At 63.5% G+C, this 55,181-nt stretch carries 57 protein-coding genes and 1 pseudogene (1 of these 58 running past the window's edge); 25 read left to right on the top strand and 33 right to left on the bottom strand.

Going from position 1 to position 55,181, the window contains the following annotated elements:
- Positions 1 to 16 precede the first annotated feature (16 nt).
- From NKH59_RS00905 to NKH59_RS00865, 9 genes are all read left to right on the top strand, one after another.
- Entirely contained in the window at positions 17 to 1,069 is a 1,053-nt protein-coding gene (locus NKH59_RS00905) for a Gfo/Idh/MocA family protein (protein WP_353020569.1), read from the top strand.
- A 52-nt stretch (positions 1,070 to 1,121) separates the two neighbouring features.
- A complete protein-coding gene (locus NKH59_RS00900) occupies positions 1,122 to 1,526 on the top strand; it encodes a GFA family protein (protein WP_352773542.1) in 405 nt (134 codons plus the stop codon).
- 170 nt (positions 1,527 to 1,696) lie between these two features.
- Positions 1,697 to 3,370, top strand: coding sequence for a LuxR C-terminal-related transcriptional regulator (locus NKH59_RS00895; RefSeq protein WP_353020566.1), 1,674 nt, complete (start codon positions 1,697 to 1,699; stop codon positions 3,368 to 3,370).
- Positions 3,371 to 3,578: 208 nt separating this feature from the next.
- Positions 3,579 to 4,259 carry a hypothetical protein gene (locus NKH59_RS00890; protein WP_352501301.1) on the top strand — a complete coding sequence of 227 codons (681 nt, stop codon included), beginning with the start codon at positions 3,579 to 3,581 and terminating at the stop codon, positions 4,257 to 4,259.
- Between the two features lie 225 nt (positions 4,260 to 4,484).
- Complete coding sequence (locus NKH59_RS00885; protein ID WP_352501300.1) at positions 4,485 to 4,655, top strand: hypothetical protein; 171 nt, start codon at positions 4,485 to 4,487, stop codon at positions 4,653 to 4,655.
- A 327-nt stretch (positions 4,656 to 4,982) separates the two neighbouring features.
- A complete protein-coding gene (locus NKH59_RS00880) occupies positions 4,983 to 5,510 on the top strand; it encodes a c-type cytochrome (protein WP_502893757.1) in 528 nt (175 codons plus the stop codon).
- Between the two features lie 230 nt (positions 5,511 to 5,740).
- Complete coding sequence (locus NKH59_RS00875; RefSeq protein ID WP_352541235.1) at positions 5,741 to 5,950, top strand: LuxR C-terminal-related transcriptional regulator; 210 nt, start codon at positions 5,741 to 5,743, stop codon at positions 5,948 to 5,950.
- A 108-nt stretch (positions 5,951 to 6,058) separates the two neighbouring features.
- Positions 6,059 to 6,721 (top strand): hypothetical protein, encoded by a 663-nt coding sequence (locus NKH59_RS00870; RefSeq protein ID WP_353020563.1) that lies wholly within the window; start codon positions 6,059 to 6,061, stop codon positions 6,719 to 6,721.
- 39 nt (positions 6,722 to 6,760) lie between these two features.
- On the top strand, positions 6,761 to 7,213 hold the full coding sequence (locus NKH59_RS00865; protein WP_353020560.1) for a nuclear transport factor 2 family protein: 453 nt from the start codon (positions 6,761 to 6,763) through the stop codon (positions 7,211 to 7,213).
- 482 nt (positions 7,214 to 7,695) lie between these two features.
- On the opposite strand, the gene NKH59_RS00860 is transcribed toward NKH59_RS00865, so the two are convergent.
- The 11 genes and pseudogenes from NKH59_RS00860 to NKH59_RS00810 form a co-directional block, all read right to left on the bottom strand.
- Positions 7,696 to 7,788, bottom strand: coding sequence for a LysR family transcriptional regulator (locus NKH59_RS00860; protein WP_352473773.1), 93 nt, complete (start codon positions 7,786 to 7,788; stop codon positions 7,696 to 7,698).
- A gap of 409 nt (positions 7,789 to 8,197) precedes the next feature.
- Entirely contained in the window at positions 8,198 to 8,941 is a 744-nt protein-coding gene (locus NKH59_RS00855) for an amino acid ABC transporter ATP-binding protein (RefSeq protein ID WP_352473770.1), read from the bottom strand.
- A 25-nt stretch (positions 8,942 to 8,966) separates the two neighbouring features.
- Positions 8,967 to 9,641 (bottom strand): amino acid ABC transporter permease, encoded by a 675-nt coding sequence (locus NKH59_RS00850; RefSeq protein WP_352920321.1) that lies wholly within the window; start codon positions 9,639 to 9,641, stop codon positions 8,967 to 8,969.
- Entirely contained in the window at positions 9,638 to 10,309 is a 672-nt protein-coding gene (locus NKH59_RS00845) for an amino acid ABC transporter permease (protein WP_352451492.1), read from the bottom strand. Before NKH59_RS00845 ends, NKH59_RS00850 begins: the two co-directional genes overlap by 4 nt.
- Positions 10,310 to 10,470: 161 nt before the next feature.
- Positions 10,471 to 11,259: an ABC transporter substrate-binding protein gene (locus NKH59_RS00840; protein ID WP_352541231.1), complete on the bottom strand. Its 789-nt coding sequence runs from the start codon at positions 11,257 to 11,259 to the stop codon at positions 10,471 to 10,473.
- 110 nt (positions 11,260 to 11,369) lie between these two features.
- Positions 11,370 to 12,533: a saccharopine dehydrogenase family protein gene (locus tag NKH59_RS00835; protein ID WP_353020557.1), complete on the bottom strand. Its 1,164-nt coding sequence runs from the start codon at positions 12,531 to 12,533 to the stop codon at positions 11,370 to 11,372.
- Positions 12,530 to 13,033 (bottom strand): Lrp/AsnC family transcriptional regulator, encoded by a 504-nt coding sequence (locus NKH59_RS00830; protein WP_023677254.1) that lies wholly within the window; start codon positions 13,031 to 13,033, stop codon positions 12,530 to 12,532. Before NKH59_RS00830 ends, NKH59_RS00835 begins: the two co-directional genes overlap by 4 nt.
- Positions 13,034 to 13,350: 317 nt before the next feature.
- Positions 13,351 to 13,704, bottom strand: a complete 354-nt coding sequence (locus tag NKH59_RS00825) for a hypothetical protein (RefSeq protein WP_353020710.1) — start codon at positions 13,702 to 13,704, stop codon at positions 13,351 to 13,353.
- A 118-nt stretch (positions 13,705 to 13,822) separates the two neighbouring features.
- Positions 13,823 to 14,305, bottom strand: a pseudogene (locus tag NKH59_RS00820) (acyltransferase family protein); the annotation flags it as partial.
- A gap of 293 nt (positions 14,306 to 14,598) precedes the next feature.
- Positions 14,599 to 15,324, bottom strand: coding sequence for a 3-keto-5-aminohexanoate cleavage protein (locus NKH59_RS00815; protein WP_352774359.1), 726 nt, complete (start codon positions 15,322 to 15,324; stop codon positions 14,599 to 14,601).
- A 177-nt stretch (positions 15,325 to 15,501) separates the two neighbouring features.
- Positions 15,502 to 17,211, bottom strand: a complete 1,710-nt coding sequence (locus NKH59_RS00810; protein WP_353020554.1) for a tetratricopeptide repeat protein — start codon at positions 17,209 to 17,211, stop codon at positions 15,502 to 15,504.
- Positions 17,212 to 17,422: 211 nt separating this feature from the next.
- Here NKH59_RS00810 and NKH59_RS00805 point away from each other — a divergent pair, with 211 nt between their 5' ends.
- Positions 17,423 to 18,166, top strand: coding sequence for a 2OG-Fe(II) oxygenase (locus NKH59_RS00805; RefSeq protein WP_352774355.1), 744 nt, complete (start codon positions 17,423 to 17,425; stop codon positions 18,164 to 18,166).
- A 30-nt stretch (positions 18,167 to 18,196) separates the two neighbouring features.
- Here NKH59_RS00805 and NKH59_RS00800 read toward each other — a convergent pair whose 3' ends face one another.
- Positions 18,197 to 19,552: a sigma-54-dependent transcriptional regulator gene (locus tag NKH59_RS00800; RefSeq protein WP_353020551.1), complete on the bottom strand. Its 1,356-nt coding sequence runs from the start codon at positions 19,550 to 19,552 to the stop codon at positions 18,197 to 18,199.
- A 6-nt stretch (positions 19,553 to 19,558) separates the two neighbouring features.
- Positions 19,559 to 21,418: a sensor histidine kinase gene (locus tag NKH59_RS00795; RefSeq protein ID WP_353020548.1), complete on the bottom strand. Its 1,860-nt coding sequence runs from the start codon at positions 21,416 to 21,418 to the stop codon at positions 19,559 to 19,561.
- Between the two features lie 238 nt (positions 21,419 to 21,656).
- Between NKH59_RS00795 and NKH59_RS00790 the strand changes: the two genes are divergently transcribed.
- The 3 genes from NKH59_RS00790 to NKH59_RS00780 all read left to right on the top strand — a co-directional run bounded on the left by NKH59_RS00790 (position 21,657) and on the right by NKH59_RS00780 (position 24,952).
- Positions 21,657 to 22,988 (top strand): dicarboxylate/amino acid:cation symporter, encoded by a 1,332-nt coding sequence (locus tag NKH59_RS00790; protein ID WP_352685245.1) that lies wholly within the window; start codon positions 21,657 to 21,659, stop codon positions 22,986 to 22,988.
- Positions 22,989 to 23,460: 472 nt separating this feature from the next.
- Positions 23,461 to 24,528: a glycosyltransferase family 2 protein gene (locus NKH59_RS00785; RefSeq protein ID WP_353020546.1), complete on the top strand. Its 1,068-nt coding sequence runs from the start codon at positions 23,461 to 23,463 to the stop codon at positions 24,526 to 24,528.
- Positions 24,529 to 24,643: 115 nt separating this feature from the next.
- A complete protein-coding gene (locus tag NKH59_RS00780; protein ID WP_353020543.1) occupies positions 24,644 to 24,952 on the top strand; it encodes a HigA family addiction module antitoxin in 309 nt (102 codons plus the stop codon).
- 43 nt (positions 24,953 to 24,995) lie between these two features.
- Here the strand turns inward: NKH59_RS00780 and NKH59_RS00775 are convergent, their stop codons facing one another.
- The 6 genes from NKH59_RS00775 to NKH59_RS00750 all read right to left on the bottom strand — a co-directional run bounded on the left by NKH59_RS00775 (position 24,996) and on the right by NKH59_RS00750 (position 30,324).
- Positions 24,996 to 25,283 carry a DUF982 domain-containing protein gene (locus tag NKH59_RS00775; RefSeq protein ID WP_352685247.1) on the bottom strand — a complete coding sequence of 96 codons (288 nt, stop codon included), beginning with the start codon at positions 25,281 to 25,283 and terminating at the stop codon, positions 24,996 to 24,998.
- Positions 25,284 to 25,372: 89 nt separating this feature from the next.
- Complete coding sequence (locus tag NKH59_RS00770; protein WP_352920295.1) at positions 25,373 to 26,179, bottom strand: ABC transporter permease; 807 nt, start codon at positions 26,177 to 26,179, stop codon at positions 25,373 to 25,375.
- A gap of 4 nt (positions 26,180 to 26,183) precedes the next feature.
- Positions 26,184 to 27,017 (bottom strand): ABC transporter permease, encoded by an 834-nt coding sequence (locus NKH59_RS00765; protein WP_353020541.1) that lies wholly within the window; start codon positions 27,015 to 27,017, stop codon positions 26,184 to 26,186.
- 17 nt (positions 27,018 to 27,034) lie between these two features.
- Positions 27,035 to 28,150, bottom strand: a complete 1,116-nt coding sequence (locus NKH59_RS00760) for an ABC transporter substrate-binding protein (protein ID WP_023677269.1) — start codon at positions 28,148 to 28,150, stop codon at positions 27,035 to 27,037.
- A 67-nt stretch (positions 28,151 to 28,217) separates the two neighbouring features.
- Positions 28,218 to 29,312, bottom strand: a complete 1,095-nt coding sequence (locus tag NKH59_RS00755; protein WP_353020538.1) for an ABC transporter ATP-binding protein — start codon at positions 29,310 to 29,312, stop codon at positions 28,218 to 28,220.
- Positions 29,313 to 29,436: 124 nt separating this feature from the next.
- Positions 29,437 to 30,324: a LysR substrate-binding domain-containing protein gene (locus tag NKH59_RS00750; protein ID WP_023677271.1), complete on the bottom strand. Its 888-nt coding sequence runs from the start codon at positions 30,322 to 30,324 to the stop codon at positions 29,437 to 29,439.
- 75 nt (positions 30,325 to 30,399) lie between these two features.
- On the opposite strand from NKH59_RS00750, the gene NKH59_RS00745 reads away from it, so the two are divergent.
- Together NKH59_RS00745 and NKH59_RS00740 are read left to right on the top strand one after the other, a co-directional pair.
- Positions 30,400 to 31,992 carry a zinc-binding metallopeptidase family protein gene (locus NKH59_RS00745; protein ID WP_352925877.1) on the top strand — a complete coding sequence of 531 codons (1,593 nt, stop codon included), beginning with the start codon at positions 30,400 to 30,402 and terminating at the stop codon, positions 31,990 to 31,992.
- A 33-nt stretch (positions 31,993 to 32,025) separates the two neighbouring features.
- Positions 32,026 to 32,958 carry a dimethylarginine dimethylaminohydrolase family protein gene (locus NKH59_RS00740; protein ID WP_352925774.1) on the top strand — a complete coding sequence of 311 codons (933 nt, stop codon included), beginning with the start codon at positions 32,026 to 32,028 and terminating at the stop codon, positions 32,956 to 32,958.
- Positions 32,959 to 33,037: 79 nt separating this feature from the next.
- On the opposite strand, the gene NKH59_RS00735 is transcribed toward NKH59_RS00740, so the two are convergent.
- Positions 33,038 to 34,045 carry an ornithine cyclodeaminase family protein gene (locus tag NKH59_RS00735; protein ID WP_353020535.1) on the bottom strand — a complete coding sequence of 336 codons (1,008 nt, stop codon included), beginning with the start codon at positions 34,043 to 34,045 and terminating at the stop codon, positions 33,038 to 33,040.
- 155 nt (positions 34,046 to 34,200) lie between these two features.
- Here NKH59_RS00735 and NKH59_RS00730 point away from each other — a divergent pair, with 155 nt between their 5' ends.
- The gene (locus NKH59_RS00730; protein ID WP_352925778.1) at positions 34,201 to 34,662 is read left to right on the top strand and encodes an Lrp/AsnC family transcriptional regulator; all 462 of its coding nucleotides are present in this window, start codon (positions 34,201 to 34,203) and stop codon (positions 34,660 to 34,662) included.
- A 69-nt stretch (positions 34,663 to 34,731) separates the two neighbouring features.
- Here the strand turns inward: NKH59_RS00730 and NKH59_RS00725 are convergent, their stop codons facing one another.
- Both NKH59_RS00725 and NKH59_RS00720 read right to left on the bottom strand, forming a co-directional pair.
- Positions 34,732 to 35,115, bottom strand: coding sequence for a YybH family protein (locus NKH59_RS00725; protein ID WP_023677276.1), 384 nt, complete (start codon positions 35,113 to 35,115; stop codon positions 34,732 to 34,734).
- Positions 35,116 to 35,267: 152 nt separating this feature from the next.
- Complete coding sequence (locus tag NKH59_RS00720) at positions 35,268 to 36,017, bottom strand: SDR family NAD(P)-dependent oxidoreductase (RefSeq protein WP_353020532.1); 750 nt, start codon at positions 36,015 to 36,017, stop codon at positions 35,268 to 35,270.
- Positions 36,018 to 36,114: 97 nt separating this feature from the next.
- Between NKH59_RS00720 and NKH59_RS00715 the strand changes: the two genes are divergently transcribed.
- Positions 36,115 to 37,008, top strand: coding sequence for a LysR family transcriptional regulator (locus NKH59_RS00715; protein WP_353020529.1), 894 nt, complete (start codon positions 36,115 to 36,117; stop codon positions 37,006 to 37,008).
- Between the two features lie 89 nt (positions 37,009 to 37,097).
- Here the strand turns inward: NKH59_RS00715 and NKH59_RS00710 are convergent, their stop codons facing one another.
- Entirely contained in the window at positions 37,098 to 37,526 is a 429-nt protein-coding gene (locus NKH59_RS00710) for a VOC family protein (protein WP_353020526.1), read from the bottom strand.
- Positions 37,527 to 37,742: 216 nt separating this feature from the next.
- Between NKH59_RS00710 and NKH59_RS00705 the strand changes: the two genes are divergently transcribed.
- On the top strand, positions 37,743 to 38,945 hold the full coding sequence (locus tag NKH59_RS00705; RefSeq protein WP_352451471.1) for an MFS transporter: 1,203 nt from the start codon (positions 37,743 to 37,745) through the stop codon (positions 38,943 to 38,945).
- Positions 38,946 to 39,037: 92 nt separating this feature from the next.
- On the opposite strand, the gene NKH59_RS00700 is transcribed toward NKH59_RS00705, so the two are convergent.
- On the bottom strand, positions 39,038 to 39,940 hold the full coding sequence (locus tag NKH59_RS00700; protein WP_352925784.1) for a sigma-70 family RNA polymerase sigma factor: 903 nt from the start codon (positions 39,938 to 39,940) through the stop codon (positions 39,038 to 39,040).
- A 204-nt stretch (positions 39,941 to 40,144) separates the two neighbouring features.
- Between NKH59_RS00700 and NKH59_RS00695 the strand changes: the two genes are divergently transcribed.
- The 7 genes from NKH59_RS00695 (at position 40,145) to NKH59_RS00665 (ending at position 49,237) form a co-directional block, all read left to right on the top strand.
- Entirely contained in the window at positions 40,145 to 41,551 is a 1,407-nt protein-coding gene (locus NKH59_RS00695; protein ID WP_353020523.1) for an MFS transporter, read from the top strand.
- Positions 41,552 to 41,983: 432 nt separating this feature from the next.
- Positions 41,984 to 43,180: an acyltransferase family protein gene (locus NKH59_RS00690; RefSeq protein WP_352837862.1), complete on the top strand. Its 1,197-nt coding sequence runs from the start codon at positions 41,984 to 41,986 to the stop codon at positions 43,178 to 43,180.
- Positions 43,181 to 43,182: 2 nt separating this feature from the next.
- The gene (locus NKH59_RS00685; RefSeq protein WP_353020521.1) at positions 43,183 to 44,289 is read left to right on the top strand and encodes a glycosyltransferase family 2 protein; all 1,107 of its coding nucleotides are present in this window, start codon (positions 43,183 to 43,185) and stop codon (positions 44,287 to 44,289) included.
- 6 nt (positions 44,290 to 44,295) lie between these two features.
- Complete coding sequence (locus NKH59_RS00680; RefSeq protein ID WP_502901433.1) at positions 44,296 to 45,324, top strand: glycosyltransferase family 2 protein; 1,029 nt, start codon at positions 44,296 to 44,298, stop codon at positions 45,322 to 45,324.
- A 9-nt stretch (positions 45,325 to 45,333) separates the two neighbouring features.
- Entirely contained in the window at positions 45,334 to 47,121 is a 1,788-nt protein-coding gene (locus NKH59_RS00675) for an ABC transporter ATP-binding protein (protein ID WP_502908666.1), read from the top strand.
- A gap of 1,080 nt (positions 47,122 to 48,201) precedes the next feature.
- Positions 48,202 to 48,420, top strand: a complete 219-nt coding sequence (locus NKH59_RS00670) for a hypothetical protein (RefSeq protein ID WP_292659780.1) — start codon at positions 48,202 to 48,204, stop codon at positions 48,418 to 48,420.
- A 112-nt stretch (positions 48,421 to 48,532) separates the two neighbouring features.
- Positions 48,533 to 49,237: an SOS response-associated peptidase gene (locus NKH59_RS00665; protein WP_352744129.1), complete on the top strand. Its 705-nt coding sequence runs from the start codon at positions 48,533 to 48,535 to the stop codon at positions 49,235 to 49,237.
- Here the strand turns inward: NKH59_RS00665 and NKH59_RS00660 are convergent.
- The 9 genes from NKH59_RS00660 to NKH59_RS00620 form a co-directional block, all read right to left on the bottom strand.
- Positions 49,234 to 49,494, bottom strand: coding sequence for a hypothetical protein (locus NKH59_RS00660; protein WP_352744131.1), 261 nt, complete (start codon positions 49,492 to 49,494; stop codon positions 49,234 to 49,236). The genes NKH59_RS00665 and NKH59_RS00660 overlap by 4 nt on opposite strands.
- Before the next feature lie 3 nt (positions 49,495 to 49,497).
- Entirely contained in the window at positions 49,498 to 49,758 is a 261-nt protein-coding gene (locus NKH59_RS00655) for a hypothetical protein (protein WP_352587141.1), read from the bottom strand.
- A 146-nt stretch (positions 49,759 to 49,904) separates the two neighbouring features.
- Complete coding sequence (locus NKH59_RS00650) at positions 49,905 to 50,054, bottom strand: hypothetical protein (protein ID WP_023677295.1); 150 nt, start codon at positions 50,052 to 50,054, stop codon at positions 49,905 to 49,907.
- 3 nt (positions 50,055 to 50,057) lie between these two features.
- The gene (locus tag NKH59_RS00645; protein WP_287286361.1) at positions 50,058 to 50,387 is read right to left on the bottom strand and encodes a DUF2934 domain-containing protein; all 330 of its coding nucleotides are present in this window, start codon (positions 50,385 to 50,387) and stop codon (positions 50,058 to 50,060) included.
- 128 nt (positions 50,388 to 50,515) lie between these two features.
- Complete coding sequence (locus NKH59_RS00640; RefSeq protein ID WP_352541205.1) at positions 50,516 to 51,151, bottom strand: BA14K family protein; 636 nt, start codon at positions 51,149 to 51,151, stop codon at positions 50,516 to 50,518.
- Between the two features lie 88 nt (positions 51,152 to 51,239).
- The gene (locus tag NKH59_RS00635) at positions 51,240 to 52,001 is read right to left on the bottom strand and encodes an ABC transporter ATP-binding protein (RefSeq protein ID WP_352541204.1); all 762 of its coding nucleotides are present in this window, start codon (positions 51,999 to 52,001) and stop codon (positions 51,240 to 51,242) included.
- 37 nt (positions 52,002 to 52,038) lie between these two features.
- The gene (locus tag NKH59_RS00630) at positions 52,039 to 53,037 is read right to left on the bottom strand and encodes an ABC transporter substrate-binding protein (RefSeq protein WP_352472197.1); all 999 of its coding nucleotides are present in this window, start codon (positions 53,035 to 53,037) and stop codon (positions 52,039 to 52,041) included.
- A 58-nt stretch (positions 53,038 to 53,095) separates the two neighbouring features.
- Positions 53,096 to 53,944 (bottom strand): ABC transporter permease, encoded by an 849-nt coding sequence (locus NKH59_RS00625; protein ID WP_352501264.1) that lies wholly within the window; start codon positions 53,942 to 53,944, stop codon positions 53,096 to 53,098.
- A 40-nt stretch (positions 53,945 to 53,984) separates the two neighbouring features.
- Positions 53,985 to 55,181, bottom strand: partial view of an LLM class flavin-dependent oxidoreductase gene (locus NKH59_RS00620; protein ID WP_352541202.1) — the 3' portion only. Its footprint extends 168 nt past the window's final position; only the last 1,197 of its 1,365 coding nucleotides appear in the window; the start codon falls outside the window, past its right edge; it ends in the stop codon at positions 53,985 to 53,987.

Raw genomic sequence — 55,181 nt, 5'->3', positions numbered from 1 at the left:
CCTAAGGATAAGAATCATGCGCCTCTTGATACTCGGCACCGGTTGGATGGCGGAGGAGCATGCCAGGCAGTTCGGCAAGATCGCGGGCGTCGAACTGATCGGCGCCGTCGATCTCGACCGCACGCGCGTCGACAAGTTTTCGGACATCTACGGTATCCCCAACCGCTTCGCATCGCTGGACGAGGCGCTGGCATGGGGCAAGTTCGACGCGGTGGCGAACGTGACGCCCGATCGCATCCACCATCCGACGACCATGATGCTGATCGCGGCGGGCAAGCCGGTGCTGTGCGAAAAGCCGCTCGCCGAAAATTACCAGAGGGCCAGTGAAATGGCCGATGCGGCCGAGCGGGCCGGCATCATCAACATGGTCAACCTGACCTATCGCAACGTCGCGCCGCTGCAGAGAGCGCGCGCCATGGTGCTGGCCGGCGAGATCGGCACGGTCAGGCATGTCGAGGCGTCCTATCTGCAGAGCTGGCTGATATCCAAGTTCTGGGGCGACTGGCGCACCGATCCGAAATGGCTGTGGCGGCTGTCGCGCGGCCACGGCTCCAATGGCGTGCTGGGCGACGTCGGCATCCACATCCTCGATTTCGCCAGCTATGGCGCGGCGCTCGACATCGACCATGTGTTCTGCCGCCTGCGGTCCTTCGACAAGGCGCCTGGCAACCGGATCGGGGAGTACGAGCTCGACGCCAATGACAGTTTCACCATGGCGCTCGATTTCAGCAATGGCGCTTTCGGCGTCGTCCATGCCAGCCGCTGGGCGACGGGCCATCTCAACGAGCTCCGACTGCGTATCTACGGGGACAAGGGTGGCATCGAAGTCGTGCATAATCTGACCGGCTCGGAGCTGAAAGCCTGCATCGGCGAGGATGTCGAGAACGCCAAATGGCAAGTTCTGGACGCCGGAACGGTGCAGACCAACTACCAGCGCTTCGTCGACGCGGTGCGCAACGGCGTCCAGGCCGAACCGTCGTTCCGCCATGCGGCCGAATTGCAGAAGGTGCTCGACCTCGCAGTCGTGTCGGATGAGAAGCGGGCCGAATTGAGCACCGATACGCAGTGATATCGTTCAGGGAATCTTGAGAGGAGCCAGCCATGGTCACGCGGCGCGCCGAATGTTCCTGCGCTCAGCTGTCAGCCACCTGCTCGGGCGAGCCGGTACGCGTCTCGTCTGCCATTGCCTGGCCTGCAAGCGACGCACCGGCAGCGCGTTCAGCTTCAACGCGTGGTTTGAGGAAGGTGACGTTGTTGTCCAGGGCCGCTCGGCGGAGTTCACGCGCATTGGCGACGAGGGCGGCCGCGTCATCTACAGCTTCTGCCCGGATTGCGGCACCACCGTCCATTACCGGATCGACACGCAGCCCGGTCTGACCGTCATCCCGGTGGGCGCTTTCGCGGACCCTGCGTTCCCGCCGCCCTTCCTGTCCCTTCTATCACGAGAGCCGGCGCTGCCAGTGGGTCGAGGTCCGAACCGAACCTTTGGCGACGTTCGGCTGAAGACGCTGGTCGCCTCCGGCTGACGTTTCAGGATCAAACCCAATCACTCTGAACGACCGAGTTCGACCCGTTTCAGTCGTCCGGGACGTTCCCTGTTCAGAGCGCTTTAAGTGCATTCCGGTCATTCGCGTTCGAGCATGCTATACTGCACCTTGGCTCCAAAGCAGCCATTGATGGCTAGGAACCAATGCGGATGGGCAGGTCAGATCGACAGCAATTCAACACTGGCTCCTTGCAGGAGGCGGACCAGCTCGTGCTCGGTCGTGAGGCTTACGAGGAAAGGGCGTGGGACGACGCCTATCGGTTCTTCTGGCGTGCCGGCGAAGCGGCTCCGCTCGCAGTGGACGATCTCGAACGGCTGGCGATGTCGGCCTATTTGACCGGGCGCGACGAGGAGTACCTGCGGGCCCTGGAGCGAACCCATCATGCATATCTGGACGCGGGCGAGTGCCATCGGGCCGCCCGCTGCGCCTTCTGGCTTGGCCTGCGCCTTGTCCTTCGTGGGGAGATGGCTCAGGCGGCCGGCTGGTTTGGACGGGCGCATCGGCTGCTCGAACGCGAGCCACATGATTGTGCCGAACAGGGTTACCTGATGCTGCCCCACGTCGAACAGCATCTTGCTTCGGGCAACCTTGAAGCGGCCTACGCTGCGGCGAGCGGCGCAGTCGAGATTGGCGAGCGCTTTGCGGACGTGGATCTGGTGGCCTGTGCACGGCATTTGCAGGGCCGTGTTCTGTTGCGCCAGCGGCGAACCGCGGAAGGTTTCGCGCTCCTCGACGAGGCGATGGTTTCGGTCACGGCTGGCGAATTGTCGCCGCTGCTTACCGGCTTGATCTACTGCAGCGTGATCGAAGCGTGTCAGCAAGTCCATGCTCTGGGCCGCGCACGCGAATGGACCTCCGCCCTGGGGCGATGGTGCGCCGAACAGCCCCAGCTGATCAGTTTCAGCGGCACCTGCCTGATGCATCGCGCCGAGATCAAGCGGCTCAGCGGCGCATGGCAGGACGCGATCGACGAAGCGCAGCAGGCCGTGGAGCGTTTGACGCAGTCGAACAATCGGAGAGATACGGCTGGAGCATGGTACCAGCTGGCGGAAGTATACCGCCTTCGCGGAGACTTTGACGTGGCCGAGCAGGCATATCGGAGTGCAAGCCAACATGGCTTCGAACCGCAGCCGGGCCTTGCCCTGTTGCGGTTGGCCGAAAGGCACATCGATGCGGCTGCGGCCGCAATCCGGCGCGTCATGGGTGCGACGACCGATCAGGTGCGGCGCATACGGCTGCTGCCGGCTCACGTCGAGATCATGCTGGCGGCTGATGACATCGAGGAAGCACGGCGTGCCTGCCACGAACTGGCGGACGTTGGAGAAAGCTACGGAACCGAACCGCTGCGCGCCCTTGCCGCTCACGCGCGGGGAGCGGTGGAACTGGCAGAAGGCGAAGCGCAGGCTGCATTGACTTGGCTGCGCCAGGCACTCGAGGGGTGGCAGCAAGTCGAAGCGCCATACGAAGCAGCGCGCGTAGGCGTCATGATAGGCCAGGCTTGCCGCGCCCTCGGTGACAACGATGGTGCGGAACTGGAGTTGCAGGCAGCCCGGACAGTGTTCCGGCAGCTCGGTGCCATGCCGGACCTTTCTCGTGTCGATATCCTGCTTGGCATGCGATCAGACGGAGCCCGCGGCCTCTCTGCCCGTGAACTGCAAGTTCTCCGCCTGGTCGCTGCCGGCAAAACCAACAAGCAAATCGCCAACGAACTGGATTTGAGCGGGAAGACAGTGGACAGGCACGTCAGCAATATTTTCAACAAGCTTGACGTCCCCACGCGCGCTGCCGCCACCGCCTGGGCCTACGAGCACCGCCTGGTTTGAGCAGGTCTGGCATGGGTCGAATCACCCATGCCGTCATCGGCGCCCATTGGGTGGTTCGCCCGAAGCGCCGCCCTCCCTTCCGCGCTAGCTTGCACTCGAAATCGATCGGCCATGGATGCGCGGCGCCACGGCGCAGCTCGCCCACAGATCGCGAGACGGACGCAGTGATCGCGCTGCGAACATCCGGCCACAATGAAGGGAAGTAGCGATGTCGCATGCCGATACCGGAATGCGGGTCGCGGGCGCCTGGCTTGCGATCGCTTCTGTACTCTTGGGTTTCGTCCTGATCGGTCACGGGCCGATTAATCCCGACCTCGCCCAGCAAATGCAGGCCATCGCCAGTGGCGTCACCCTGTGGGTGGTCGTGCATTGGGCCGCCGCGGCAGCACTTTCGCTGTTCGTCGTCGCGAGCCTGATCGTGCTGACCGCCGGCTCTCGACTGACCGAACGCTGGTGGACCCTATCCGCCTGGGCGGTGGTGGCCGTCGGCGCGCTCTGGACGATGACAACCGCCGTGGCCGAGGCCACCACCGTCGCCGATGCCGTCGCCGCCAACGACATGGCGCGATTCGCGGTCTGGTGGGCCTTCGCCGAGGGCAAGGCCAACGGCTTCATGTTCCTCTGCCTGGCGGTTGCCGTGATCGCCGGCAATGAGACGCTGAGCCGGCAACAGGTAACGCCGACCTGGGCGTCACTGGTCGGAGTCGTGGCCGGGCTTGGTGCCTTCGTCGGATGGCCGCTGGGCATGTGGTTCGGCATCGGGCTGGGCAGCCTCGTCTGGGTTGCGTCGTCTTTTGTAATGGCCCTGTGGACGTTGTGGTTCGGGTTGGGGCTCGCGCGAGCCGAGAACAGCGTGTCGAAAGCTCGCAGCGCGAGCTTCAGCGCGTGAGCACCCCAAGAGGCCAGCGGCGTCCTATCAACATCAGGGAGGCCATGATGACTCACGTTGAAGGTTACACCGCCACCCCGGCAGCAATTGAAGATAGCGCCGATGTCAAAGCTGAAGGCGTGCGGCAAATGTCGGCTATTGTTTAGGGTTACCGATGCCGGCCAACAGGTGTTGGCTTGGCGCGAGGGCCGGCGTCCGAAAGCCTCCAGGGAAAGAACCCGCGGGATGGAGGGCGTGGTTCCGGCGCTATGGGGATTTGACGGTTCCGCGTGGTTCGCGGTGGGTGCACTGATGCGGCTGACAGGTGGGACTGCTCAGGTTGACAGGCGCGCGCGGCCGGCCGAGGCGGCGCATGATGCGGTGTGGCGGCTGAAGAATCCGGTCGCCTGCGGCTGACGTTTCAGGATCAAACCCAATCACTCTGAACGACCGAGTTCGACCCGGTCCGACCGTCAAGGCATTTCAGGCGACGAAGTCGATCCATCAACGTGCGTGGCTCGATCGCGCCAAAAGAAGGCGTGTGCGTCGGCTGAGCAAGCTCCGTCACAGCTGCGCTCAACGGGGCGCGACAAGTGCCGACCATCCAATTGATCGCTGATGGTTACTACGTGCTGGCCATGCTAGAATTCAGCGTCCTCGACGTGGTTAAAATCGGGGAATTGCGACCGGTTGACGGCGCGGGAGGTCGACGGACAAACACGAACAGATCACAGGGAGGAAGCAATGTTTCGGACACCAGTTCATCTTGCATTCTTGACAGCGTCGATTGTTGCCCTGCCATCTTACGCGGCCATGGCCGATGACACACAGATCGCGCGCGGCGAATATCTGGTTACGATTGCCGGCTGCAGCGACTGTCACACATCCGGTTACTTCTTCGGGAAGCCCGACATGTCGCGCTTCCTTGGCGGTTCAGATGTGGGCTTCGAGATTCCTGGTCTTGGTGTCTTTGTCGCCCGCAATATCACGCCTGACAGGGAGACCGGTATCGGAAGCTGGACCCCGGAGCAGATCGTCACCGCGATCCAGACCGGCGAACGGCCGGACGGCCGCATCCTGGCGCCGATCATGCCTTGGCGCGATTTCGCGCATCTCACCGCGGATGACGCCATGGCGATCGCGGCATTCCTCCAAAGTGTGAAGCCGGTCAGCCACCAGGTTCCCGGCCCGTTCAAACCCGGGGAAGCGGTGTCGACGTTCATGATGCGGATTATGCCGCCGGGGGAAGCCGCAGCCGCTGCAACGAAGTAGGGCGGCTTTGATCGGAACGAGATTTTTAGTCGAATAATGGGTGAATGTCCGCCTTGGAGATGATGAGGCCGATATCCGAACGGCAGAAATGGGGTCGATTCGAGCCGTTGCGCGAAGGGCCGCTTTTGAGAAGCGCCATGAATGTCGCGATATTGGCGCTACCTACTCGTTCCCATCGACGAGACGAATGGCAGCATCCACCCTTCCCCCGGTCCTCGGCGGCGGACGCGATGAACGGCTCGATTGAGCCCGAAACGAACTTCTGTCACATCGGTAACCTGCCGCCACCTCCTCAAATTGCCCGCGAGCTCGGTCTGAGCCAGCGGACGGTAGACCGTCACGTTAGCGATATCCTGACGCGGCTGAACGTGCGCACGCGCGCGGCAGCCACGGCCTATGCGGTCGAGCACGGCCTGATCGGCATGGTCGTATCTGGGTAATCCTACCCAAGCCAAATTTCTCGCTGCGTGGGTACTTACGCCGAAGCGGGCAACCGTGGCGCGGGTCTAAACCTCATGGCGTGGTAAAGGCCACAGGAGGTTTTCCCGATGCCAACGAATAATAACAGCATGAGCGGGCCGGGCGGTGTCTGGCTCGCCACCGGAACGCTGCTGCTGGCGGCTGCGCTCGTCTTTCACGGGCCACCGGACGCGGATTTGTCTGTTCAGATGCAGAACATCGCCGAGGGCCATGGGCGATGGGCTACGGTCCATTGGACGGCGGCAGCGGCGCTGTTCCTGATCGCCGGCGCTTCGTTCCTGAACCTGGCACTCAACCGCCGGGTCCGGCGTTCGCCGATGCTGAGTTCCGCCTGGATGGTGATGGCTCTCGGCGCCCTGACCACGTTCTCCACCGCAGTCGCCGAGGCATCGGTGGTCGCGGTCGCGGCCGACCGGGGTGACACCAACGCCTTCATGACCTGGTGGGCGTTTTCCGGCGGCATGGGTAACGGATTCTGGGCGCTCGCCCTGGCGACAGCGCTTGTCGCGTATCACGATGCCCGCGACAACGTTGGGATACTGCCCCGATGGGCCGCGATCGTCGGCTCGGCGTTCGGTATCCTTTCGGCAACCGGGTGGACACTCGGTGAGCAGCTCGGGATCGGCATCGGAGGTCCGATCTGGCTGATTTCCTCGCTTCTCATGTGCCTGTGGCTCGCGTGGTACGGGCTGTCCTCAAGCAGCGTCCGGTCGGGGCAAGCCACGGCGTAAAGCGCCTGATCCAGCATCATCTTGAGACAGGAGGAAAAAATGTCCCTTCAAACGAAGGAAATCGAGGCGACGATCCACGACATCCACGAATTCTTCACCGACTGGGTGGTGGGCCGATGCCCTGGCGACGACGCGACGTTCAAGAAGAACGCGCTCGACCGGATCAGCGACGATCTGGTCGCCATCATGCCGGGCGGCAGGGCGTTCGGGAAAAATGATTTCGCAGGTTACATGAAGAGCATCTACGGATCGAATCCGGCCTTCCGTATCAAAATACGCGACATCCGGATCAGCCATCAAAGCGCCGACCTGGCGGTCGTGAACTACCACGAATGGCAACGCGACGCGAAGGACTCTGATCAACCGAACAATGGCCGGGTCACGACGATGGTGATCCGCGATCGCGGCTACAGCCGGGGGCCCGAGATCTTGCAAGTTCATGAAACCTGGCTCCCAGCCGATGTCGTTCAGTCCGCGGATTTCGCGTTCTGAGAAGCGTCGGTCCGAAACGGGCGGAGAAAGGAATTGCGCTGGCGGCACCATCGGCTCTGCCGGCGTCATGGAGCCAGAACTGTGCTTCTTTTTCAGCCCGAATTGATCCACATTCAACGTCCGGCTAGCCCAGCAAGCCGGCCATTCCATGCGTTCGCGTGGAGCGTCGGCTCGCCACCCTTTGCTGCCGCTTGGTCGGCTGAACGCTTCGGCAGATCTTAGGCCCAGAGCGGACGTTAACCCGGCGCAAGATTTGGTCGCGAACAGCGCGGCCACGTCCGCAGGAGCCACGAAAGGAACCAGATCGGCGCTCCGGGGCAGGGATTTGGAAAGTATCATTGCCTAAGTTTCTGGTACTTTGAGGAAGTTCGGATAGATCATCTGCGGGACATTCAACCGCAACCGGCCGGCAGGCTTTTCGGCAAAGCTTCCCACATCCCTCATTGCGGCAAGGATGAGCTCCAGCGCCGGTCCTGCCTGGCTCAAAACCTCTCGCCGGCTTCAGTCAGGCTCGTCGCCCTCGTGGTCCGCGTCAAAAGGGTCGCGCTAAGCCGCGCTTCCAGTTGCCTGATCATCTTGCTGATCGCCGACGGCGAGACCCGAAGTGTCTTGGCCGCGGCCGTGAAGTTGGCCGGCGCCGCTGGTTTCGCATGTTTCTTGGCGAATAGACGCCCGAAGCAGCGTTGGCCGCAGCCGACGATCCCGTCCCGGTCCCGGCCAAGAAACGCGAAAATCTATGCGAGGCCAATCTCTATGTCGCGGAGTTTTTACCGGCTCGACGGCCGTGACGATGAAGCCTTGCGGCGGTACCGGCTTGCGGTACGCGACTGCCCCCCACGACTTCATCGAATATGTCGCAGCAGGCAATGCACTGCGCGCGCTCGGTGTGTCGCCATAGTGCGCCGCTGCGGATGATTCATTGTAGGCTCGAGCGCAACCTCGGCGCAAAGGCGACGGCAGGTTCGGTGCGTATTGTCGCTGCTGTCAATGCCGCAGGATCTTGCTCAGAAAAGCGCGGCTGCGGTCGGTCTTCGGGTTGGAGAAGAACTCATCCGGCGTGCCGCTCTCGACGATGGCGCCGGCGTCCATGAACACGACGCGCTGGGCGACCTTGCGGGCAAAGCCCATTTCGTGCGTCACCACCATCATGGTCATGCCTTCCTCGGCCACCGCGACCATGACGTCGAGCACTTCCGAGATCATCTCGGGATCGAGCGCCGAGGTCGGCTCGTCGAACAGCATGATCTTGGGGCGCATGCCGAGGCAGCGCGCGATCGCCACGCGCTGCTGCTGGCCACCAGACAGCTGCGCCGGATAGGCGTTCACCTTGTCGGCGAGGCCGACCTTGGCGAGCAATTCGCGCCCGGCCTTCTCGGCTTCAGCGCGCGGGATCTTGCGGACATGGATCGGCGCCAGGGTGACGTTCTCGAGCGCCGTCTTGTGCGGGTAAAGGTTGAACGACTGGAAGACGAAGCCGATCTCGGTGCGCAGCCGCGTCATGTTGGTGGCGGGGTCGCCGAGGCGCTGGCCGTCGACCGTCAGGTCGCCGTCGCGGATCGTCTCCAGCCCATTGATGCAGCGGATCAGGGTGCTCTTGCCCGAGCCGCTCGGGCCGCAGACGACGACCACTTCGCGCGGCTCGACGCTGAGCTTGATGTCCTTCAGCACGTTGAGCGTGCCGAACCATTTGTTGACGCCGCGAAATTCGATCATGCCGGTTTTGGTCATATTGCCGGACCCTTGAGGTTCGATGTCACAACTGCACCTCGCCATGCGCCGCGCCCATGCGTTGCTCCAGCCGGCGGGCCAGCATGATCAGGGGGTAACAGACGATGAAGTAACCGAGCCCGACCAGGAAGAAGACCAGCAGCCCATTGGGTACACGCTGCACCACCAGCCAGCCGACGCGGGTGAGGTCGGTGAGGCCGATGGCCGAGACGACCGAGGAATCCTTGATCAGTAGCACATATTGCCCGACCAGCGGCGGCAGCACGATGCGCATCGCCTGCGGCAGCACTACCTGGCGCATGCGCTGCCAGCGCGACAGGCCGGACGCAAGCGCTGCCTCGACCTGGCCGGTCGGCACCGAGCGGATGCCGGCGACGACGATCTCGCAGATGAAGCAGGCGGCCAGGTTGGTCAGCGCGATGATGCCGGCGGTGAAGGCGTCGAGCTCGATGCCGAGTTCCGGCAGGATGAAGAAGATCAGGAAGATCTGCACCAGGAACGGCGTGCCGCGGATCAGGTCGACCCAGGCGCCGATCGCGCCGCTGATCAGCCGGTTGCCGCCGGTGCGCAGGATGCCGAGGCCGAAGCCGAGCAGCGTGCCCAGCACCAGGCTGATCAGCGACAGCACCACGGTCATGCCGAGGCCGTGCAAGGCGAGGGGATAGCTGCCGGCGATGCTTTGCAGCTGCTGCCAGATCATGTCCGTGCCCCCGCCAGGCCGAGCCAGCGCCCGGAGAGCGCCGCCAGCCCCTTCAGCCCGTAATAGAGCAGGAGGTAGAAGGCGGCGATGGTGATGAAACCTTCGGCCGGCATGAAGCGGTCGGAGGCGAGCAATTGTCCGGCGCGCGTCAGCTCGGCAACCGAGATCAGCGACAACAGGGCGGAATCCTTGACCAGCACGATCGCCTGGCCGAGCAGCGGCGGGATCGTCACCTTGAACGCCTGCGGCAGGATGACCAGGCGCATGCGCTGGACATAGGTCATGCCGGAGGCGACGCCGGCCTCCACCTGGCCGCGCGGGATCGACAGGATGCCGGCGCGGATGATCTCGGCGACATAGGCGCCGCTGTTCAGTGACAGGGCCAAGATGCCGACGACGAACTCGGGCAGGACGAAGCCGAGCCGCGGCAGGCCGAAATAGAGGAAATAAAGCTGCGCCAGCAGCGGCGTGGCGCGCACCGCGTCGATATAGGCCTTGGCCGGGACGCGGAACAGCCGGCCGCGCTGCAGGTTCATGGCGGCGAGCACGATGCCGACGGCGAGCGCGCCGGCAAAGGAGAGGACAGACAGCCACACGGTCGTGACGAGGCCCTGCCCGAACAGGGGCAGATATTCGACGATGGTGCGGAAGCTGAAGTTTTCGAGCATTTTGGACGGTGAATGGTGAATAGTGAATAGGGAATAGGGAATAGGGAATAGGGAATAGGGAATAGGGAATTGGGAATAGGAGCAGCAAGTAGCGAGTAGCGAGTAGCGAGTAGCGAGTAGCGCTTTACTACTCCCTACTCCCTACTCCCTATTCACACTACTCAGTGATCCTTCTTCCAGGCGTCGGAATTCACCCAGTAATCGAGGTTCTTCTGCAGGCGGCCGTCGAGGCTGACCTGGTCGAGGAACAGGTTCATCCACACCAGCAGGTCCTGCTCGTCATAGCGCGTGGCGAAGGCCAGCGGCTCCTTCGACAGCATGTCCGGCATGATGATGAAGCTGCCGGCGGGGTAAGCGGTCGACTGGCCCTTGACCGCCGAGACGTCGTTGACGCCGCAATCGGCCTGGCCGTTGTTGACGGCGTCGAGCAGCAGCGGGCCGCCGCCCTTGTAGCTCTTGATATCGGCGTCGGGGAAGGCGGCCTTGGCTTCCTTCTCGCCGGTGGCGCCGAGCAGCACGGCGATCTTGGTGCCCTTGGCCTTGCAGTCCTCGGTGGATTTGAAGGCGGTCCCAGCCTTGGTGAAGACTGTGCTGCCCGTGTACATGTAAGGCTTGGTGAAGGCGACCTTCATGCCACGCGCCAGTGTCGGGGTCATGTCGGCGACCAGAAGATCGGCCTTGCCCGACAGCAGCGCCGGGATCAGGCCGTCCCAGTCGAAGTCGAGGAAGGTGATCTTGACGCCCATTTCCTTGGCCATCAGTTCGGCGAGTTCGACCGAACTGCCGGTGCGTTCGCCGGCAGCACCCACCAGCGAGAAGGGCGGTCCTTGCGTCTGCACGGCGACGCGCAACTCTCCGCGCTTGGTGATCTCGTCGAGCGTTCCCGCACTGGCGGCAGCGGTAAGGCCAGCGAGCGCAAGGCCGGCGATGAAAAGCTTGGCAATCTTCATTTGGGCATTCCTCCTTGTTTCGTTTGTTGTTCCACTTGTTGTTTCACCCCATCGAGGTGCTTTTTGAGCGGCAGCGCCGTTGCCGGCGGCGACCACCGTTCGAAAATCCTTCAGTCCCAGCTCACCGTTTCGGCAACCTTGATGCCGCGCCTGGCCAGCTCATCGAGGAAGCGGCCATCGGGAACATGCAGCAGCGGATTGAGCAGGCCGGGCGCGGCGATCTCGCGCCGTGCCAGCATCTGCGCCACAATGCTGGCGGGATAGCCGACGCCGAGGCTCATGCCGAATAGGCCCGAGGCGAGGTCGCGTTCGATGACCAGCTCCGAGGTCACCGTCTTGCGGCGGCCGCCTTCGCTGCCGACAAAGACGTTGCGCATCACGCAAAGGTCCTTTTCGTCGGCGCCATATTGCAGTTGCGGGCCAAGCAGCCGGCCGAGGAATTCGCGTGGGCTGGCACCGGTGCTTTGCACCTTGTCCTCGGACAGGAAGCCGAGCTGCTTCAGCGGCGCCCAGAACGCCGACCAGCCGGGCCAGCGAAGCGAATAGCGGCCGGAGCGCTGCAGCCCCTTGGCGGCGGCGAGCATGCCGGCATAATGCGGCGCGTCGCCATTGGGGAAGGCTTCGAGCCTGCCCAGTCCCGCCACCTCGATCTCGTGGATGAAACGATTGTCGTGCTGGCGGGCGGCCGGCACATCGACCCGTTTACCGTCCTCGACCAGCACGCTGTCGCGGTTCTGGCTGACCAGAACCATGTCGAAATTCCAGCTCACCTTGTAGCGCAGCGGCTCGACCACCGCCTTCGGCTCGGGAATGCCGCCGCAGTAGGAATCGATCGCGGTGATGGTGTCGAACTGGCTGGCGGCGCGCGCGTAGAGCACCAGGTCGATGCCGGGGTCGAGCCCGCATTCGGTCACGATCGACACGCCGGCCTTTTCGGCCTCGGGAGCGAGATCGGCGATGGCCTTGCCGTAATTGGTGGTGACCAGCGGCGTGCGCGTCGCGATCGCCGCCTGCACCGCGTCGCGCATCAGCGGCTGCGGCAACAGGTCGATGACCGCATCGACGTCCCTCATCACATCGGCCAGCACCGGACCGATCGCGCCCTCCGGCACGACAAAACGCACCCTGGCAAGGTCGGTCAGGCCGCCAAGCCGCGCAGCGCCGTCGGTTGCCGTGTCGAGGCAGACCACTTGCTCGACGCCGTCGCTGGCAACGAGATCGGCGATCGCCGCCCGGCCTTGCAGGCCGAGGCCGCCGAGAACCGCGATCTTCATGCCATTTCCTTCCGCGTCTCGTCCGACCAGCAGCCTTCCGGCAGGCTGACCCATTTGTTGCAGGACGCCATGACGACGAAGGTCTCGCTGCGCACGACTTCGCCCGGCTCGCCGGCGCCGGGGATCAGCTCGCTGGTGACGCGGTAGAGATCGGCGACATCACCGGCCACGGTCACGTCGACGATGATGTCGAAGCGCCCGGTGACGACGGCCGCCGAGTTCACGAAAGGCAGTTCGGAGATGCGCTGCGCCAGTTCCCGGGCGCGGCCGCGTCCCTGCGCATTGATGCCGACGATGGCCGAGATCAGCTCAGGGCGTTCGGTCAGGTTGAGCAGCCCGACGATCTTGAGCAGGTTGCGGTCGAGCAGGTTGCGCAGCCGCATGCGCACGGTCGGCACCGAGATCGCCATCTTCTCAGCGAGGCGGTTAACGCCAAGCTGCGCATCTTGCGACAGCAGCTTGACCAGTCGCCGGTCGGTCTGATCGAGATGTTCCCGCAAACGCTCAGGCTTTCATAAAGGGAAAGAAATGATCGTATTTTCTTTCTGATATGAAAATACCTTATGAGAGATTTTTAACAACGGCAAGAGCCATGTCATCCGCCGTGCCGCTGCGCCTATCGGCAGTTTCGTCGATGTCGCCACATTTTGTTCTTGCTTTGTGCCGGCAGCTATGCTACTAATTTGGGTATGGTGCCAATTTGGCTCCAACGACCCGTCCTCCCGAGGCGGGTTTTTGTTTCCGGATCTTTTGAAGGTTCAGCGCCGCCGGTCTAAGATTGGCGGGACACCGTGGTTCCGCGGAGCGCAGCCGCAACTCATGCCTTCACGTGACGGGCGGAAAGGCTCATCCGCGAAATGGCCAAAATCGGCTTTTCAACAAAACTGTAGTTGGCCAGGGAGACGGCAATGCAGGCGGTGACAATAACCATGCCAGCAAGCCATGGTGATACGCTGACGCTTGCAACGACAGGAGCGGTCGCAAGCAGCACGATAGGATGCTTCAGATAGAGAGAGTAGGAGGCATCGCCCAATCTTGCCAGCAGGCGAGGAGCAAAAAGCCGGAAATAGCTTTCCAGGCTGATGCAACCGGCGACAAGGATCAAGGCCGGGATTCCCTGAGCAAGGGTTCGCGGCAAGTTGAAGCCAAGTACCATCACCAGCATGGACACGATGGCGAACCACGAGCGCCGAGACACCCAGGACGGTAGGCAAACGCGCCAGTCTGCCGACCAGGTGGCCGAGCGCCATGCCGGCAAGGAACTCAAACAGGATTGGCGTGGTATAGAAAAACAGCACAGTGTCGGCGGCGGGTTTGAAGACGATGCGCGCCGCTACGGCGATTGCAAAGACAACGCCGACCATGGCCATTTGCGTCAGCGTGCCGAAACGCATAGTCGCTGCGAACAGAATGTAAAACAGGATTTCCAGATTGAGCGTCCAACCCACGCCAAGCACCGGTTGGACATAGCCTGTGACCGTATCGAGATAGGCTATGAAAAGCAGGCTATTGGTGATCTGCTCAAGAAACACTGCACGACCGGCAAACAACCAAAGTGCGGCGACCATGAGGAAGGTCATAACCCAATAGAAGGGAACGACGCGCGTGAAGCGCTGCATCAAAAAAACACGGTGGTCGGCGCGTCTGTTCTCTGTCGAGAGAACCATTACAAAACCACTAATGACGAAAAACAGGTCGACGCCGCTGTTTAGAACGGGAATACGCAGATCGAGCATGCCCAGCGCGGCCGGAAGATGATAGATAACAACCATGAGAGCTGCTAGCCCCCGCAGTACCTGTATCGATGTATACTGTTGAATCCGACGCGGCGCAGCGTGATCATTCTGTGGAATGATGTTCATCAAAAAATGGTCCCCGGTGCAGGAGAGCATTAACATACGTGATCGTTGATGTGCCGACTAATTGTTGGTTTAATTAACACGTAAAGTCCTAGATACGTTTTATTGATATAGCGTGCCGCGACACTTATGCTCGGCCGACTTTGGCCTGCCTCGTTGCCAAACTTGGCATCTCCCCAGTGAAGAGGAGATTGGCCGTTCCCGCGTTAACGGCTGGACTCGAAGATAGCGACGGCTGCCGCTGTCAGCGCAGCGTTACTAGATGCTACTGTTCCATCAGGGAGCTCCTTGCCGTCTTCCAGTCCGACGCGCGTCGACCAACGGCGTTCCGCCGCCCGGTGCACGAAAGGCCAGACCGTGGCGTCGGCGCCGTGCAGCAGGATTGCCCGGCGCATTCCGGCGCCGTCGAGCACGGCGGCGATATCGTCGCTGATCTCCAGCGCAGCGTCCGACTCCTGCTCGGAGATTTCGATCAGGATCCGCAGCACGCGTTTGCAATGGTCGAGGCTCACCAGGCGTTCGGCGTCGGCGACGGAGGCAAGCCCCGCCTCGATGCCAATGCCGCGCTGGCGCAGACGCTCCATGATAGCGGGCGCGGCGTCTTCGCTGAGATTGACCGAGGCATAGTCGGGCAGCTCGCTCCAAGCGGCGATCGCGGCCAGCGTCCGCTCGTCGTCATTCTCGATCCAGGCGCCGGTCGACACGCCGATCAGCGTTCCAGGGCAGGCGCGACGAAGCGCTAGCACAGTCTGGTCCATCGCCGCCGGAGCCAGGCTTTCGCGACCGTCCAGCCCGCGGGCATGGACATGCAGTTCGGCCGCACCGGCGGCGACGCAGGTCGCACCGTCGCGCGCCATGGCTTCGGGATCAAGCGGCAGTCGCGGGTGAAAATCGGCGCTGCGCGCGCCATTGATGCAGGTCTGGACGATCATGCCGGGGGCAGTCCGGTTGCGGTTGCTGCCAGTCTAGCGCGGGCCAGTGAAAACCGGAATCGCGCTGGCGAAGGCTCCTGACATATGGACGCCGGCCGGCTTGGATCAGTCTGGCAGAATGCACCTCTATCGTGTTCGGATCAGTCTTCTTAGCAAACGAACATCCGTCGGGCAGAGTTACGGCGAAACACCCAACTCGCGTAATGCAGCGTTGGCGGCACGGTATTCGATAAAATTCTTTGGACAATGGCTGATGGTATGCCTGTAAAGCGATAGTGCCTGATCGCGTTGCCCTTTGAGCCGGCTGAGTTCCGCGTTGTAGAAACCGATCTCGCAAAACTTGCCGTGTTTCTTGGTTGGATCCGAGTCATCGGCGTCGTTCAATGTCGCGGTGGGCGTCTTTTCGCCAAGCAGCATTCGAACCACGGGCGCCGGCCACTTCGTCATGTCGAGTTTGGAAGCTGCCTCCCGCAAATGGCTCGCCGCGCCGTTGCGTCGCTCAACAATATCCAGCCATATGGCAAAATAGGCGTAGTCGGGCTCGAGAGCGGCCGCCTTTTCAAAGTCAGCCTGCGCCTTCGCCAGCGAGCCGGAATAGAAATAAAGAACACCCCTGTTTGAGTAGCTGTACGGATAATTCGGATCGAGCAGGATCGCCTGGTCGAAGTCAACAATGGCTCGACCGTCGTCTGCCTTTCCCATCCAGGCAATGCCGCGGTTGTGGTAAATTCTTGGATTTTTCGGATCGAGACCAATCGCCCGGTCGTATTCGGCGATGGCCCGATCGGACTCACCTCGCTTGTTCCAGAGAAAGCCTCGGTTGTTGTAGGCGATGGCAAGTGTTGGGTCGATATCGATTGCGCGACTGTAGTCCGCGAAGGCGCGAATATCGTTCCCCTTTGCCACCCAGGCCAAGCCACGATTATTATATGCGAGGGCTTGTTTCGGGTCGAGCTTGATTACCTGGTCGTAGTCGGCGATGGCGCGATCATTGTCTCGCTTGCTAGCCCAGGCGATACCTCGATTGAAGTACGCGTTGGGGTCTTTCGGATCGAGGCTGATTGCCTTGTCGTAGTCGGCGATGGCGCGGTCATTGTCGCTCTTGCCTGACCAGGCCACCCCTCTGTTGTACCAGATGCTCTCATCGTTCGGATCGAGGCTGATCACTTGGCTGTAGTCGGCGATGGCGCCGTCAAAATCGCCGGCCGTCAGCCGGGCGTTGCCGCGCCGGTAGTAGGCATGCGCGTTTTTCGGATCGAGGCTGATCACCTTGTCATAGTCGGCCAGCGCGCGCTCCTCATCGCCCTTGCTGGTCAACGCATCGGCTCGATCGTTCAGGGAACCGGCGTCGTTCGGGTTGAGCCTGATGGCCCGGTCGAAGTCGGCTATCGCGCGGTCGTCGTCGCCTTTGCGTGACCAGATCAGCCCGCGATTGTGGTAATTTCTGCCGTCTCCCGGATTGAGGCTGATTGCCCTGTCATAGTCGGCCAAAGCCCGGTCGTTCTCGCCCTTGAAGGTCCAGGCGACGCCGCGGTTGTAGTAGGCATCGCCATATTTCGGGTCCAGGCTGATCGCCTTGTCCAGATCGGCGATGCCCTTGTCGTAGTCGCCCTTGAAGACCCAGCTGATGCCCCGGTTGTAGTAGCCGCTGGCGACGGTCGGTGCGATGCCGATGAACGCGCTGTAGTCGGCGATCGCGCGGTCATAGTCGCCTCGTTCCGTCAGGGCATTGCCGCGCTTGAAATAGGCAATACCGCGGTTTTCGAGGGGCTCTGTCGCATCCTCGATCATGCGCGTACAGGCGGCGATCCGCGTGCTTGCCTCGACCTCGTCGTCGCTGACGCAGTCGCTGCTGGCGGGCAAGGCCGGGAGCGCCGAGACCAGCATGACGACGAGGCAAACGAGGAATTGCCGGACTGCCCCGTCCCTTTGTCGAACCCGTCGGATCAATTCGCCCCCCATCGCGGCAAGCCCAGCTGCATTGTATTCAACGAAATCCCCGAGACAATCGCTAACGAGCTCACCCGGCAAGAAACGGGTGGTCCGCGCGCGCCGTTTCACCCATCTCAATGACAGAGAAGCCACAGGAGGCGAAGCCATGACCATCCATTCGATAGGCGCGAAAGCGGCGGTGAAATCGGCGGAGGTGCGCGTTGCCGGATATGACTGGCGGACGCTGGCCGATGAGCTGAGCGGCTATGGTTGCGCGGTGATGGAAAAGCTGCTGACGCCGCAGGAGTGCCGGCATATCGCCGGACTTTATTCGGACGAGAGCCATTTCCGCAGCCATGTCCATATGGCGCGGCATGGCTTCGGCAAGGGCGAGTACCGCTATTTCCGCTATCCCTTGCCCGACTTGATCGGCGGCTTGCGCACCGCGCTCTATCCGCGCCTGGCCGCGGTCGCCAATGACTGGAACGAGCGCATGGGTATCGCGCAGCGCTATCCCGACGAACACGCCGCGTTCCTCGAGCAATGCCACGAGCAGGGCCAGACGCGGCCGACGCCGCTCCTGCTGCAATATGTTCCCGGCGACTTCAACTGCCTGCACCAGGATCTCTACGGCGATCTGGCCTTCCCGCTGCAGGTGGCGATCCTGTTGTCGGAACCAGGCAAGGATTTCACCGGCGGCGAGTTCGTGCTGACCGAGCAGCGTCCGCGCATGCAGAGCCGCGCCGAGGTGGTGCCGCTGCGCCGGGGCGACGCGGTCGCCTTCGCGGTCCACAATCGACCGGTCCAGGGCAGCAAGGGCAATTACCGGGTCAATCTCAGGCACGGCGTCAGCCGGCTTCGCTCCGGCATGCGCCACACTGTCGGTATCATCTTCCACGACGCCAAGTAACCGGGCCGCCCGGTCAAGCCCTGGCGACGATTACCTCGAAAAATCGCTGCGCACGATGCCGTGGCGCTGGAGCTTGTCGTAGAAAGTCTTGCGCGGGATCCCCAGCGCTTCGATCGTGCGCCTGACGTCGCCCTCGTTGCGGCCAAGCGTCTCGCGGATGATGTCGGCCTCGTAGCGCTCCAGCCGCTCCGGCAGCTTCATGGCGGTGTTCGATTGGGTCGGGGCAGGGGGTTGTGCTTCGGCGCCTTCCTCCAACCCAAGCACGAACCGCTCGGCGAAATGCGCCAGTTCGCGCACATTGCCCGGCCAGCCATGGTCGCTCAGATGGCGATGCACCGAAGCCGGCACTGCCGGCACCTGGCGGTGGAAACGGGCGGCGGCGCGCTCGGCGAAATAGAAGAACAGCAGGGCGACATCGTCGCGGCGTTCGCGCAGCGGCGGGATCGAGATCGTCACCACGTTGAGCCGATAATAGAGATCCTCGCGGAAAGCGCCGCGCTGGCGCGGATCACCGAGATCGACCTTGGCGGCGGCGACGACGCGCAGATCCACCGGCCGCACCTCGTTGGTGCCGAGCGGGGTGACCTCGCGCATTTCCAGCACGCGCAGCATCTGCACCTGTGTCGAGACCGGCATGCTTTCGATCTCGTCGAGGAACAGCGTGCCGCCGCTGGCGTGCTCGATGCGGCCGATCCGTTTCTTCTGCGCGCCGGTGAAGGCGCCGGCCTCATGGCCGAACAACTCGCTCTCGATGACGGTCTCCGGCAGCGTGCCGCAATTCAGCGCGACGAAATTGCCCTTGGCGCGGCGGCTCCAGCGATGCAGAAGGCTTGCCACCACCTCCTTGCCGGAGCCGGTCTCGCCGGTCACCAGCACATCGACGTCGGTGTCGGCGATCTGACGTAGTGTGCGGCGCAGCCTGTCCATCGCCGGCGTCTGGCCGATCAGCGGCAGGCCGTCCTGCGCCTCTCCGGCCGCCTCGCGCAAGGCGCGGTTCTCCATCACCAGGCGGCGCTTTTCCGCTGCGCGGCGCACGCTCTGTACCAGCCGGTCGGCGGCGAAGGGCTTTGTGATGAAGTCGTAGGCGCCGTCCTTGATCGCCTTGACGGCCATGGCGATGTCGCCGTGGCCGGTGACGAGGATGACGGGAATGTCGGCATCCAGCCGCAGGATGCGATTGAAAAGCTGCAAGCCGTCGATCTGAGGCATGCGGATATCCGACACCACGACGCCGGTAAAACCGGCGTCGAGCCCGGCCAGCGCCTCAGCCGCCACCGCAAAGGCCGAGACCGAGAAGCCGGCAAGCTCCAGCGTCTGCACGGTGGCCTTGAGGAGATCGCGGTCGTCGTCGATCAGGATCACCGGCGCGGCATTGTCGTTCGTCATGATGGCTTACGCTGCTGTCTGGAGATGAATGGTGAAGCGGGTGCCGCTGTCGTCGCTCGAAACTTCGATGCGGCCGCCATAATCGGCGACGATGTCCTTCGAGATGACGAGGCCAAGGCCAAGGCCTTTTTCCTTGGAGGTGTTGAACGGCGTGAACAGCGATTTGAGGATCGCGGGTGGAATGCCGGGTCCGTTATCGGACACGCCGACCGTCACGCCGTCCGCGGTCTCCTCGACCGACACCTGCACATGAGCGTCGTCGCGGCCGTCGAGTGCTTCGAGCGCGTTCTGGAAGAGATTGATCAGCACCTGTTCGAGCCGCACCCGATTGCCCATGACCTTGAGGCTCGGCGGCGGCAGGTCGATGACCAACGCGTCGAGCCGGCCGGCAAAGCGGCTTCTCAACAGCATGACGGCGCCCTCGATGACGCCGCGCAATTCGACAGGCTCGGCGGCGGTGCGGCCCTTGCGGGCAAATGCCTTCAACTCCTCGGTGATTGAGCCGATGCGTTCGGTAAGGGCTGCGATAGCGCCGAGGTTTTCCTCGGCCGGCCCGGTCTGCTTGCGGTCGAGGAAGGTGCGGGCATTGTCGGCATAGGCGCGTATGGTGGCGACCGGCTGGTTGATCTCATGGGCGACACCGGCCGCGACCTGGCCGAGGATGGCGAGGCGGTTGGCCTGGACCAGATCCTGCTGCACTATTTGGAGCTTGGCTTCCGTGCTGCGGTGGCCTGTTATCTCGGCCTGCAACCGGTCGCGGGCGCGGCTCAAATCCTCGGTCCGTTCGACGACGCGGCGTTCGAGTTCGGTGCGGGCCGCCTGTTCAGCGGCAATCCGCATCTGCGCCGACTGCCGGCGCCACAACAGATACGCGGCAAGGCCGAGCAGCGGGACGACGACGCCGAGCGCAAGAAGCCGCATTTCGCGGACCGCGGCGGCGATCGGCGCTTCAGCCGGGATCAGATAGTCGAGCCGCCAAGGGGTCGAAGGAATCGTGGTGGAAAGGCTGAGATACTCCGCGTCACTGCCGCCGGGCGTTACTGCGTGGACGATCGACACATCCGGGCTGAGCGCCTGCCCGTGCATGATCGGCAACGGCACAAGCGGCGCGTCGCCGAACTGTTGGCTGTCGCGGATCGCGGCTTGCTTAGGTGCGGCCAGCGGTGCGGTTGTCATGAAACGCCAGGACGGCACGCTGGTGATCAGCACGACGCCGTTCTCGTCGCTGACATAAGCCGGGCGGTTCGCCTCGCGCCAGTCGGCTTCGAGCTGGTCGAACTCCATCTTGACGACGACGACGCCGAGCGGTGCGTCTGTGTCGCCGACGCGCCGCGAAATGTAGAGGCCGGGGCGCTTGCTGACATTGCCGAGCGCAAAATACTCGGCGGTTCCGGCCTGCATCGCGCCGGAGAAATAGTCGCGGAAACGGTAGTCATTGCCGACGAAGCTGATCGGCTCGCGCCAGTTGCTGGAGGCGACCGCCAGTCCATCGGTGCCGACGACATAGAGTACCGACGCCTTGGTGCCGGAGACCAGCCCCTCGAGCTTGCGGTTCAGCACATCGATTGCCGCGGCATTTTTCTGCGACAGCGCGTCACGCACTTGCTGGTCTGCGGACAAAAGCAGCGGCAGGGCGCGCGGGCTTTCGAGCACCGCGCGCAGCAGCGCGACCTTCAGATTGGCGTCGGTACGCCCCTGCGCCGCCAGGGTCCCGACCTCGGCGGTGCGGCCGTAAAGGCCGGCGCCGTAGAGCGCTGCCGTGACGATCAAAAGCGCGATGGCCGCAAACAGCAGCCAGGCTCGGCGCGCCCGCCTGGCGAGTTGCTCGGGCGTCGAAGACAAGGCACCGGCGGGGCGTTGCAGCATCGCCCATTTGTGCATGAATTCGCACAAAGCACAATTCGACCTATGCGGAGATTCGCACCTATCCATGCGTCCAGCACAGCGGACGTTTGCGAATGCTCAACAAAATCAATGATGAAAAGCTCTTCTGCGTATCTGGCACGACTGTTGCAAACACGAATTCAGCAGTCGCGAGGCTGCTGGTCTCAAAACAACTGCCCCGGGGAGTCGAGCTTTCGATCGGGGCGCCATGGAGGACGTTATGCAGACAGCAATCGCTGCCGCCGAGCCGCGCGGCAAACTTCCCTTATACCGGCATCTTTATGTGCAGGTGCTCGCGGCGATCGCCGCCGGCGTGCTGCTCGGCCATTTCTATCCCGAAACCGGCGAGGCGATGAAGCCGTTCGGCGACGCCTTCATCAAGCTGGTGAAGATGGTCATCGCGCCGGTGATCTTCCTGACCGTGGCGACCGGTATCGCCGGTGTCTCCGACCTGCAGAAGGTCGGCCGCGTCGCCGGCAAGGCGATGATCTATTTCCTGGTGTTCTCGACGCTGGCGCTGGTCGTCGGCCTGGTCGTCTCCAATGTCGTCCAGCCCGGCGCCGGCATGCACATCAATCCAGCGACGCTCGATACCGCCAAGGTGGCGGCCTATGCCGAGAAGGCGCACGACACTACCATCGTCGGCTTCCTGATGAACATCATCCCCGACACCATCACCGGCGCCTTCGCGCAGGGCGACATCCTGCAGGTGCTGTTCTTCTCGGTGCTGTTCGGTGTCGCCCTGGCGCTGGTCGGCGATCGCGGCCGTCCGGTCGTCGATTTCCTGCAGGCGCTGACCACGCCGATCTTCCGCCTCGTCGCCATCCTGATGAAGGCCGCACCGATCGGCGCGTTTGGCGCCATGGCCTTCACGATCGGCAAATACGGCATCGGCTCGATCGCCAACCTCGCCATGCTGATCGGCACGTTCTACCTGACCGCGCTGCTGTTCGTGCTGGTGGTGCTCGGCACTGTCGCCCGCTACAACGGCTTCTCGATCCTGGCGCTGATCCGCTACATCAAGGAAGAGCTGCTGCTGGTGCTCGGCACCTCGTCCTCGGAAGCGGCATTGCCGGGCCTCATGGCCAAGATGGAGCGCGCCGGCTGCAACCGCTCGGTGGTCGGCCTGGTCATCCCGACCGGCTATTCCTTCAACCTCGACGGCACCAACATCTACATGACGCTGGCGGCGCTGTTCATCGCGCAGGCGACCGACACGCCACTCACCTACGGCGACCAGATCCTGCTGCTCGCCGTCGCCATGCTGAGCTCCAAGGGTGCCGCCGGCATCACCGGCGCCGGCTTCATCACCCTGGCGGCAACGCTTTCGGTCGTCCCCACCGTGCCGGTCGCCGGCATGGCGCTGATCCTCGGTGTCGACCGATTCATGTCGGAATGCCGGGCGCTGACCAATTTCATCGGCAATGCGGTGGCGACAGTGGTGGTGGCACGCTGGGAGGGAGAACTCGACCAGACGAAGTTTGCCGCCGCCATGGCCGGCGACTTGCCGGAGGAAGTCGACCTGTCGCTGCCGGGTTTGCAGGCCGCCTGACCGTCCAGGCCACATGACCACAAGGCCCCGGAGGCGGTTCGCCGGCTTCGGGGCGACAGCGGCGGCGGTCGCGGCATGCCGCCTGAAACGCAACCTGAAGTGGCGCTATTTTCGACGCGGGGCTTGTTCCAGCCGCATTTGCAGGCCAGTATCCGCCGTGCCTTCATGGCACCGTCCGCTTCGCTCCCGACCTGATCGCGAGGCGAGACATTTCCGTCGGGCTCGGTTTGCAACATCATCCTTGCCGAACCGTCGGAGCTTTTGCTGCCGCCGACCCTGACCATGGCAGCAGCCTCGAAGGCAATGGCGGCCTCAGTACGAAGTCGCAAAGCGAAACGTGACCCGTCTCCTCGTGGGAAGCGCAGGCTTTCTCCCAGGGAACTCGTTGCGCGCCAAGAGGGGCGCTTGAAGAGGGGGGCGGGCCCATGAGCGGGCCTTTGCCGAACCAAAGCAAGATGCGAGGTCAAACGCGATGCAGTCTGTCCAAAACAGGATTCCGGTATCCATCATCATCCCGAATTACAACTACGCGCGGTTCCTCAAACGCAGCATCGACAGCGCTCTCGAGCAGGACTACGCGGATGTCGAGGTCATCGTCGTCGACGATGCATCGCAGGACAATTCCACGACAATCATGGAATCTTATCGCGACGAGATCCTCGCATGCCCGCGAGCGCAAAATGGCGGACACGCGGCGGCATTCAACACCGGCTTCGCTGCGAGCTCGGGCAAGATCGTCCTGTTCCTCGACGCCGACGATTATCTTTATCCAACCGCCGTCTCCACCATTGTCGAAACCTGGGACGAGGCAACCGCCCAGGTCCAGTCCAGACTGCATATCGTCGACGAAGGACAGCGCATCAAGGATGTCTTTCCGCCGCCCGAATTGCCTTTCGACAGCGGCGACGTCATGCCGAAACTACTGCACAAGGGCCGCTATCAGACGACCGTGACCAGCGGGCTGGCCTTTGACCGCGCAACGCTCGAATCGATCATGCCGATACCGGAGCCGGAGTTCCGCCAGGGCGCCGACGGCTATCTGGCAACGCTGGCGCCGATGTACGGGCACGTCCAGTCCATCGACGAATGCCTCGGCGCCTACCGGATCCATGGCGCCAACCATTCAGTCTTCGGTGAAAAGCTCGCCGAGCGGGCACGCTGGCGGGTAACCCACGATTTCCGCCGCATGCAGGCGCTGTCGGACCAGGCTTCCGGGATCGGCCTGACCATCGTGCCGTCGGATGCTGTCCGCCACGATCCGGTCCACCTGGAAGAGCGGCTGGCGTCGCTTTGCGCGGACAGCGGCCGACATCCCGTGGCCGACGATTCCCGGCTGGCGCTCGGGGCGGCCGGCGCCGTCGCCAGCCTCGAAATGACCGCATCCCTGCGGCGGCGTGCAATCCTTGCCGCCTGGTTCCTGTCGGTCGGGGTGTTGCCGCGGAAAATGGCGACCGCGGTGCTGTCGTGGAAGCTTGATGCGTCGTCGAGGCCGGCATTTTTGAGCCGCCTGTCCAAGACCATCCGCCACGCCATGGGATAGTGGGTGGCGCTGTGCCACAACTCCGCCAGGTTTTCGGGAGGTCTGGCAACCCGGGTAGATTTCGAACAATATCATTATGGGTACGTGGCGCCCCAAGCGAAAGGACAACCAGCCCATGACCTCTTATGAGCCGATGCGTCCGATGGAGCGCTGCCCATCCCACCCTGGAGCGCTGCTTGACGACATTATCCCGGCAACCCGAAAGACCAAGGTGGAGATCGCCAATCTGCTCGGAATCTCGCGCCAGCAGCTTTATGACATCATCCGCGAAAAGAAGCCGGTGTCGCCGGCTGTCGCTGCCCGTCTTGGAAAGATGTTCGGCGACGGCGCCGCGATCTGGCTCAGGATGCAGGCCGCCTATGATGCGTGGCACGCGGAACGCGAGGTTGACGTCAGCGCCATTCCAAGGCTGCATGCTGCCTGAGATGCAATAGATCGGCCGAACCACCGAGGCTCTCACAAATCGATCACGGTCCTGCCTGCCTGGACCGGTTCTCCGGTTCGACGGCGCGCTCGACCAGGACATGCGCCGCCCGCGCGGCCTCGACGAACGCGTCCCTGGCGGCTTCGGTCCAGCGATCGTCGCTCATGGCGCGGCGGCATGTGCGCAGTGCCAAGCCGTGTTTGGCGCTGCCGGCGTCACGCCAGTGGGCTTCCAGCAACTCGACAGCCTGACGTGCGTTGGAAATGTTGCGGATATCTCCGACGATGCCGACCGCAACCGCAACCGGCTTGGAAAACCATCCTTGGGTCATGGCGGAGCCTTCGACGTGTTGAACCATCTATAACGAAAATCGTAGCGCAAGGTTTCATTTGCGCCAGTCACCACGGCGTGAGGCGGCCCTCACTGCGCCGCGCGCAGCCTGACCACGACGCTGCGCGCCACAAGCACCAGCACGGTGATGACGATCAGGATCACCGAGAGTGCGGCGATCGCCGGGTCGATGTTGTCGCGCAGGCCCATCCACATCAAGCGCGGCAGCGTGATGGCGTTGACCGAGGTGATAAACAGGGTGACGCCGATCTCCTCCCAGGACAGCACGAAAGACAACAACGCCGCGGTGACGATGCCGAACTTGATGTTGGGCATGATGATGCGGGTGGCGCGCTCCCACACGGTGGCGCCGAGGCCGCGGGCGGCGAGGTCGATGCGGCGGTCGAGCTGGCTGAGCGACACCAGGATCAGCACCGTGGCGAAGGGCACCGTCATCACCGCATGCGCCATGACGACACCCAGCCAGGTGTCATAGCCGAAGAACGACGAGAACCCGGAGATCGAGGTCAGCAGGAAGTAGAGCGTGATTGCCGAGACCACCGGCGGCACCACCATCGGCAGCAGCACGAAACCGACCAATGCTGCCGTGAAGCGCGGCTGGAACATCCAGATGCCGAGGCTGAAGCAGAGCGCCAGCACGGTGGAAAAGGCGCTGCTGACGATGCCGATCCTGATCGAGAGCAGGATCGAATCGATCCAGCGCGGATCCTCGATCAGCGCCCGGTAATGGCGCAGCGACAATTCGCCCGACGGCATCGCCAGCATGCGGCTCGGCGTCAGCGATACCGGGATGACGGCGAGCAGCGGCAGCAGCAGGAACAGCGCGACGAGGGCGGCGAGGACCAGCGAGACGGGACCGGGGCGGTAGGTCGGCATCGCGCTACACCAGTTGCTTGGGTTTGATATAGCGGAACAGCAGCGCCATCAGCGCGCCGACAAACAGCACCAGCACGACACTGATTGCGGCGCCCAGGCCCCAGTCCGGGCTCTGGAAGATGCGAAGGTAGATCAGCTCGGCGATCATCACGCTGCGACCGCCGCCGAGGATCGCCGGCGTGACGAAGAAGCCGAGCGAAAAGACGAAGACGATCAGCGCCGAGCCGATGATGCCGGAGCTGGTCATCGGCACGAATACCGACCAAAAGGTGCGCATACGGCTGGAGCCGAGGCCGCGCGCCGCCAGCAGCACACGGTCGTCGAGGCTGCGCATCGATGAGGCCAGCGGAAACACGGCGAAGGGAATGAGGAAATGCGTCATGCCGACGATAACGCCGAACTCGTTGCGCACCAGCGCCAGCGGCTCTGAGATGAAGCCGACCGCCTGCAGCCAGGTGTTGATCAGGCCGCGATTGGACAAAAGCGCCACCCAGCCGAAGGCGCGCGTCAGCACCGAGATCCAGAACGGCACCAGGATGCAGAACTCGGCCACGACGCGCTGCACCGGCGTGCCGCGTACCCAGACAACGGTGATGGCGTAGGCGGCGACAACCGAAACGATCGTCACGATCGCCGCGATACGCAGCGTGCGGATGAAGACCGACTGCACCAACTGATCCGTGAGCAGCGCATTGTACTGCCCCAGCCCCGGCGTGGGCAGGGTGAAGCTCCATTTAACCACGCCAAGGAATGGCCAGGCATAGGCCAGCACAAGAAAGAGGAGCAGCGGCGCCATCAACAGCGCCGCGCCCATCCTGTCGGAGAGGTATGCTCTCATCCGGTTATCCCGGCTTGTCAGGCGGAGATGATCTTCGTGTATTCGTCGAGTGCCGCCCCGTAGTTCTTGGCGTACCAATCCATGTCGAGCGGGATCTGCTTCTTCATGTTCTCGGGATCGACCGGATTGATGCGCCTCTTGTCGGCGGGTATCAGCGCATCGGTGGCCGGGTTGGCCGGACCCTGACCGAGCTTTTCGAACATGATGAGTTCCTTCTCCGGGTCCTGGGTGCTGGCGATGAACTTCATCGCCGCGTCCTTGCCGCCGGGATTGCCCTTGAGCACGGCGAGCGCGCCGGGCGAGATCAGGCCCTGGTCCCAGATGAACTTGATCTTGCCGCCGGAATCCTGCTCGATGAGCGAAGCCCGGGTCGACCAGACGATCGCCATCGAGGCCTCGCCATTGAGCAGCACGCTCTGGCTTTCGGCGCCGCCACCCCAATAGGCGACGACGTTTTCCTTGAAGGCGGCGATCTTGTCATGCGCGCGCTTGAGGTCGAGCGGGTAGAGCGATGCCGGTGCGATGCCGTCGGCGAGCAGTGCCGCTTCCCAGCTCGACACGCCCCATTTGTAGAGCGAGCGCTTGCCGGGGAATTTTGCCACGTCGAAGAAGTCGGCCATGCCGGTTGGTGCCTGGCTGCCGTATTTCTCGGCATCATAGGCGATGACATAGGAGAAGAAATAGGTCGAGGCGGCGTATTCCCAGCCGAAGCCCGGCCGCATCTTCTTCTTGTCGACGACCGCATAATCGATCGGCTCGAGCATGCCTTGGGCGCCGAGCGTGATGGCCGAGAACGGATCGACGTCGACCAGGTCCCAGGTCGGGGCGCCGCTCTTGAACTGCGCCGCGATCGCGCCTTCGGTCGGGCCGGAGCCGTCCATCTTAACGACAATGCCGGTTTCCTTGGTGAAGGCCTGGCCGTAAGCCGCGTCATAGGCGGTAATGGCGTCGCCGCCCCAGTTGACGAGCACCAGTTCCTTAGCCGCGGCAAAGGCGCCGGTCGAGCGCAGCAGCATCGGCGTGCCGGCCAGCACCAGTGCGGCCAGCTGCGTAAACTGCCGGCGCGAGATCTCGCCGCGCACTGCCCTGGCGGATAGCGCCTCGATGGAATTTTTCTTGGTTTGGTTTGTCATGTCAGTTCCCCTTTTTTGTCGTTGGTATTTCCTGAATGTCAGCTTGGCGAATTCGCCACGCCGATCGTCATTGCTCTCCACCCGGAAGGAGGAAGCCTTTCTCCGCGGGCCAGGTCAGCCAGACGGAATTGCCCTTGCTGAGGGCAGAGGCGGCGACCTCGTTCGGCACCGAGACCGTCACCTTGGCGCCTTGGCGCGTCGTCAGATCGAGCCGCGTTGCAGCGCCGAGATAGGTCGAGGCGACGGCAGTCGCGGCAATGCCGTTCTCGCCTGCCGCGGCTTCGCGGGCGATCGACATGTATTCCGGCCGGATCGCCAGGATGGCATCGCCACGGACCTTCTCGGCCCTGCAGCGCATGCTGATCGCGCGGTCTTCGCAGAGGCCTGTCGAGCCATTGTCGGCCGGGCGCACGCCCTTCAGCGGCAGCATGTTGATCTCGCCCAGGAACTCGGCGACGAAGCGGTTGTCCGGCCGGTCGTAGACCTCGTCCGGCGCGCCGACCTGCAGCAATTTGCCATGGTTGAAGATGGCGACGCGAGATGACAACGCCAGCGCCTCGCTCTGGTCATGGGTGACGAAGACGAAGGTGGTGCCGGTCTCCTGGTGCAACCGCTTCATCTCGGCCTGCATCTGGCCGCGCAGGCTCTTGTCGAGTGCCGAAAACGGCTCATCGAGCAAAAGTACGCCCGGCTCGAACACCAGCGCCCGCGCCAGTGCGACCCGCTGCTGCTGGCCACCTGACAATTGCGACGGCAGTTTCTTTTCGTGGCCCTTGAGCCCGACGCGCTCGATCATTTCGCCGACGCGGCGTTTGATCTCGGCCGCCGGTTTCTTTCGCACCTTGAGCGGAAAAGCGATGTTGGCCTCGACGCTCATATGCGGGAACAGCGCATAGCCCTGGAACACCATGCCGGCGGCACGCTGCTCGGCCGGCCGCTCGGTGATGTCGACGCCGTCGCTGTAAAGGCGACCGTCGGTCGGCTGAATGAAGCCGGCAAGGATCATCAGGAAGGTGGTCTTGCCGGAACCGGAGGGGCCGAGCAGGGTGAGGAACTCGCCACGGCCGATATCGAGCGTCAGATCGTCCAGCGCACGGAACGAGCCGAAGCTCTTGCCGATCCCGATTGCCTTGATCTCTGCGGCCCGGCCGGGTTGCTGCATCCTGCCCTTTCCTTAGCGTAGCCGAAATCGTAGGCAGGGCGGCGGCTCACCGCAACCGAATAGTTTTCGCCTGATCGGCAAATTTGATTCATCTATGCGCCAATCTCCCCCTCAAGGGGGGAGATTAACGCTGGTTCTCCGACAGCTTCGACCTCAGCCACCGCCCAAACGCCTCCAGCACCGGATGCGCCGCCTTGGCGTGCTCGGAAACCAGAAAATACGAGCGCGGGGAGTTGATCGCTATGTCGAAGGGGCGGACCAGCCGGCCTTCGCTCAGTGCCCGGCCGCTGGTCAGCTCGTCGCCCATGGCGATGCCCTGGCCGGCGATCGCCGCCGAAAAAACCAGGTTCATGTCGGAAAAGAAGATGCCGCCTTCCGGGTCGGGGTTCTCGACCTTGGACAGCGCCAGCCAGCGCGCCCAGTCCTCGGTATCGCCGAGATGCAGGAGATTGGCGCGCAGCACGTCGGCCGGCTTGGAGAAGCCGCCGATCTTGTTGAGCAGCGTCGGGCTGCACAGCGGCGTAAAGGAGATCCCGCACAACAGCTCGACCGCGCGGTTCGGCCAATTGCCGACGCCGAAGGCGATGAAGGCATCGGCCTCGGCATTGCTCACGTCGTCGAGACGGCGCGGCGTCAGGATGCGCAGCGCGACATCGGGGTACATCTGCCGGAACTCGCCGATATGGGTGCACAGGAACAGCGAGGCGAAACCCGGCGTACAACTGACGCTGAACGAACCGCCGATGCCGGTGCCGGCATGGCGTGTCACCGCGTCGCCCAGCACCGTCAGCGCCTTGCGCACGTCGCTGGCATAGCGTTGGCCGCGTGGCGTCAGCGCCACGCCCTTGCCGATACGTTCGAGCAGATCGAAGCCGAGATCGCGTTCGAGCAGGCGCAACTGATGACTGACGGCACTGCGGGTCAGATGCAGTTCGTCAGCGGCGCGCCAGACGCTGCCGTGGCGGGCAAAACTGTCGAGGGCGCGCAGCGCCTGCGTCGAGGGAATTCTCAAGAGGTGAACCGAATTTGCATGAGCCGGGAAAACATATCACTTTTTGGCGGGGCGCTTCACTGCTTTCTTTCCGCCATGGAGAAACCGGTGACCTCCGCGCAAGCGACCGCACTTGCCTGTCTGGACGACATCCAGCCGTCGCTATCGGCGTGGACGCGGACGATCTTCGATTTCGGCGAGACCGCCTGGCGCGAATACCAGTCGGCCGCCTGGTATGTCGAGCATCTGAAACACGAAGGATTTTCGGTCGAGGAAGGATCGGGCGGCATGCCGACCGCCTTCTGCGCCCACTGGACCAACGGGACCGGCCCGACCATCGGCATGTATGCCGAGTACGACGCGGTGCCTGGCAATTGCCAGGATGCGGCGACGGTGAAGCGACCGCGCCCGGGGCTGGGCGAACAGGCCGGCGGCCACACCGATCCGCATTCCGGCCTCGGTATTGCCAGCCTCGGCGGGCTGCTGGCGACCAAGGCGGCGATGCAGCGTCACGGCATATCAGGCACGCTGCGCTTCACCGGCGAGCCGGCGGAGAAGGTGAGGGGATCGAAGCCGATCCATGCCGCGAAGGGCTATTACGATGGGCTGGCGGGCATGGTCTCCTTCCATCCTTTTTATATGCTGCCGCTGTGCAACACGGCGCGCTGGGACACGCATTGCGGTGCGGCCTATGCGATGATCTACCGTTTCATCTGCGACGAGCCGGAACATTGGGCGAGGGCGGCAGGCGGCGCAGCACCCATCCCGCAGGCGCATTCGGCAGTCAGGGCGCCCGGCGCCAACGACGCGCTCATGATGATGTACATGGCCTCCAAGGCGCTGCGCGATTCCATGCTGCCGCACCAGGGTGGCTGGTCGATCAGCGAGGCGATCCTGACGGCGGGCCAGGCGACCGCCGACAATCTGCCGGCCGGGCTGGCCGAGATCCAGTACATGATCCGCGTGCCGACGCTTGCGATGGCCGAGCAGGTCACCGCCGTGCTCGACCGCAATGCGGAAGCCGCAGCCAGGATGAGCGGCTGCCGCCATGAGCGGCACTGGGTGTCGAAGTCGCGGCCGGGGCTTGCCAACCACGCAATGGCCGGCATTGCCTTCGACGCGCTGGCGGCGGTCGGGCCGCCGTGCTGGGACAAGACGGCCAAGGCGATCGCCCGCGAAATCCAGGTCAATGCCGGCGGCGAAGCGACCGAGGAACCATTCATCGACGAACTGGAGCGGCTGATTGCACCACAGGATGCCGAGGCGATCCTGCGCCGTGACTTGCCGCCATCGCAGCTGAATTCGACCTCCGACGATTACACCGACATGTCGTGGCAGACGCCGACGGCGCGGTTCTACGTCGCCCGGCCGGCGCTGCGATCCGAGAACGGCCACGCGTTTCCGTCCTGGGCGATGAATGCGCTGGGCGGCATTTCTGCCACCATCGACCCAATGGTCATCTGCGCCGCAAAGACGGTCGCGCTGGCAGCACTTCGCCTGTTGGAAGACGATGCCGCGCGCAACGCGGCGATGGATGAATTCGTCGCCCGCACCGGCGGCGGCATCGGCGGCTCGAACTGGATCGCGCCGCTCTGCGACTACGATCCGCCCATCGGATTTCGCTGGCCGGAATACATCACCACCCCGCGCGGACGGGATTGGTGGATACCAGGCAACCAACCCGCATGATCAACCAAGCCGCCCTTCACGAGGAGAAACCCCATGACCGTCCATGACCGCATCGTCACCGAGCCGTTTTCGCTGCAGCGCCGCAACCCGGCCGGCGGAACCAAGCCGCTGACCGCCTGGGGCTTCGCCAACGAGACCGACGTGCTGACCGACGTGCTGCTCGGCTCGCCGAATTTCCTGCGCCATCTCTCGACCAGCTCGCTGTCGCGCAAGCATCTGCGCGAGGCGCCATGCAACGTCCAGATCGCCCAAGCGCAGCACAAGGATCTGGTCGCCGCCTATGAGCATTTCGGTGTCAACATCCACTGGCACGAGCCGACGCCGGAACTGCCGATGCAGGTCTACTCGCGCGATTCCAGCGTCATGACGCCGTATGGCGCCATCATCACCGCCATGGCCCAGTGGTGGCGGCGCGGCGAGAACTACGCGGCGATCCGCACCTATGAGAAGCTCTGCATCCCGATCTACGACATGGTCACCGCCGGCACGTTCGAGGGCGGCGACTTCAACGTCATCGAGGACGGCGTCGTGCTGATCGGCTGCGGTGGCGCCCGCACGCAGGAGGAGGGCGCGCGCCAGGTCCAGGCCTGGTTCGACAAGGAGGGCTGGGAGACCCGCATCGCCTTCATCGACGAGTATTACGTCCATATCGACTTGATGGTGGTGCCGATCGCCGAAAAGCTGACCGCCGTCTGCCTTGCCTGTACAGAGCCCGGCATCGTCGACTGGCTGAAGGGCAAGGGCCACGAGATCATCGACGTGCCGTTCCAGGATACTATGGCGCTCGGCTGCAACTTCATGTCGCTGGGCAAGGACAGGGTAATCGCCCCGACCTCGAGCCAGACGCTGATCGGCCAGCTCAAGGCGCGCGGCTTCGAGGTGGCGGCCATCGACATGAGCGAGATCTCGAAGACCGGCGGCGGCATTCACTGCATGGCGCAGGCGCTGAAGCGCGAGCCGGCCTGAGGGGCCGGCCTTTAGCCCGGCCGCTTGCGCGAAAGCGCCATTGTCAGCACCGTCGATCCGCCTGGCGTGCGGCGCGCCCCTACAGCACGATGAGCTTTCCCTTGCGCAGACGCCGGGCGCAACGATAGACGAGGTCGGCAGCGACCATGTCTTCCATCGCAATGCCCATCGCCTTGTAGGTGGTGATCTGTTGATCCGAAACGCGGCCCGGCGCGCGGTCGAGCAGCATGGCGCCAAGCTCGGTGCCGAAATCCGGGTCGAAGCCGGCAAGCTCGCAAGATCCGACTGGGGTCGGTTTGAATGCATCCTTGGTTTCGACAAAAAGACTGGATCTGCGGATGAGCTCGATCGGCATTTCACCGCCGGGCGGCGCCACCCCGACCGAGGAGACATGCGTGCCCGGCTGGACCCAGCCTGCGTCGATCACCGGCTGGTAGGAGTGGGTCGCCAGGCACACCACGTCGGAACTGCGCACTGCCGTCTCGAGGTCGGCGACCGCCACCACCGACGGATGCAGCCGGGCAAGCGCTGCCGCATCGTCGAAGCTCTTCGAAGCGACACGGATTTCGGCAAAGTCGCGCACCAAGGGCAACAGATGCAGGTGCTGGTTGGCCTGCACGCCGGCGCCGACCACGGTCGCTATCCTGGCGTCCCTGCGGGCAAGCGTGCGCACCGACAGCACGGCGGAGCCTGAGGTCCGCACCGCGGTTATGAAGGTGCCGTCCATGATACAGACCGGCAGGCCGGACAGCTGATCGAACAGGGTGATGGTGGCGAGGTGGCTGGGCAGGTTCTTGGCCAGGTTGCCTTCGAAGACGTTGACGATCTTGACGGTCAGGTTCATGCCCTCCATCCAGGCCGGCATGGCGAGGCTGTAGCCGGCCTCGGGGATGTCGAGCTGTGGTCGGGGTGGATTGACGACCTTGCCTTGTGACAGCGCCTTGAAGCCGTCTTCCAGAACATCGAGAAGCTGACTGAGGTCGATGCATTCCATCACGTCGGTTTCGCTCAGCACCAGGATCTCGGTCGCTCCCTTGCTGATTTCTGCCGCACTCCTGCCGGCTGGGCTGAACGCTTGCTTGGTCATCCTGCACTCCTGTGTTCGAAATCGGCTCACCACGTTTGATTTCAGCGGTGAGGGAAGCGAAGGCTATTGCGAGGTTTTATGTTGTGAAATACGTTGATTTCGGTGTCTCTGCGTGAAATCAACACGCAAATCCCTTAGATAGCGTGGATTGTGAAATGAGCGACCTCGACCAGATAGACCGCAGCCTGCTCCGGCTGCTCCAGGAAGACGGACGCCGGACGACGCTTGATCTTGCCGGGCGTGTCGGGCTGTCTCCGACCGGAACCAGCCAGCGGCTTAAGCGCCTGTTCCGCGACGGGTTCATCACCGCGGTCAGGGCCATGCTCGATCCGCGCAAGGTCGGCCGGGGAACGCTGGTGTTCATCGAGGTCCGGCTTGACCACACGGCGCCTCATGTCTTTGACCGCTTCGCCGAAGCCGTGGCGAAAGCTCCGGAGGTTCTGGAGTGCCATATGGTGGTTGGCGGTTTCGATTATCTGGTCAAGGCGCGGATCGCCGATATGGCGGTGTTCCAGGATTTCCTGCAGCGGGTCATCCTGCCGCTGCCCGGCGTGCGCGAAACGCACACGTTCGCCTCCATCGCCGATGTCAAGCCGAACGCCCTCTTGCCGGTGTGATCAGGTGGAGGGAATCAGAGCGACCTGCATCGCATCTTGGCCCAGGTGCAGCGATGCCGGAGACCGGCTCTAGCCTTGCTGGGTCAGCAGGTTTGCGTCGCGTGCGAGCCGCCACTCACCATCCGCCTCCTTGCGCAGGAGCGTCAGCGCATATCCCGATCGATGGACCGGCTCGCCATTCGGCGGGGTCGCGGTCATATTGATGCGGCTGCGGATGAAGGCCCAATTGCCGAGAAGCTGTAGTTCCACGATATCGCTCGTGCCGTCGATATGAACGCCGGCCGTCTCCCGCGCGGCTGCCGCGAAGATCTCCTTGTCGAAGGGTTCCCGGCCGGGAACCATGAAGATTGCGTCGTCCGTCATCAAGCTGAGGACGGTCGCGATGTCTCCACGCTTGCTCGCGTCCATCCACGTCTCGACCAGCTTTCGGATTGCTTTTTCGTCGCCCGTCATTCGTTACCTCCCTGGCATCTCGCCGTCATCGATGGCGCACGGCGCTCCTCCCTCGCCGCAACATAGGGCTTAGATCGCTCTCGTCATCGATTGCAGTGCGTCGCGCCGCGGGTAGCACGGCCCGCGAGCCGGCAGGTTCGTGCCCTCCATGCCTATCGCCAGCCACCGGAGGCGGTGATGCGCTCGCCGGTCAGCCAGGACGCTTCGTCGGAGGCGAGGAACACCGCGACGCGGGCGACGTCGTCGGGCAGGCCGAAGCGACCGAGCGGCGTCATGGCTATAATCTGCTTCTCGAATTCGCTGCCGACGATGCCGATGCGCGCGAGGCCCTCGGTATCGATGCCGCCGGGCGCGATGGCGTTGACGCGGATGTTGCGTGCGCCAAGCTCCCGCGACATCGACAGCGTGATCGTGTCCACCGCACCTTTGGTCGCGGCGTAGACGAGCGAGTTCGGCTGCGGATTGCGGCTGGCGACCGAGCTTATGTTGATGATGCTGCCGCCGCCCGCGCCAAAATGGTTCACTGCTGCTTGCGTGGTCAGAATGATGCCCAACACATTGGTGTCGAACTCGCGGTGAAACTCGGCCTCGGTAACCGCTTCCAGCGGCTCGAATGCGAAGACTCCGGCATTGTTGACCAGTATGTCGAGCCCGCCAAACTCCAATTTCGCCGCCTCGAACAGGCGGCGCACATCAGCCGCTTGCGACACGTCGCCCTGGACGGCGACGGCGCGGCCGCCACCGTCGTCGATCTCGGCGACGACGCGGTCGGCGCCTTCCCGTGACGAGGCGTAGTTGACGACCACTGCGGCGCCGGCCGTGGCAAGACTCTTGGCGATGGCGGCGCCGATACCGTTGGAGGCGCCGGTGACGATGGCGACCTTGCCGTTCAGCTTGCTCATCAAATCTCTCCTTTGTTGACGATGAGCGGTATTTAATCATGATCGAAACGCGTATTATGGTGCCCGAAATCCGTTCTTTCGTTCCTGGAATTCCGGAATGACCACCATCCTCGAAAAGACCGCCGGTCTCGTCGCCTTCATCCGAACCGTCGATGCCGGCTCTTTCCATGCCGCCAGCCGGCTGGTCGGCTCCAGCCCGTCGGCAGTGTCGAAAAGCGTGGCGCGGCTCGAGCGTCGGCTCGGCGTCAGGCTGATCCAGCGCTCGACGCGCCGGCTCGGGCTCACCAGCGAAGGCATCGCCTATTACGAGCGCGTGGCGCCGCTGCTCAGGGCGCTGGACGATGCCGAAGACATCGTTCAGATGGCCGATACGGCGCGCGGCCTGCTGCGCGTTACAGCGCCGGTCGAGCTTGGGCGTGGCCTGATCGCGGCATGGGCGCAAGCGTTCCTTGCGCAGCACGGCGCAGTCAAACTGGAGCTCAGCGTCACCGACCGTCACGCCGATCTGATCCGCGAAGGCTATGACGTTGCGGTGCGCATGGGGCCGCTCTCAGACACCGGGCTCGTCGCGCGCAAGATCGCCAATCTGCCGATCATGCTGGTGGCCTCACCGGCCTATGTCGAGCGGCGCGGCCGTCCGGCATCGGTCGAGGATTTACGGGACCATGAATTCGTCCGCCACCAGATGGCTGGCCGGCCTTATCCGGTCACATTTGCCGACGGTACGATGATCGTGCCGGATGGGCGGCTCGATACCGACGACGGCGGCGCCATCCGCAATGCAGCACTTGGCGGTGCCGGCATCGCGCATCTGATGCGGTTTGCCGTGCAGAACGATCTCGACACGGGTCGCCTGGTCCGCATCCTGCCCGAGGTGGCGATGCCAACCATGCCGGTGCACATTGTCCATGCGTACGGGCGACAGCTGCCCGTTCGCGCGCGGCTGTTCGTCGATTTCCTTGCGGGCCAAATGGCGGCGCTGGCGCGATAGCGCAGGACTCCGTGGCAAAGACAGCGGCGGCTTCGAGATTACCCTGTTAGTAGCACAAGCGACCCCGCCTTCGTTACCTGTCCATAGAGCTAGAACGTGATCTTCACTGAATCGGCGCTGCGGTTGGCCGCGCCGTGGTGCACGGCCTCGATGTTGTTGCCGTCGGGGTCGAGCAGGAAGGCGGCGTAGTAGCCGGGATGGTAGGATCGTTCGCCGGGCGCGCCATTGTCGGTGCCGCCGGCCTCAAGCCCGGCCCTGTAGAATGCGTCGACCATGGCGCGGTCATTTGCCTGGAAGGCCAGGTGGTGGCGGCCGGTCAGCTTTCCCAGGGCCGCCGGGCTGTCGGGGCTGGAAATGAACAGCTCGTCGGCCCAGAAATAATTATTGCCGGCGCCACCGATCGGTATGCCGAGCACGTTGAGAACCGCCTCGTAGAAACGACGGCTGGCCGCAAGATCCCTGACCACCAGCTGGAGGTGGTCGATGAGACGGCCGCGATGAAGTTCCTGATTTGCCATGCTTGACAGCTCCTGATCGCCGGTTGGAAATCTAGCTTCGAATGGTGCGCGGTCAATCCAGAAAGCCGTGGAATGGCGCCATCGCGCCGACTGGATAAAAAATGCAACCGGATTGTCGGATTCATGACATATCCAACGTCCTTCGGACGCAAGCGGCTCGGCGAAGCTCGAAAAGGTCGTGCCGTATCAACGCTTCCGGCATGGGAGAAAAGTGAAATGAGCCTTCCCTATCGTTGGGTTATCGTCGCGGCTGGTGCGCTGATGACCTGTGTCGCCCTCGGGGCGATGTTCTCGCTGGCGATCTTTCTCGAACCGATGGCGCTTGACACACAATGGTCGCGCGCCGGCATATCGAGTGCGATGACGCTGAACTTCCTGGTAATGGGCCTCGGCGGCTTCGCCTGGGGCGCCATTTACGACCGCTTTGGCGCCCGCATCGTCGTCATGACCGGCGCCGTGCTGCTCGGCCTGGCGCTGGTCCTGGCCAGCCGCACCGGTTCGCTGCTCGTTTTCCAGTTGGCCTACGGCGTGCTCGTCGGCCTCGCGGCAAGCGCCTTCTTCGCGCCGATGATTGCGCTGACCTCCGCCTGGTTCGACACGAACCGCAGCCTCGCCGTCTCGCTGGTCTCGGCCGGCATGGGCGTGGCGCCAATGACCATCTCGCCCTTCGCCCGCTGGCTGATTTCGGCCTACGACTGGCGCACCGCAATGTTCGACATCGGCATAACCGCGTGGGTGCTGCTACTGCCGGCCGCGCTTCTGGTGCGCCAGCCGCCCAAGCCCGCTGCCGACGGCGCTGCCCCAAGCGTTGCCGCCGAGGGTGCCGGCATGACGGTTCCGCAGGCGCTGCGCTCGCCGCAATTCATCGTGTTGGGACTGACCTTCTTTGCCTGCTGCGCGGCGCATTCCGGGCCGATCTTCCACATGGTGAGCTATGCGATGCTGTGCGGCATAGCGCCGATGGCGGCGGTCAGCATCTACAGCATCGAGGGCCTGGCAGGGCTGGGTGGCCGGCTGCTTTACGGCGTGCTTGCCGATCGGTTGGGCGTTAAACCGGTGCTGATCACCGGGCTGGCCATACAGGCCGTGGTTATCGCCGCCTATCTGGCGGTCAGCGAGCTTGGTCAATTCTACACGCTCGCCGTCATCTTCGGCGCCACCTATGGCGGCGTCATGCCGCTCTATGCGGTGCTGGCGCGCGAATATTTCGGCCAGCGCATCCTCGGCACGGTGTTCGGTGCAGTAACCATGCTGTCCAGCCTCGGCATGGCTTTCGGCCCGCTCGCCGGCGGCATGGTGTTCGATGCCTATGCTAGCTATTCCTGGCTGTTCATCGGCTCGGCCCTTGTCGGGCTTGGCGCGATGGCGATTGCGATCGCCTTCCCGCCGCTGCCGCGCAGGGAGTTGCAACCGGCTTAAAGCACGATCGGTGGAAAAGGGCGGCCGCTTGGATGGCAAGCGGCCGCGATCCAAAATAGCTGGCAGTGTTCGGCATTATGAAACGCGTATTGCTATGCAAGCAGAGGCACCACCTCGGCGCCATCAAGCGTGTAGCGCGCATAGCGGAAATCGCGAATTCTCGCCAGTCTGTCGCCGGCCCATTCCAGCAGGATAAAGTATTTTAGCCCTCCGGCCGAGTCGTCCGGATCGATCACAAGAATGGCTGGGTGCCGATCCACCAGGCCAGGAAGCAGCCGCCAATCGTGGATACCCGCGTAATTGTGGAAGTACCGGCCCACTTTCGTGCGGCCGCTCGCCCGGAGCCGGTTCACGAGATCAAGCCGGACGTCCTCGGCCAGCATGTCGCGGATCGCATCGAAGTCGCGGGCGTTGAACCGCTCTACATAGGCTGCCAGCCGCGCCCGCTCGGGCTCGGCCAACACCGGCGCAGGCCGATCCTCAGACTCGCCGGCGACCTCGCGCAGGCGCAGACGGCCGCGATGCAGTGCGGCTTTCACCGCCGGAACGCTGCTGTCGATAATGTTGCCGATCTCTTCGATCGTATAGCCGAGCACATCCATGAGGATGACGCTGCTACGCTGCGCCGCGGGCAGGCGCATGAAGGTCTGCAGGCTTGCGGCCGCAGTGTGTCGACCCTCGGCCGACATACCGGGGTCAGGGATCATATCGATATCCTCAACGACATGCGCGGCATCCAACCTGGCACGACGGCGCAGGTGGTCGAGCGCGGCATTGTGCGCGATGCGAAACAGCCAGCCCTCGACATTGGCTATCGGCCCGGTCCCGGGGAACGCCTCAAGCGCCTTGACCGTAGCTTCCTGGACGACATCCTCGGCATCGATCACCGAACCGGTCATGCGGGCGCAATAACGGTGCAGTTTCGGCCGCAATTCGCCGAGCAGCCGGTCGAATGGCTCCCGTCCTTCTGGCGTGCCGATTGCGGATCCGGTCATCGCACAAGGGTCGATCTCATGCGTATCTCCCAGGCAGAGGCGCCCGCCATCGGGCGCAGCGTCTTATAGACGCTCGACGATGGCAAAAGGATTCGGTCGAAAAAACTTTCTCCTGCTGGAATCCTTTGATGTTCCCTACGCGTCTCTGGATCACGGGCCCGTCAACCTGGCGGGCCCTTTGTTCAAGCCGGAGGCGCCATAGTCATGAGCAAGCAAAGTGCGGGATCAACGAAGGTCTGGGTTCTCGCCCTCACGTCGATAGGCTCCTTGATGGTCGTTCTCGATGCGATGGTCGTGGCGACCGCATTGAGCACGATGCGGGTCGAGCTCGATGCCTCGCTGGAGACGCTGCAATGGACGATGAACGCCTATAATTTGAGTTTTGCCGTCCTGCTCATGACCGGGGCTGCGCTCGGTGACCGGTTCGGCCGCCGCCGTACGCTCGTTGCCGGGTTGGCGCTGTTCGTCGCAGCGTCGGTTGCCTGCGCGCTCGCTGGCAATGCCGGATTGCTGATTGCGGCCCGTGCGGTCCAGGGCGCAGGTGCCGCAATGGTCATGCCGCTGGCCATGGCGCTGCTGAGCGTCGCTTTTCCCCCGGAGGAGCGAGGCAAGGCGCTGGGTATCTTCAGCAGCATCACCGGCCTGGCCCTGATCATCGGCCCGATGGCGGGCGGTGCGATTTCCGAAGGGCTCTCCTGGCACTGGATCTTCTGGCTCAATGTCCCGGTCGGTATCGTTCTCATTCCGCTGGTGCTGCGTCGGATTCCGGAGAGTTACGGGCCGGGCACGGCAATCGATGTCCTCGGCGTCGTGCTGGTAACCGCGGCGGCATTTGGAGTGGTCTGGGGTCTGATGCGCGGCAACATCGTGGGCTGGAGCAGCTCTGAAGTGCTGACGGCGCTGACGGCCGGGCTGCTTTTCGCCACCGCATTCGTCCTTTGGCAGCTGCGTACCCGTGAGCCCATGCTGCCTTTGCGGTTCTTTCAGGCGCGTGCATTCTCCTCGGGCGTAGGGGCGAACTTCCTGCTCTGCGCGGCCATGTATGGCCTCGTGTTCCTGTTGCCGCAGCTTCTGCAGTTTGCCCAGAGCCGTGGGCCGCTCGGCGCCGGCATGGGATTGCTGCCTTGGACCGCCACGCTTTTCGTGGTCGCACCGATCGCCGGCAGCCTGATCAACCGCGTTGGCGAGCGCTGGCTTGTCGTGGCCGGATTGATCCTGCAAGCGGCTGGAATGGCCTGGCTGGCGCAGATCGCAGCACCTGATCTGCCCTATATCCAGCTAGTCGCCCCGCTGATCATTACCGGTGCCGGCGTGTCGATGGCCATGCCTGCCGCGCAGAACGCGGTTCTCAATGCGGTCGCCCGGCCGGAGGTCGGCAAGGCTGCCGGCACGTTCAACACATTCCGCTTTCTCGGTGGCGTATCCGGGATCGCGATCGCCGGTGCGGTGTTCGCCGGCACTGGAAGCTTCTCGTCCACCGACGCGTTCAGCGATGGCTTCACCTCGGCAATCGACGTCTCCGCTCTGCTCTCGCTCGCCGGTGCGCTCGTCGGAATGGGGCTCCCGGAGCGTCGCACAGTGGCGCTCGCGAATGCCAACAAGGAGGCGTAACTCGGGAGTGGGAAGCTCGCGCTTGCTCCCACTGTTGTCGCGCTAACAGCAGCCGCGCCAGCGCAGAAAAAAGGTCGCGGAGCGTCGGTCGCCGGCCGGTCCTGTGGGGTTAATCTGTGTCCAGACCCCGATTTTGCGTCCGTGATGGCGGCGAACATGCTGCACCGCAGCACCCTCCCGCCGATATCGGCGGGCCAAGGCAGCGCGAGAAAATCGTCAAAAGTGGACAATTCAGGCTGCTTTCTGCTGTTCTTTAGCCTTTATTAGCTGCGCCTCACGTTCCTGTTTCAAATGTGTCAACTTTTTGTGTTGCGTTGCACAATGGTGGCCCTATTCTGCCTGAGGGGGGCGCTTCCGATTGGAATGCGCCGTGAACGACGCCGCTATATTGACCGATTGGCAGTTTCGCCGTCCCGCCGGCGTATGCCGCTAATGGGAAATGCGCGCGACACCCAATTGGACGCGCTGAGGGCCATCGCCGTGACGATGGTGCTGTACTCCCATTTCTTCGCGGCCGGTGGGTCTTCGTTCTGGGGCCATATCGGCGTGCGCCTGTTCTTCGTGCTGAGCGGCTTTCTGATCACCCGCCTGCTGCTCGAAGCCCGCTCGGCCGCCGAATTCGAAACCGGACCGGCGCTGAAATCCTTCTATATCAGGCGGGCGCTGCGAATATTCCCGCCCTATTTCGCCGTGCTGGGTTTCGTCTGGCTGGTGGACCTGGAGCAGTCCAGAGGATCGCTGGCCTGGCATGCCCTCTATCTGTCGAATTTCTGGTACGCGGCGCAGAATGAATGGACGCCCTGGCTGCTCTGCCATTTCTGGAGCCTGAGCATCGAGGAGCAGTTCTACATCGCCTGGCCGCTGATCGTCCTGCTGGCGCCGCGCCGGCGCCTCGAAGCGATCTGCGTCGGCGTTATCGTGCTGTCGCTGGCCTATCGCTTTTACTGGCCGATCGCTGGAACGCCTAGCCTGGCGCGCGACCTGCTGCCGCCGGCGTCGATGGATGCATTGGCGTCAGGCGCGCTGCTTGCCGCTTACCGGTCAAGAGTTGCTGGCTTGCCGCAATGGCTTCGAGGTAGCTGGCCGGGGCTCGCCGCGGCGTTTTTCGTTCTGCAGTGGTTTGCGCCGGCGCCGGCAAATCCGGTGCAGGAATGGGGCCTCTGGCTGCTGTTGCAGATCCTGCCTGTCGCCCCTCTGGTGGTCATCGTTGCAAGCTGTTCGACGGGCATTGGCGGTCGCGTCGGAAAACTTCTCGAACTGCCGCCGCTGCTTGGCCTTGGCCGCATAAGCTACGGCGTCTATCTCTACCATCCCATAGTGCTGGCTCTGGTTGTCAAGTCGCAGCCCTGGATCCCGCTCAACGTCTCGGAGCAAGGGCCGGGGCGGTTCCTGGTCGCGGGAACTGCGACGCTCATGCTGGCTTCGGTTTCGTGGCTGCTTTTCGAAAAGCCGCTCAACAGCCTCAAGCGCCACTTCCCCTATGTTGCTGGAAAAGGCCGCGGCGCCATCTCGGCAGGCATGGACGTGGGCAATGCCGGATGGATCGCGGCCGGAGCATATCCGGGCAGGCCGCTTGATGGTGGCACGTCACCCTTGCCGCGCAAGCTGCACCGAACCGATCGGAGCTGATCATGGCTGCTGCTCCCTTGGTTTCCGTTCTGCTGCCGATCTACAATGCGGGACCTTATCTCGCCGCTGCGCTGGGCAGCGTCCTGCGCCAGGATTACGAGCGTCTGGAGGTCATCGCCATCGATGACGGCTCGACCGACAACTCGCTGCAGATCCTGCAGAAATACCGCCAGGCCGACAATCGCATCTCGATCATCTCACGCGAAAACCGTGGCCTGATCGCAACTTTGAACGAAGGCCTGGCCGTGGCGCGCGGCGATCTGGTCGCCAGGATGGACGCCGACGACATCGCCTATCCCCAGCGCCTGTCGCGGCAGGTCGCGCTGTTCAACCAGCAGCCTGACCTGGCTCTATGCGGCGCGGGTTTCGATACCTTGCTCGGCAACCGCATCGTCAGGGGTTCGCCCGATCCGATATTCCAGGACAATATCCTGCGAATACTGTCGATGTTCTTCACGATCTTCATGCATTCCACGGTCGTCTACAACAGGAAGGTCATAGAAGAAGATGTTCTATATTACGATACCAGATACAACCATGCCGAGGATTTCGACCTGTTCAGGCGGCTGACCGACCGCTACCCGGCGGCCATGATCCCCGAAAGCCTGATCGCCTATCGTATCCATGACGACAGCGTGACCAACAGGCACAAGCGCGAAATGCGCAGGACCCATTTGAAGATCGTCGCCGAGAACCTCGAGCGCGAAGGGCTCGCACAAGAGACGCAGGGCCTCCGCGACATCGGTGAGGTCCTGTCGATGGACACGGTTCGCCGTGCCGCCGAATGGATCCTTGCGCTGGAAGAAAGGATTTCCGCACTGCCGGCCGAGACGAGGCCGAGCTACCAGGCCGGCACGCTGAACCTGTTCTATTTCCTCTACCAGCTGATATCGGGGGAAAGGCAGCCGCTGCTGATGCACGAATTCCTGACGCGGACGGCGAAATGGAAACTCATCCGGCGGCGCGAGCAGTACGTGTTTCGCACCGGTGCCTTCGCGCCGCGCTTCAGTCTCGCCTCGATGTCGGTCACCAGGCAGGTGGATGCCTTGTCGCGGTATCTGCAGTCCGTGCCGGCCGCGGCGGTTTTGCCTTCGAACCAGTTGAGCTAGCAGCGCATGTTCGTCAAATCCCATCAGCTCCAGCAGCGCGGCCGCTCGACGGTGCCGGCGGCCATGTCGCCCCGGCCGCAGCACGGGCCGGCACCGGAGGTCAGCTTCATTGTCTGCACACGCGACCGCGTCAACGTGCTCGAGCCTTGCATAAAGTCGATCCAGGCCGCGTGCCGCGCCTACGCCGCCTTCTCTGCCGAACTGGTGGTTGTCGACAATGGCTCGACCGACTGCACAGCAGAGCGGCTGGCCGGCATAGCCGAACTTTCTGACATTCCGTTCACGGCCATTCGCGAGCCGCGACCCGGATTGGCGGCCGCGCGCAACGCCGGGCTGGAGCGCGCGCGGGGCCGCGTGCTGGTCTTCGTCGACGATGATTGCGCTGTCCACAAGGATTATTTGCGCGATCTGCAGCGGCACTATGCGGCCGGCGAACGGGTCATCCGCGGTGGGCGGGTCGAGATCGGCGACCCCCGCGACCTGCCGTTCACCATAAAGCGGTCGCCGGTGCGCGCGCGGCTTACCCCAGACGTCCATCCCGGCGGCTTCGTGCTTGGCTGCAACATGACGATGCACCGCGATGTTGCCACCCGCATCGGCCGTTTCGACGAACGGTTCGGCGCCGGCGGCCCGCTGCGCTCCGCAGAGGATACGGACTATCTAGTGCGGGCGGTGCTACTTGGGATCCCGGTCGAATACGTGCCCGACATGACCATCTATCACCATCACGGCCGGCGCGACCGCAAGGCCATCGAGAAGCTGCACCGCGACTACAGCATGGGCAATGGCGGGCTTTGCCTGAAACATATCCGCCACGCGCCGTGGCTGCTTCGCCATTGCTACTGGTCGATGAGGGCGGCCTTGCGCGAACTGGTGAAAGGCCCTCTGTTCGACCGTGAACTCAAGCTGTCGCACTGGCCGATCGTCGGCATGAATTTGCTCGGCGCGGCCAAGTTCGCGGTGCTTTTGCTGGCGAAATCGCCGCAGCCGGCGCAAATGCGACAGGAGCAACAGGCAAATGCCGAGGCAAGGTGATCGGCCATCATGCGACTGATGCCGCCCAGCCTGCCGATGCTGCGCCGCGCGCTGGGGAGAAAGCAGTTGCGCCTGCTTCCGGCCGTGGTGGTGCTCGGGCTGCTCAGCGCCGCGCTTGAAGGCTTCGGCATCGGCCTGATCATCCCATTGCTGAACATAATCATGGGGCAGCAGGGGCAGACCGGCATGGCCGGCTTTTCCGCCGTCTTCCAGCATGTCGGATCGAGTTTGAGCGAGCGCGACCGCCTGATCGTCATATCCGTCGCGATTCTCGGCTCGATCGTACTGAAGAACCTGTTCGCTTTCGCCAACACGCTGCTGACCACCTTCATCTACGGCAAGGCGAGCCATTCGATCCGCAGCGCGCTGTCGGAGCAGCTGCTGCGGGTGGGCTACCCGTTCTTCCTGCAGCAAAGTCCCGGACGGCTGCTCAACATCATCTCCAACGAATCCTGGCGGGCCTCGGATGCCATCCAGATCACTTTGGGGGCAATCGTCAATGCATCGGCCGCAATCATCCTATTGGCCTTCCTGCTGCTTCTGTCGTGGCAAATGACGCTGCTGGTGACGCTGGGTCTGGCGCTGGTCCAGGTCGCGCACGCCGTGCTGTCGGCCAATCTGAAGGCGCCGAGCCGCAGCGTCGCCTCCCGCAACAGCCAGCTCGCATCGCAGATGCTGCATCTGGTGCATGCCGGGCGGCTGATCCGCATCTTCGGCCAGGAGCAACGCGAGAAAGCGGCTTTCGACCAGGCATCGGATGCGGTGCGCCGGGCGGCGTTCGTGCTTTTGACGCGTCAGGGAGCGTTGCCGCCGCTGACCGAGGTTCTGCACGCCATGCTGTTCCTGGCGGTGGTGATCGGCGCCTGGTTCGCCAATGTCAGCTTCCCGTTGATCGTCGCCTTCGTCATCCTGCTCTACCGGCTGCAGCCCTACATGCGATCGTTGCAAATGGCCTGGAGCCAGCTGCAGGGCCTCAGCGGATCGCTGGAAGAGGTGACGTGGATGCTGGACCCATCCGACAAGCCAGCGCCGCCGCAAGGCAGCGCAGCGTTCCCCGGGCTCAGCCAAGGCATCAAGTTCGAGGACGTCACCTTTACCTATTCCGGCTCGGAGCAGCGCGCGGTGGTGCTGCATGCGGCGAGCTTCGATATCCGTAGCGGCCGCTCGACCGCGCTGATCGGCCGGTCGGGCGCCGGTAAGACGACGATCGTCAATCTTTTGTGCCGCTTCGTCGAACCGGATAGCGGCAGGATCCTCGTTGATGGATCGCCTCTGGACCGCATCGACCCCAGCCAATGGCGAAAGCACATCGCGCTTGCCAGCCAGGAGCTGGAGCTGGTCGACGGCACGATTTTCGACAACATCATCTACGGCCAGGACGCGGCCTCGGCCGATGACGCCGAGCGCGCGGCAAAACTGGCCGAAGCGCATGGCTTCATCGAGCAACTGCCGCAGGGTTACTTGACAGTCGTCGGCTACCGCGGCGTCAATCTCTCGGCGGGACAGCGACAGCGGATCGCGCTGGCCAGAGCGCTGGTGCGCGATCCCGATATCCTGATCCTGGACGAAGCCACCAATGCGGTGGACGGCCTGTCGGAAGCGGCAATCGTCGAGACGCTCAAGTCGCGGGCCGGCCGCCGCACTACCATCGTCATCAGCCATCATCGCAGCACCATCTCGTTCTGCGACGACGTCGTGATCCTGAGCCACGGCCGTGTGAAAAAGCAGGCGCCGTTCGCCGCGCTTGCGACGCTCAGCATGGACGAGCTTTACCAGCACGAGGCGCTGGAAGGCTGAGGGCGACCCCGCTGCGCGCGCGCTGGGAGGTCGTCTCGGATGTCAAGCCAGGTCAAGCATCTCAGGGGCGAGGAAGACCTCCGCCATACGTCTCTACGGGATTTCTGGGATGATGAGTGATCCCGAGCTTACCCGCTTTTCATCTGGAGCGTACAGAACCAAGGGTCCGCCTGCCAAATCCAGCAATGGCAGGCGGACCCTAATCAGCGCATGAAGGGACTGATTCTGCGCCGATGTCTCCTCGAGGAGGTGACGCCATCAACTGAAGACTGGCGCAGTTGTTCCCGACGCCGGCCGTACACAAGACCATTGCGCAGGCAGGTCAGACTTAGGTCCCTGTAAACGGGCATCGCTGGCCGGAGTGAACATCGGATCGGCTCGGTGGTAGCGAGACTTCGGCCGGAGGTAGATGCAGCCATCGGGTTCCGGGGCATGACCGGCTCGGCGCTGATCATGGGCGGCGATCGATCCCCGCACGACTGATGCCGAGGGGCGCTTGCAGTCCTGCGGAATACGCATCCACCGGCGCCAGTGAAGTTGTCCAAGCGGTACGTAGCGGTCGTCAAGCTGTTGCTAATATGCAGCACACGCAGCGCTCTATGAACGGCGTCGCTTGGAACCGCTACCTCCGACCAACCGTTAGTGTCACAATGACAAACCAAAAAGTGAGGCTGATGATGGACCCGCTGCAAAACAACACGTTGGAGATCTGGTGGCTTGCGGCCGTTCCGCTGTCACTACTCCTTACGGTGTTATTAGCCGGATTTATCCTTTAGCCGGACCCAACGAGGCCGGCTGCGGACCGGGGCCTGGAAGATGAAAATGCCGGCCATTTAGGCACGCTAGGCGTCGCGGACACCTCGTAGCACCAGGCCGTGGCAGCCTTTCCAACATTGCCATCATAATCGGCTCTTTCGACCGGTCCGGTCGGCGGCGATTGCTCGCAGGCCCGTTGCGAGGGCGAGCATGCGAGCTCGTACGTTTTTTACACAATCTCTGATTGGTGGACTCGCCCGCCGCCATCGACGTTAATTTTGCGTTAGCGACAGGAGGGGGGAGATCGCTAAAGGGAGGAAGAAAATGAAAGAAAACTACGATCTGACGATCGACTACGACGACGAACCTTACGACAACAAGCCTTACGATCTAGCCACATTCGCAAGGAAGCACGGGCTCAACATTCGAGCCGCCGAGCTTCTTCTTTTCGCCAAAGGCCCGTCTCGAGCGGCCTGCGATGCCGCGGCGAGGGCCTTTCTCGCGGCAGTCGCCGCACAAGCTATGAGACAATCGGCGCGGTAGGTCTCACAAAACCATTGCTGACACGGCCTGCCGTGTCAGCAACCCAACGGACAGCGCTGGAAATTTTGGACCGTTTCCAACAAGATGCCTGAGCATCCGGGAACGGCCTGAAATGTGCAATCTTTACAATATCACGACCAGCCAGGAGGCCATCCGCCAATGGACAAGCGCCTTGCGCGATATCCTCGGCAATCTCGAACCGTCCATCGACATCTATCCCAACCAGCCAGGCCCGGTGGTGCGCAATGCGCTGGACGGCGAACGCGAACTGGCCAATCTGCTGTGGGGCATGCCGACGCCGCTGGAGCGGGTGAAGGGCAAGGCCGACTACGGCACCACCAACATCCGCAACCCGCAATACGGCCACTGGCAGCAATATCTCGGCATCGAGAACCGCTGCGTTGTGCCCGTCACCAGCTTCGCCGAGCCCAGCCCGACGCCCGGCGACAAGGACCCCGAGACCGGCATTCAGCGCAACTACTGGTTTGCACTCGGCGAGGACCGCCCGCTGTTCTTCTTTGCCGGCCTGTGGACACGTTGGCAGGGCATTCGCAAGGTCAAGGACGGCCCTGGCGATCACCAGGTCCATGGCTTCATGACGACCCAGCCCAACGCGCTGATCGCGCCGATCCACGAGAAGGCAATGCCGGTGATCCTGACCACGCCTGAAGAAACCGAGACCTGGCTCACCGCGCCGTGGTCGGAGGCAAGGCACCTGCAGCGCACGGCGCCCGATGACGCGCTGGTGATCGTCGAAAAACCGGCGACACAGATCAAGTTTCCGCAGCAGGCGCCGGCGCAAGGCTCATTGTTTTAGCGCTTGAATTTCTGCAGCACCCAGATGTAGCCCTTGGGCGGATGATCCTGGTCGATGAACTGCGTCTTCACCATCGTGTCCTTGCGGCTGCATCGCTTGCACCTGAACCTGATCGCTTCCAGCGGCTTGTTCCAGCCCACCACCTGGGCCACGTCATTCGCCCTGAAGCGCCCGACGTGGTAGCAGTGGCCGCACTCCACGATAAGCAGCATGTTGGCCTTGGCGGCACGTCCAACGCTGTCCATCGGCCCGGCCATGGCTCATTTCCGGGTCGAGTAATCCTCGGGCAGCGGAAGCAGGCCAAGCTCCGCCATCCGATAATCTGGCTCCTTCTCCGCTACGCTGGCCAGCACCTCATGCAATTTCTCGACAAGCCCGCAAAGCTGCCAGAACAGCTCGCCATGCGCCTTCAGATGCAGCTGCGACGACAGCACCGTCCGGCGCAGGCTCAAAGTGTCCCTGATGATCGCCTCCGCATCCCTCGCCGACAGCCTGTCGAACCGGCTTTTTCGTCTGCCCATCGCGGCTCTCCTCGATTTGTGAGCAACCGCCCCACCTACTGACAAATAGGAAGGCATTCCTCGCAGAGTCAATTCGCTCTTGACATTTTTGTTCCCGTTTTGTTCAATATCAACTAATGGAGGCACCGAAGCGACAGCACGCCGCCTCAATGCCTCTTGAAATACTGCACCTCGCGTTCGTGCTTTTCGGCGGCCTCGCGGGTATCGAAGGTGCCGAGATTGCGGCGCTTGCCGGTCTTTTCGTCCTTCTTGCGCGAATAGAGGCGGTATTTTCCGTCTTTGAGTTTTCTGATCATCTGTCACTCCCCGAGCCGCTGCTTCCCCTTAAGGTTGCGCGCGGCTTGTTCGATAGCCGCCCTGTCGTTTCCCAGCCTGTCGATCAGCTCCTGCGCCTGTTCGCCCGATATGCCGGTGCGCACCGCCAGGGCCTCCACCGTCAAAACGTCGGAGCTCGCGACCTCGCGGGTTTCCGGCAGGGCATCGCCTGCCGTCAGTGGCAGGGCCGCCTCCCTGTCGATCTCGGCCTCGGCCCGGTGCCAGTGCCGCTCGGGATCGCCATGGATCCCGCCTTCGCGTTCCCAGATCTGGTATGCGCGCTCACGAATCTTGTCTTCCCGGTCGTCGCCCATGTTGATTTCTCCTTTGGGTATCGGATGAACGCCGCGCCAACCCGAATGATCCAAGAAATCTGCGTGATCGTTGGGTGGGGTCGCACAAGGCGCTATGCACTGCGGCCGCCAGCCACCCCACGGCCTGCCTACTCGCACTGCCTGCGCGGCCCGCCCGAATACGGCTGATAGCTGTTGTCCTCCGGTCGATATGACCGGTAGCGGCTGAAGCAGTATTGCACGTGGTCGAATGAGAGCTCGGCGGCGCCGGGTTCATCCGATGGCGGGTAGCCCTCCACCGACGACGTATCGCTCGCCTCGAAATAGCTGCCGTCATCGGCGGCGCCGGTGTCGAAATAGGGCGAGATGCAGGGGCGCTGTTGTCCGCTGTAGGACGTGTAGCGGTTGTCGTCTGGCCGGTAGGAGCGATAGCGGCTGGCGCACCATTCGACATGGGCGGCGGGTAGCGTCTGCTGCTCTTCCACCACCGGCTTGATGGAGCCGGTGGTGTCGGGTGTCGAAGCTGCTGCGGTGTCGGCGGGTTTCGCGGTGCGATCAACTTCCGAGGTGCGAACGGGGACCGGGCGGGCCGGGAGGCGCTCGAGGCGCTGCGAGGCTGGGTTCACCGGTCGCGGATCCTTGGCCCACAGTTCGGCGACGCTGGAGGCCGGGGCGGCCGGCCGTACCGGCTTGGCTATTAGAAGCCAGGTGGCGAAGGCGAGACCGCTGGCGAATACGGCGAGCGTCAGCACGAAGCCGCCAAAGATTGCGAACAAGGCTTTCATGCCGCGCTCCTTCGCCTCCCGGTTAAGGAAATGCGGGGGCGGGGAATCCGGTTCCAGGAAAGAGCGGGGCAGGGGTCTTAGGCGGCTTTCAGTGCAGGCCGAATTCGCGCAGCAATTCCTCGCGGTAGCGCACGAAGCGGCTTTCGCTGCGCTCGCGCGGGCGGGGCAGGTCGATGTCGATCAGCCGCGCCGCGCCGCCTTTCTCCTTGGGCAGGATCAGCACCCGGTCGGCGAGGTAGATTGCTTCCTCGAGGTCGTGCGTCACCATCACCATGGTGACGTTCTCCTCGCTCCAGATGCGCGCCAGTTCCTCCTGCATGCCGATCTTGGTCATCGCATCGAGCGCGCCCAGCGGCTCGTCGAGCAGCAGGATTTCGGGCTGCACGGTCAAGGCGCGGGCGATGCCGACGCGCTGCGCCATGCCGCCCGACAGCTGCCGGGGAACGGCATCGCTGAATTCGGCGAGGCCGACGAGCGCGATATAGAAGCGCGCCCGTTCCTCGGCCTCGGCCTTTGGCACGCCGCGCACTTCGAGACCGAAGGCGACATTGCCGAGCACGGTCAACCAGGGCAGTAGGCGCGGTTCCTGGAAGATCACCGCACGTTCGGCACCGACGCCGTGCACCGGCTTGCCGTCGATGGCGACGCCGCCGCTGTCGGCGGCCTCCAGCCCGGCAAGGATGCGCAGCAGCGTGGTCTTGCCCGATCCGCTGGCGCCGACGATGACAAGGCATTCGCCCGAGCGGATGTCGAGGTTGAGGGTCCTCAGAACAGCGAGCGAGCGCCCACTGATGCTGAACGATTTGGACAGGTCGCGTATGCTGACCTGACCGCCGCTTGTGCTGCTCATCGCGCGCGTCTCCCAACTGGTTGGTCGGTTGCCTTTGTCAGTTGGTCTTGGTTTCGCCCGGCCGGTAAAGGATGTCTGTTGCCTTCAGCTTGCCCTTTGGCAGGCGGCCGTCGCGCTCGAGCACGCTGACCCAGAAGTCGATGTCGCGGTCCGTCGCCTTGGCCCCCTGGCGCAGGCCGAAGCCGGTCCAGTAACGCGCCAGTTCGCCGTTTTCGCCGCGCTTGTCGAGGATTGTGGCGAGCACCTTGCGCGCTTCGTCGGGGTTCTGCAGCGACCAGTCGGAGGCGCGCGCCGATTGTTCGACGAAGTTGCGGGCGGCGTCCGGATGCGCGGCGATGAAGTCGCGCCTGAGCACGACGAAGCCGCCGGCCAGCTCGCCCAGCACGTCGGTGTCGTTGAACACGCCACGCACGCCGCCGTTGTCCACGAGGGCGCCGGCAAACGTCGCCTGCCAGTAGCCGAGCGCCGCGATGTCGACCTGACGGGAGCGCAAGGTCTGTTCGAGCTGCGGTCCGGGCACGACGACGAGATTGGCAGCATCCGGCGGCAGGCCGACGCTGTGCAGCGCCTCGCGCACGGTGTAGTCGAGATGGGCGCCGAGCGTGTTGACGGCGATGGTCTTGCCGGCGATGTCGGCGATCGATTTGATCGGGCTGTCGTCCAGCACGTAGAAGACGCTGCGCACCTTGCTGTTGATGCCGTTGCTCGGATAGGCGGCGACGAAGTCGTTGCCGCCGGAGATCGAGTTGATCACGGCTGCGGTTGCAGCCGAGCCGATATCGACGCTGCCGGAGGCCAGCGCAAACAATGATTCCGGGCCGCCGCCGGAATAGCCGACATTCTCGACCTCGATACCGAGGCCTTTGAAATAGCCGAGCTCGCCGGCCAGCTCATGCGGAGAGATGCTGCCACGGCTGGCGAGGGAGCGGAACTTCACTGGTTCCGCTTCGGCAAAGGCGAAGCGCGGCAGGCCCGCGGCGAGAAGGCCGGCGGCGAAGGGCGCGCCGGCAAGCAGGGAACGGCGGGAGATTTTCATGGTCCGGGTCTTTCCTGATTTGAGTTCTGGCCTGGTTGAGATTGGTAAGGGCGGGTGGTCAGTCGACGGAATTGCTCCAGCGGCAGAGCCGGCGCTGCAGGCTGACCAGCGCCTGGTTTGCAATCAGGCCGAGGCCGGCGAGGATGACGATTGCCGCAAACATCAGCGGGATCTGGAAATTGTATTGCGCGTTCATCACCTGGAAGCCGATGCCCTTGTTGGCGCCGATCATTTCGGAAGCGATCAACAGCAGCAGCGCCGTGGTGGCGCTGAGCCTAAGCCCAACGAAGATCGACGGCACGGCGCCGGGCAGCACGACGCGACGGAAGACGGTGAGCTGCCTGGCACCGTAGACGCGGGCCATCTCCAGCAGTTTCGGATCGACCTGCTTGACGCCGCCGATGGTGTTGAGCAGCAACGGGAACAGCGTCGCCCAGAAGATGACGAACACCTTGGAGGCCTCGCCGAGCCCAAGCAGCAGGATAAATACGGGATAGAGCGCCAGCGCCGAGGTCTGGCGGAAAACCTGCAGGATGGGATCGAGCGCGGTTTCGACCGTGCGCACCTGACCCATGAACAGGCCAAGTGGGATGGCGACCAGCACGGCGGCCGCGAAAGCGAGACCGGCGCGCTGCAGGCTGATGGCGATGTCGCCGAGCAGAGTGCCGCCGACCAGCCCCTTCCAAAGTGCCGCGACAATCATGTCGATCGGCGGCAGCACGGCCGCGTTGACCCAGCCCGCGCTGCTCGACACTTGCCAGATTGCGAGGAAAGCGATGAGGACGCCGTAGCGCGACAGGAAGCGGATGCCCGCCCGGCCACCGAGGCGCAGGAAGTCCGTGCCGAGGCTTGTCGTGCTGTCAGGCGTGCCGAGGCTGGCGGCCTGTTCGATGTGCTGCAAGGTCATCGGGTTGCCTCCTGCTTGGAAAATATCGGGCTTCTCGGGATTATTCGGCGGCCAGCACCGCCGAGCGGGCGGCGGTCCAGGGGTTTTCCGGCCGCCTGAGGCCGAGGTTCTCGCGCAGGGTCCTGCCTTCATAGGCGGTGCGGAACAGGCCGCGGCGCTGCAGTTCGGGGATCACCAGCTCGACGAAGTCGTCGAGCCCGCCGGGCAGCCAGGGCGGCAGGATGTTGAAGCCGTCGGCGGCTTCGTTGCCGAACCATTCCTCCAGCTGATCGGCGACCTGCGTGGCGCTGCCGATGACGGTATAATGGCCGCGGGCCGTTGCCACCCATTGGTAAAGCTGTCGGATGGTGAAGTTGTGCTCGTCGGCAATCTGGCGGATCAGCGCCTGGCGGCTCTTCATGCCTTCGGTCTCCTTGCTCGGCGGCAGCGGTCCATCGAGCGGATAGCCGGTGATGTCGAGCGTCTGGCCGGCCAGCCCGTTGAGCAGGGCGACGCCGTCTTCGGGCAGGATGAGATCGTTCAGCTGCTGGTACTTGGCGCGCGCTTCTTCTTCGGTGCGGCCGACGAAAGGTGCCACGCCCGGCATGATCAGCACCTGCTCGGGATTGCGGCCGGCGGCCGTCACGCGCGCCTTGATATCGCGATAGAATTCCTGCGCCGACGCCAGGTTCTGATGGGCGGTGAAGATGACTTCCGCCGAGTGGGCGGCGAGCTTGCGACCGTCTTCCGATTGCCCCGCCTGCACCACGACCGGATGCCCCTGCACCGGGCGCGGCACGTTGAGCGGCCCTTTCACGCTGAAATGCGCGCCCTTGTGGTCGATGTCGTGGAGCTTGTCCTTGTCGTAGAAGCGCCCCGATTTCTTGTCGCGGATGAAGGCATCGTCCTCCCAGCTGTCCCACAGCGCCTTGACCGTCTCGACGTGCTCATGCGCGCGGGCATAGCGCTCGGCGTGGGCAGGCTGCGTCTCGCGATTGAAGTTGCGCGCGGTTTCGTCGCCGGCCGAGGTGACGACGTTCCAGCCGGCGCGGCCGTTCGACAGATGATCGAGCGAGGCGAATTTGCGGGCGAGCGTGTAGGGCTCCTCGTAGGTGGTCGAGGCGGTAGCGATGAAGCCGAGATGCGTGGTGAGCGGCGCCAGCGCTGCAAACAGCGTCACTGGCTCGAAGCCGGCGATCTTGGCATTGCCGCCTTCACGCGCGCCGAGGCCGACCGTCAGATTGTCGGCGAGGAAATA

Origin of the sequence: Mesorhizobium sp. M0998 (assembly GCF_040318885.1) — a bacterium.
Lineage (GTDB): Bacteria > Pseudomonadota > Alphaproteobacteria > Rhizobiales > Rhizobiaceae > Mesorhizobium.
Note: the sequence above shows the minus strand (reverse complement) of the source record. Positions and strands in the feature narration are given on the sequence as shown.

Coding starts and splice junctions, on each gene's coding strand:
- NKH59_RS00675 (WP_502908666.1), top strand. CDS start 45,334: ATGCGACTGATGCCGCCCAGCCTGCCGATGCTGCGCCGCGCGCTGGGG.
- NKH59_RS00905 (WP_353020569.1), top strand. CDS start 17: ATGCGCCTCTTGATACTCGGCACCGGTTGGATGGCGGAGGAGCATGCC.
- NKH59_RS00890 (WP_352501301.1), top strand. CDS start 3,579: ATGTCGCATGCCGATACCGGAATGCGGGTCGCGGGCGCCTGGCTTGCG.
- NKH59_RS00725 (WP_023677276.1), bottom strand. CDS start 35,115: ATGACGGGCGACGAAAAAGCAATCCGAAAGCTGGTCGAGACGTGGATG.
- NKH59_RS00685 (WP_353020521.1), top strand. CDS start 43,183: ATGGCTGCTGCTCCCTTGGTTTCCGTTCTGCTGCCGATCTACAATGCG.
- NKH59_RS00805 (WP_352774355.1), top strand. CDS start 17,423: ATGACCATCCATTCGATAGGCGCGAAAGCGGCGGTGAAATCGGCGGAG.
- NKH59_RS00710 (WP_353020526.1), bottom strand. CDS start 37,526: ATGGCAAATCAGGAACTTCATCGCGGCCGTCTCATCGACCACCTCCAG.
- NKH59_RS00680 (WP_502901433.1), top strand. CDS start 44,296: ATGTTCGTCAAATCCCATCAGCTCCAGCAGCGCGGCCGCTCGACGGTG.
- NKH59_RS00835 (WP_353020557.1), bottom strand. CDS start 12,533: ATGAAGATCGCGGTTCTCGGCGGCCTCGGCCTGCAAGGCCGGGCGGCG.
- NKH59_RS00690 (WP_352837862.1), top strand. CDS start 41,984: ATGGGAAATGCGCGCGACACCCAATTGGACGCGCTGAGGGCCATCGCC.
- NKH59_RS00695 (WP_353020523.1), top strand. CDS start 40,145: ATGAGCAAGCAAAGTGCGGGATCAACGAAGGTCTGGGTTCTCGCCCTC.
- NKH59_RS00775 (WP_352685247.1), bottom strand. CDS start 25,283: ATGACCCAAGGATGGTTTTCCAAGCCGGTTGCGGTTGCGGTCGGCATC.
- NKH59_RS00855 (WP_352473770.1), bottom strand. CDS start 8,941: ATGACCAAAACCGGCATGATCGAATTTCGCGGCGTCAACAAATGGTTC.
- NKH59_RS00765 (WP_353020541.1), bottom strand. CDS start 27,017: ATGAGAGCATACCTCTCCGACAGGATGGGCGCGGCGCTGTTGATGGCG.
- NKH59_RS00790 (WP_352685245.1), top strand. CDS start 21,657: ATGCAGACAGCAATCGCTGCCGCCGAGCCGCGCGGCAAACTTCCCTTA.
- NKH59_RS00625 (WP_352501264.1), bottom strand. CDS start 53,944: ATGACCTTGCAGCACATCGAACAGGCCGCCAGCCTCGGCACGCCTGAC.
- NKH59_RS00650 (WP_023677295.1), bottom strand. CDS start 50,054: ATGATCAGAAAACTCAAAGACGGAAAATACCGCCTCTATTCGCGCAAG.
- NKH59_RS00880 (WP_502893757.1), top strand. CDS start 4,983: ATGTTTCGGACACCAGTTCATCTTGCATTCTTGACAGCGTCGATTGTT.
- NKH59_RS00730 (WP_352925778.1), top strand. CDS start 34,201: ATGAGCGACCTCGACCAGATAGACCGCAGCCTGCTCCGGCTGCTCCAG.
- NKH59_RS00640 (WP_352541205.1), bottom strand. CDS start 51,151: ATGAAAGCCTTGTTCGCAATCTTTGGCGGCTTCGTGCTGACGCTCGCC.
- NKH59_RS00800 (WP_353020551.1), bottom strand. CDS start 19,552: ATGACGAACGACAATGCCGCGCCGGTGATCCTGATCGACGACGACCGC.
- NKH59_RS00875 (WP_352541235.1), top strand. CDS start 5,741: ATGAACGGCTCGATTGAGCCCGAAACGAACTTCTGTCACATCGGTAAC.
- NKH59_RS00840 (WP_352541231.1), bottom strand. CDS start 11,259: ATGAAGATTGCCAAGCTTTTCATCGCCGGCCTTGCGCTCGCTGGCCTT.
- NKH59_RS00670 (WP_292659780.1), top strand. CDS start 48,202: ATGAAAGAAAACTACGATCTGACGATCGACTACGACGACGAACCTTAC.
- NKH59_RS00720 (WP_353020532.1), bottom strand. CDS start 36,017: ATGAGCAAGCTGAACGGCAAGGTCGCCATCGTCACCGGCGCCTCCAAC.
- NKH59_RS00660 (WP_352744131.1), bottom strand. CDS start 49,494: ATGGCCGGGCCGATGGACAGCGTTGGACGTGCCGCCAAGGCCAACATG.
- NKH59_RS00645 (WP_287286361.1), bottom strand. CDS start 50,387: ATGGGCGACGACCGGGAAGACAAGATTCGTGAGCGCGCATACCAGATC.
- NKH59_RS00735 (WP_353020535.1), bottom strand. CDS start 34,045: ATGACCAAGCAAGCGTTCAGCCCAGCCGGCAGGAGTGCGGCAGAAATC.
- NKH59_RS00885 (WP_352501300.1), top strand. CDS start 4,485: ATGGAGGGCGTGGTTCCGGCGCTATGGGGATTTGACGGTTCCGCGTGG.
- NKH59_RS00715 (WP_353020529.1), top strand. CDS start 36,115: ATGACCACCATCCTCGAAAAGACCGCCGGTCTCGTCGCCTTCATCCGA.
- NKH59_RS00865 (WP_353020560.1), top strand. CDS start 6,761: ATGTCCCTTCAAACGAAGGAAATCGAGGCGACGATCCACGACATCCAC.
- NKH59_RS00770 (WP_352920295.1), bottom strand. CDS start 26,179: ATGCCGACCTACCGCCCCGGTCCCGTCTCGCTGGTCCTCGCCGCCCTC.
- NKH59_RS00635 (WP_352541204.1), bottom strand. CDS start 52,001: ATGAGCAGCACAAGCGGCGGTCAGGTCAGCATACGCGACCTGTCCAAA.
- NKH59_RS00755 (WP_353020538.1), bottom strand. CDS start 29,312: ATGCAGCAACCCGGCCGGGCCGCAGAGATCAAGGCAATCGGGATCGGC.
- NKH59_RS00795 (WP_353020548.1), bottom strand. CDS start 21,418: ATGCTGCAACGCCCCGCCGGTGCCTTGTCTTCGACGCCCGAGCAACTC.
- NKH59_RS00895 (WP_353020566.1), top strand. CDS start 1,697: ATGGGCAGGTCAGATCGACAGCAATTCAACACTGGCTCCTTGCAGGAG.
- NKH59_RS00745 (WP_352925877.1), top strand. CDS start 30,400: ATGGAGAAACCGGTGACCTCCGCGCAAGCGACCGCACTTGCCTGTCTG.
- NKH59_RS00870 (WP_353020563.1), top strand. CDS start 6,059: ATGCCAACGAATAATAACAGCATGAGCGGGCCGGGCGGTGTCTGGCTC.
- NKH59_RS00815 (WP_352774359.1), bottom strand. CDS start 15,324: ATGATCGTCCAGACCTGCATCAATGGCGCGCGCAGCGCCGATTTTCAC.
- NKH59_RS00760 (WP_023677269.1), bottom strand. CDS start 28,150: ATGACAAACCAAACCAAGAAAAATTCCATCGAGGCGCTATCCGCCAGG.
- NKH59_RS00860 (WP_352473773.1), bottom strand. CDS start 7,788: ATGATCAGGCAACTGGAAGCGCGGCTTAGCGCGACCCTTTTGACGCGG.
- NKH59_RS00850 (WP_352920321.1), bottom strand. CDS start 9,641: ATGATCTGGCAGCAGCTGCAAAGCATCGCCGGCAGCTATCCCCTCGCC.
- NKH59_RS00655 (WP_352587141.1), bottom strand. CDS start 49,758: ATGGGCAGACGAAAAAGCCGGTTCGACAGGCTGTCGGCGAGGGATGCG.
- NKH59_RS00900 (WP_352773542.1), top strand. CDS start 1,122: ATGTTCCTGCGCTCAGCTGTCAGCCACCTGCTCGGGCGAGCCGGTACG.
- NKH59_RS00705 (WP_352451471.1), top strand. CDS start 37,743: ATGAGCCTTCCCTATCGTTGGGTTATCGTCGCGGCTGGTGCGCTGATG.
- NKH59_RS00810 (WP_353020554.1), bottom strand. CDS start 17,211: ATGCTGGTCTCGGCGCTCCCGGCCTTGCCCGCCAGCAGCGACTGCGTC.
- NKH59_RS00665 (WP_352744129.1), top strand. CDS start 48,533: ATGTGCAATCTTTACAATATCACGACCAGCCAGGAGGCCATCCGCCAA.
- NKH59_RS00845 (WP_352451492.1), bottom strand. CDS start 10,309: ATGCTCGAAAACTTCAGCTTCCGCACCATCGTCGAATATCTGCCCCTG.
- NKH59_RS00630 (WP_352472197.1), bottom strand. CDS start 53,037: ATGAAAATCTCCCGCCGTTCCCTGCTTGCCGGCGCGCCCTTCGCCGCC.
- NKH59_RS00700 (WP_352925784.1), bottom strand. CDS start 39,940: ATGACCGGATCCGCAATCGGCACGCCAGAAGGACGGGAGCCATTCGAC.
- NKH59_RS00785 (WP_353020546.1), top strand. CDS start 23,461: ATGCAGTCTGTCCAAAACAGGATTCCGGTATCCATCATCATCCCGAAT.
- NKH59_RS00780 (WP_353020543.1), top strand. CDS start 24,644: ATGACCTCTTATGAGCCGATGCGTCCGATGGAGCGCTGCCCATCCCAC.
- NKH59_RS00740 (WP_352925774.1), top strand. CDS start 32,026: ATGACCGTCCATGACCGCATCGTCACCGAGCCGTTTTCGCTGCAGCGC.